This is a genomic window from Mycolicibacillus trivialis (assembly GCF_002102395.1).
Lineage (GTDB): Bacteria > Actinomycetota > Actinomycetes > Mycobacteriales > Mycobacteriaceae > Mycobacterium > Mycobacterium triviale.
On sequence record NZ_LQPZ01000029.1, the window covers coordinates 1 to 54,943 of the forward strand.

Consider the following 54,943-nt stretch of genomic DNA (forward strand, 5'->3'; position numbering starts at 1 on the left):
ACTGCTGACCGTCGTGGGCGGTGCAGCCGGCGGCCAGCAGCGCCAGCACCGCGCCCAGGACGGTCAGCAGTCGCATGGTCCGGAGGCTACCGGCGGCCCGGAGTCAGAACGGGGGCGGATCGTCGTCGGCGGGCGGGGAGGGATCGGCGGCGATCATCTCGGCCTGGCGGGCCCGTCGGGCGTTGCGGTTGCGCCGCCGCTCGGCGGCGACATAGCGGGCGTGGCCGGCGGCGCGGGTTCGGCGGCGGGTCGGCATCATCGCGGTCCGGTTGGTGCACTCCCGGCCCGACTCCGGGTCGGGCGGCGCCAGGTCGCCGGTGGGCGCGCACAGGCTGGGGAACAGCAGCGTGCTGCCCGGCAGGGTGACGTAGGTGTGGCCGGTCGGCGCCGTCCAGATCACCGTGCCGTCGGGAAGCTGCTTGTCGCGCCAGTGCAGGAAAGTCTTGATCAGGTGGTGTTTTCGGCACAGCAGTTTGCAGTTGGAGGCGTGTGTTCGCCCGCCCGCGGCGAACGGGACGGTGTGGTCGATGTCGCAGCACAGGGCCGGTTCGTCGCAGTCGGGGAACCGGCAGGTCAGATCGCGGCACCGGATGAAATCGGCCAGCGCCCGCGACGGGGTGTAGCCCTGCTCCGGCGGCGCGTCGAGCGGGTGGGCCAGCGGGCGCAGCCGGGCGGAGGCGGCCAGTTCGACGAGCAGTTCGGCCGGGATGAGCCCGTCGGCGTCGAGCAGCGATGCCGACGAGTCCTGCGCGCCGGCCAGGGCCTGCTGGTCGGCGATGACGTGGATGACCACCGGCCGGGCTCCCGGCTTGTTCGCGGCCGGGCATTCGGAGCGTTGGCACAGGCAGGTCAGCCGGTCGGCGCCCGCGGCCAGCGCGCCCAGTGCGTCGGCGCGGCGCTGCTGGTGGTTGCGGGGGTCCTCCTCGCAGACGGTGGCGGCCAGCGCGTCCAGGCGGGCGTCCACCGCGCGGGCGTCGGCGGTGATGAGCCGGCCGCGCACCTCGGTCAGCCCGCCCTCCAGGTCCAGGGTGGTGACCTCGCGTCCGGCCAGCAGCTCCCGGCGCGTGCGCACCGCGTCGCGGTCGACGCGGGCGATGATCCGGTCGATGTGCCCGGACAGCCGGGAGCGGCTGAGCGACGGCCAGCGCGCGGCCCGCGCCGCCACGGCGGCGTCCACGGTGGCCAACACCTCCGGATCGTCGACGAGGGTGGTGCGATAGCTGATGGTCCGGAAGGTGCCGTAGCTGATGTCGCCGGCCAGCAGCAGCGCGCCCACCTTGGGCAACCGGTCGCGCATGTCGCGGGCGTACTCCAGGTAGCTGGCGGCCAGGCGCTGCCCGATCCTCAGCGCCGCCGCGACCTCGGCGGAGACCGCTTCGTAGGTGTCGATCGACCACTTCTCCTCGGCCGCGTGTTCCCGGGTGCGCAGGGTGTCGAGCTCACCGATCGCCGCGAGCCGCTCGCCGGCGGCCCGGCTCTCCGCGCGGCTTGCGGCGGTGATCCGGTCCACCAGCGCGGTGGTCGCCGGCGTCTCGGTCCAACAATGCTCGAACATGTGTTCGATTGTAGTCCCGCGCCCCGACACGCGCTACCGACGTGCGATGGCGAAGACCGGGTCGGTGCAGTCGGTGCCCGCGGCGCTCAATTCCCGCTTGATCACCTTGAAGGTCTGCGTGCGCGGCAGGTCGCGGGCGACCCGGATGAACGATGGCCACTGCTTGGGTCCGAGGTCGGACTGGGCGGCCAGGAAATCGCGGAATGCGCCCGGGTCGAACTCGACGCCGGGGGCCAGGACCAGCGCGGCCATCACCCGGTCGCCGACCGCCGGGTCCGGGACGGGGTAGACGGCGGCCTCGACGACGTCGGGATGGCGCAGCAGCACCCGCTCGATGGGCGCGGTGCCCAGGTTCTCCCCGTCGACGCGCATCCAGTCGCCGAGGCGGCCGGCGAAGTAGGCGTAGCCGGCTTCGTCGCGGTAGGCGAGGTCGCCGCTGTGGTAGATCCCGCCGGCCAGGCGCTCGGCCTCGGCGTCGGGGTCCTTGTAGTAGCCGCGGAACTGGCCCGCTCCGGTCGTGTTGACCAGCTCGCCGACCACGCCGGGCGGGCACGGCTCACCGGTCTCGACGTCGACGATGTCGACCCCGTTGGCCAGCGGACCCAGCGCGCCGGGTGGGGTGTCCGGGGTGCGCGCGATGCTCACCCCGCCCTCGGAGGAACCGAAACCGTCGACGACGGTGACGTCGAACCGCTCGGCGAACCGGGCGATGTCACGGGCCGCGCCCTCGTTGCCGTACACCAGCCGCAGCGGGTTGTCGGCGTCGTCGGGGGCCGGCGGGGCCGCCAGGACGTAGGAGAGCGGCTTGCCGACGTAATTGGCGTAGGTGGCGTTGTAGCGGCGCACGTCGGGAAGGAAGCCGGAGGCGGAGAACTTGCGCCGCAACGCGATCGAGGCACCGGCGTGCACCGCCGGCGCCCAGCCCGCCATGATCGCGTTGGAGTGGAACAGCGGCATCGCCAGATAGCAGGTGTCGGCCGGGCCCAGGCCGAAGCGTTCGGCCAGCATTCGGCCCGGGTGGGCGACCTTCCAGTGCGTGCAGCGCACCGCCTTGGGGTCGCCGCCGGTTCCGGAGGTGAAGATCAGCATGAACAGGTCGTCGGGGTCGGCCGCCGGGAAGTCCACCGGTACCCCGGAGTGGGAGGCCAACTCCGCGGCCCACTCCGGTGATGCCACGTCGATCGCGCCCGGCACCGAAATCCCCGAGGTGTCGTCGGTCAGCACCAGTTGGCAGTCGGCGTGTTCGATGTCGCGGGCGAGCGCGGCGCCGCGGCGGATGGGGTTGAGCCCCACCGGGACGACGCCGCTGTGGGCGGCCGCCACCAGCAGTGCGGAGAACAGCGGTGTGTTGCCCAGCAGCACACCGACGTGCGGCGGTCTGGTCGGGTCCAGCCGCGCCCGCAGGGCGGCTCCCAACTCGGCGCCGTCCTGAATGTGATTGCGCCAGCTGACGAAACCGTCCTCGCTGTGTACGCCACGATCGTCGACCTGCGCCAACCGGGACAGCGGCGCGGTGACGGTCAGCTCCGACACGGACGCGAGTCAGGCCGGGCTGTCGGCCAGATTGCGGCCGATCGACAGCAGCGCACCGGTGGCGTTGCCGAGGGCGAACTCGGTCTGCTTGGCGGACAGGAAGTAGCGGTGCACCGGGTGGTCGACGTCGATGCCGACGCCGCCGTGGATGTGCACGATCGTGTGCGCCACCCGGTGGCCGGCATCGGCGGCCCAGAACGCGGCGGTCGCGACCTCGTTGTCCGCCGGCAGGTCTTCGGAGACCCGCCAGGCGGCCTGGGTCAGAGTCAGGCGCAGGCCCTTGATGTCGATGTAGCCGTCGGCGAGGCGTTGGGCCACCGCCTGAAAACTGCCGATCGGGCGGTCGAACTGCTCGCGCTCACGGGCGTACTCCGCGGTCAGCTCCAGGCCGCGCTCGAGCACGCCGAGCTGAAACGCGCTGCGCCCCAGCGTGCGCCGGGAAAGCAGCCAGGGCAGCGTGGTGTCGTCACCGACCACCAGGGAGGCGTCGGCGGTCACCTGCGCCAACTCCAGGTGCCCGACCGAGCCGCGGCCGGTGGTGTCCAGTGCGGTCACCGTCAACCCCGGGGTGTCGGCGTCGAGGAGGAACACCCGCGCGCCGTCGTCGGTGTCGGCCGCAACCAGGAAGGCGTCGGCGACCGCGGCGTAGCCCACCTGGGTGCGGGTGCCGCTGAGCGTGTACCCGGAGTCGTCGCCGGTGGCGCGCACCGGCGCCTCTCCCATGTCGGCGTCGAGGGCGACGGTCAGGATCTTGGTGCCGTTGACCGCCGGGACCGCCCAATCCTGTTGCAGCGCTTCGGAGCCGAATCGGGCCAGGGCGCCGGCTCCGAGAATCACCGACTCCAGATAGGGCACCGCGGCCAGTTGGCGTCCGAGTGCGGTCAGCACCGCGGTCTGCTCGAGGACGCCGAAGTCGGCACCGCCCAACGATTCCGGGGCGACCGCCGAGAGGATGTCGGAGTCGGTGAGCTTCCGCCACAGGTCTCGATCGAAGCGCTGGTCGAGTCCGTCGAGGGCGCGCTGGTGCTCCGGGGTGCACACACTGTCGACGATGGTGCCGACCAGGCCGGAGAGATCCCGGGCCGCTTCGGTGGTGGTGAAGTCCATGATGAGAGGTCCTTTGCCTGGAGGGGTCAGCGGCTGCGGGGCAGGCCGAGGGCGACCATGCCGATGATGTCGCGCTGCACCTCGTTGGTGCCGCCGCCGAAGGTCAGGATCAGTGCCGCGCGGTGCATCCGCTCGACCCGGCCGCGCAACAGCACGCCCGCCGAGTCCTGGCGCAGGGTGGCGGCGCTGCCCAGCACCTCCATCAGCAGCCGGTAGGCCTCGGTGGCCAGTTCGGTGCCGTAGACCTTGGCGGCCGACGCGTCGGCAGGGGAGGGGGCGGCGTCCTTGGCCGAGGCCAGCTCCCAGTTGTACAGCTTGAGCACCTCGGCCTTGGCGTGCACGCGGGCGAGGTTCAGCTGGACCCACTGCGAGTCGATCAGCCGGTTGCCGTGCACGTCCTTGGTGTCCTGCGCCCACCGGCGCACCTCGTCGAGGGCGGTGAAGATGGGCTGCGCCGAGACCAGCGCCACCCGCTCATGGTTGAGCTGGTTGGTCACCAGCTTCCAGCCGCCGTTCTCCTCGCCGACCAGGTTGGTCACCGGCACCCGCACATCGGAGTAGTAGGTGGCGCTGGTGTCCGGGCCGGCCATGGTGTGCACCGGGGTCCAGGAGAACCCGTCGGCGGTGGTCGGCACGATCAGCATCGAGATGCCGCGGTGCTTCTTGGCCTCGGGGTTGGTGCGCACCGCCAGCCAGACGTAGTCGGCGTAGGCGATCAGCGAGGTCCACATCTTCTGCCCGTTGACCACGTAGTCGTCGCCGTCGCGGACCGCGGTGGTGCGCAGCGCCGCGAGGTCGGTACCGGCCTCCGGTTCGGAGTAGCCGATCGCGAAATGCAGGTCGCCGGAAGCGATCTTGGGCAGGTAGAACTTCTTCTGCTCGTCGGTGCCGAACGCCATGATCGTCGGGGCGACGCTGTTGATCGTCAGGAACGGCACCGGGGCGCCGGCGATCGCCGCCTCGTCGGTGAAGATCAGCTGATCCATCGGCGGCCGGGCCTGCCCGCCGTACTCGGTCGGCCAGCCCAGCGCGAGCCAGCCGTCGGCGCCCATCTGGGCGACGGTCTCGCGGTAGACGTTGCCGGTGCCGTACTCGCCCTGGGTTGAGCTGAGCGCTTCGCGCCGCTCCGGGGTCATCAGCGTGGTGAAGTACGACCGCAACTCCCGACGCAGATCTTCCTGCTCAGGGGTGTAGTGGATGCGCATGGGCGTGTCGACCTCCGATTCGATGCATCGTGCCACAGGTCGCCGGCGACGGCCCTGCACTCGCCATTCCTTGTAACACGTTCTAGTCTGAGGGTCCAAGCCGTATTCTGTAGCCGCGGCCCGCAGCCCCGGGTCCGTTCGGCACACGGTGCAAGGAGGTAGTCATGCGAGTGGAAGTGGACCTCGATCGGTGTGAGGGCAACGCCATCTGTGTTGGTATCGACCCCGACATCTTCGAGCTGAACGACGACGAGCAGGCGCACGTCAAGATCGCGCCGATCCCCGCGGACAAGGAAGCACACGCCCAGCAGGCCATCGACGAATGTCCGCGCGCCGCCCTGATCCGCCGAGACTAGAGGTATTCATCAATTGACTGACAGCAACAACGCGACCGATCTCTCCGGAAAGGTCGCGGTGGTGACCGGTGCTGCCGCCGGACTGGGCCGCGCCGAGGCCATCGGCCTGGCCAGGTCCGGGGCCACCGTCGTGATCAACGACATCGCGGCCGCCCTGGACTCCTCCGACGTGGTCGACGAGATCAGCGCCGCGGGCGGTACCGCGGTGGCGGTGCCCGGCGACATCTCCGAGCGGGCCACCGCCGACGCGCTGGTGGAGCGCGCCGACGAGCTCGGCGGGTTGTCGATCGTGGTCAACAACGCCGGGATCACCCGGGACCGGATGCTGTTCAACATGTCCGACGAGGAGTGGGACGCGGTGCTCGCGGTGCACCTGCGGGGGCACTTCCTGCTCACCCGCAACGCCGCCGCGTACTGGCGGGCGAAGGCCAAGGCCGGCGACGGCACGGTCTACGGCCGGCTGGTCAACACCTCCTCCGAGGCGGGCCTGGTGGGCCCGGTCGGCCAGGCCAACTACGGCGCGGCCAAGGCGGGGATCACCGCGCTGACGCTGTCGGCGGCCCGCGCCCTGGGCAACTACGGGGTCTGCGCCAACGCGATCGCGCCGCGGGCGCGCACCGCGATGACCGCCGCCGTCTTCGGCGAGGAGCCGGAGCTGGCCGAGGGCGAGGTCGACTCGCTCTCCCCGGAGCACGTGGTCAACCTGGTCCGGTTCCTGTCCTCGCCGGCCGCCGAGAAGGTCAACGGCCAGCTGTTCATCGTCTACGGGCCGACCGTGACGCTGCTGGCCGCACCCACCATCGAGCACCAGTTCACCGCCGAGGCCTCGGCGTGGGATCCGGCCGTGCTCGGCGAGACGCTGCGCGGTTACTTCGCCGACCGGGACCCGGCGGTGAACTTCGCGGCGACCGCTGTCATGGAGTCCTGAGCGCACCCGAAACGGACCGTATTTAGCGGAATTAAGTGCGTTTTACCAGCTTTGACAGCGAGAACACGTTCTAGTTAATATGATGCCGCTCACAGCGGCCGACATCCACCGAACCAGTGCGTGCAACGCTGTCCACACCACAGCGCGAGAAGGGAACCGAGGTTGATCGAGCGGCTCGCGGTTCCGGCACGGGCTGTGGGCGGCTTCTTCGAGATGTCCATCGAGACCTTTCGGGGCATCTTCCGTCGGCCCTTCCAGCTGCGCGAATTCCTCGATCAGACCTGGATGATCGCGCGGGTGTCGCTGGTGCCGACGCTGCTGGTCGCGATCCCGTTCACCGTGCTGGTGGCGTTCACCCTCAACATCCTGCTGCGCGAGATCGGCGCCGCCGACCTCTCCGGCGCCGGCACCGCGTTCGGCACCATCACCCAGCTGGGGCCGGTGGTCACCGTTCTGGTGGTGGCCGGGGCCGGTGCCACCGCGATCTGCGCCGACCTGGGCGCCCGCACCATCCGCGAGGAGATCGACGCGATGCGGGTGCTGGGCATCGACCCGGTGGCGCGGCTGGTGGTGCCGCGGGTGCTGGCCTCGACCTTCGTGGCGCTGCTACTCAACGGGCTGGTGTGCGCCATCGGCCTGTCCGGCGGCTACGTTTTCTCGGTGTTCCTCCAGGGCGTCAACCCGGGGGCATTCATCAACGGGCTGACCGTGCTCACCGGGCTGCCCGAACTGCTGCTCGCGGAGGTCAAGGCGCTGCTGTTCGGGGTGGTGGCCGGGCTGGTCGGCTGCTACCGCGGCCTGACCGTAAAAGGTGGGCCCAAGGGCGTCGGCAACGCGGTCAACGAGACCGTCGTCTACGCATTCATCTGCTTGTTCGTGATCAACGTCATCATGACCGCGATCGGCGTGCGGGTGCTGACCCGGTGAGGCCGCGATGAGTTACGACGCCACCGTCAAGTTCCAGCGCTTCGTCGCCGGGCTACCGCGCTTCGCCGACGGCTTCGGCGAGCAGGCGCTGTTCTACGGCCAGTCGATGCGCTACATCCCCAACGCGCTCACCCGCTACCGCCGCGAGACGATCCGGCTGATCGCGGAGATGACGATGGGCACCGGGGCGCTGGTGCTGATCGGCGGCACGGTCGGCGTCGCCACCTTCCTGACCCTGGCCTCCGGCGGGGTCATCGCCGTGCAGGGCTTCTCCTCGCTGGGCGACATCGGCATCGAGGCGCTCACCGGGTTCCTCTCGGCGTTCCTCAACGTGCGCATCGTCGCGCCGGTGGTGGCCGGCATCGCGCTGGCCGCCACGATCGGCGCCGGCGCCACCGCCCAACTCGGGGCGATGCGGGTGGCCGAGGAGATCGACGCGGTGGAGTCGATGGCGGTGCATGCCGTGTCCTATCTGGTGTCCACCCGCCTGATCGCCGGGCTGATCGCGATCATCCCGCTGTACTCGCTGGCGGTGCTGGCCGCGTTCTTCGCCGCCCGGTTCACCACCGTGTACATCAACGGCCAGTCGCCCGGGCTCTACGACCACTACTTCGACACCTTCCTGAACCCCGTCGACCTGCTCTGGTCGTTCGCCCAGGCGATCGTGATGTCGGTGGCGGTGATGCTGGTGCACACCTATCACGGCTTCAACGCCGCGGGCGGCCCCGTCGGCGTCGGCATCGCGGTCGGCCAGGCCGTGCGCACCTCGCTGGTCGTCGTGGTCGTCATCACCTTGCTCATCTCGCTCGCCGTCTACGGCGGGTCCGGTAACTTCAACCTCTCCGGTTAGCGAAAGGACCGAACACCAGCACCATGGCCAGCACGGACGCCAACCGCACACACGTCAGGATCGCCGCGGCGATCCTGGCGTCGTTGTTGGCGGCTGCCGCGGTGTTCACCTTCCTGGCCTACACCGCGGCGTTCACCCCGACCGACACGATCACGGTCACCGCGCCGCGCGCCGGGCTGGTCATGGACCCCGACGCCAAGGTCAAATACCGCGGCGTGCAGATCGGCAAGGTCAAGTCCATCGACTACGTCGGCGACCAGGCGCAGCTGACGCTGGCCATCACCCGCGGTCAACTGCGCTACGTGCCGTCGGACGCGACCGTGCACATCGCCAGCAACACCATCTTCGGCGCCAAGGCGGTGGAGTTCCTCAAACCGGAAGCTGACACCAAGCCGGCGGCGCCGATGCGCCCGGACACCGTGGTGGACGCCTCGGCGGTGCAGGTGGAGGCCAACACGCTGTTCGAGTCCCTCAGCGACGTGCTCAAGAAGGTCGACCCGGTGCACCTCAACGCGACGATGAGCGCGCTGGGGGAGGGCCTGCGCGGCCACGGCGACGACCTGGGCGCCACCCTGACCGGACTGAACGACTATCTGGCCCAACTCAACCCGCGGATGCCCACCGTGCATGAGCTGTTCGCCAAAACCGCGACCGTCGGCAACATCTACGCCGACGCGGGCGACGACCTGGTGACGGTCGTCAGCAACGTCCCCGACATCAGCGCCACGATCGTCGACCAGCAGGACAACCTCAACGCGGCGCTGCTGGCCGCCACCGGGCTGGCCAACAACGCCTACGACACCCTCGCGCCGGCCACCGACGACTACATCGCCGCAATCCAGCGGGCCCGGGCGCCGGCGAAGGTGCTCGGCGACTACTCGCCGGAGTTCGGCTGCCTGCTGGAGGCGCTGGTCACCGCCAAGCAGAACTTCGGTCCGATCATCGGTGGCACCAAGCCGGGGCTGTTCGTCTCCTCCAACTTCGTGCCCGGCGTGCCCGGCTACACGTACCCGGAGAGCCTGCCGATGGTCAACGCCTCCGGCGGGCCCAACTGCCGTGGGCTGCCCAACTTCCCGAACAAGCAGATGGGCGGCTCCTGGTACCGGGCGCCGTTCCTGGTGACCGACAACGCCTACATTCCGTTCGAACCGAACACCGAGCTGCAGTTCGACGCCCCGTCGACCGCGCAGTTCCTGTTCAACGGCGCCTTCGCGGAACGGGACGAGTACTGATGCGCGTGGACAAGACGATGGTCAAGGTGTCGGTGTTCACCGTGGTGATGCTGCTCGTCGCGGTCGGGCTGGTGGTGATCTTCGGAGAGTTCCGGTTCGCCGCGGGCAACACCTACCACGCCACCTTCCACACCGCCTCCCGGCTGAAGTCCGGCCAGGACGTGCGGATCGCCGGTATCCCGGTGGGCACCGTGAAATCGGTGAAACTCCAGGACGACAACAACGTCGACGTCACCTTCGACGTCAACAAGCGCTACCAGCTCTACACCTCCTCGCAGGCGCTGATCCGCTACGAGAACCTGGTCGGCGACCGCTACCTGGAGATCACCTCCGGGCCGGGCGACCTGGTCAAACTGCCCCCGGGCGGCACCCTGCCGCTGGACAACACCCAGCCGGCGCTGGACCTCGACGCGCTGCTCGGCGGGCTGCGGCCGGTGGTCAAGGGCCTCGACGGGCAGAAGGTCAACGAGATCAGCGGCGCGATCATCGAACTGCTGCAGGGCAACGACGGCGCGCTGTCGTCGATGCTGGCCTCCACCAGCGCGTTCAGCCAGTCCCTGGCCGCCCGCGACCAGCTCATCGGCGACACCGTCACCAACCTCAACACGGTGCTGGGCACCGTGGACGCCAAGGCCGAGGAGTTCGACACCAGCGTCGACCAGCTCCAGCAGCTCATCACCAGCCTCGCCGAGGGCCGCGACCCGATCGCCGGGGCGATCGAGCCGCTGGCCTCCGCCGAATCGGACCTCACCGACATGCTGGTCAAGGGCCGCCGGCCGCTGCAGGGCGTGCTGGAGAACATCCGGCCGATGGCCACCGTGCTCGACGACCGCAAGGGCGAGGTCAACGACGTCATCGAGCCGCTGGCCGAGAACTACATGCGGCTCAACGCGCTCGGCGCCTACGGGTCGTTCTTCAACATCTACTACTGCTCGATCCGGATCAAGATCAACGGCCCGGCCGCCAGTGACGTGCTGATCCCGTTCGGCGGCCCCGCCGACCCGTCGAAGGGGAGGTGCTCCCCTGTCAAGGATTGACGGCGTGTCCATGATGGACCGCACTCTGCGTACCGGGATCTTCGGCGTGGTCGCCGTGGTCTGCCTGGTGTTGGTGTCGTTCGGCTACACCTCGCTGCCGTTCTGGCCGCAGGGCAGGAACTACAGCGCCTACTTCACCGACGCCAGCGGCATCGCGCCGGGCAGCGACGTGCAGATCTCCGGGATCAAGGTCGGCAAGGTCAAGTCGGTGGCGCTCGACGGCGCCAACGCCCGGGTGGACTTCACCGTGGACCGCACGCTGACCATCGGCGACCAGTCGCTGGCCGCGATCCGCACCGAGACCGTGCTGGGGGAGAAGGCGCTGGCGATCAGCCCGGGCGGCTCCGGCGCGGTCACCGTCATCCCGGTCGGACGGACCACCACCCCCTACACGCTGAACACGGCGCTGCAGGACCTGGGCGGCAACGCGGGCGCCCTGGACAAGGACCAGCTCGAACGGGCGCTGAACGTGCTGACCGACTCGCTGCACGAGGCCACCCCGCAGCTGCGGGGTGCGCTGGACGGGGTGGCCGCACTGTCGCGCAGCCTCAACGCCCGCGATGAGGCGTTCGGTCAGCTGCTCGGCCACGCCAGGTCGGTCACCGCCTCGCTCAGTGATCGCGCCGACCAGGTCACCCAGCTGGTCAACGACGGCAACCAGCTCTTCGCCGCGCTCGACCAGCGCCGTCAGGCGCTGGCCACGCTGATCACCGGCATCGACGACGTCTCGACCCAGCTGTCCGGGTTCGTCACCGACAACCAGGCCGAGTTCGGCCCCGCCCTGACCAAGCTCAACCTGGTGCTCGACAACCTGCTGGAGCGCAAGGACCACATCAGCGAGGGCCTGCGCCGGCTGCCCGGCTTCGCCACCGCGCTCGGTGAGGTCGTCGGGTCCGGCCCCGGCTTCCAGATCAACCTCTACGGTCTGCCGCCGGCCACCATCTCCGAGGTGCTGCTCGACGCCTACTTCCAGCCCGGCAAGCTGCCCGACAGCCTCGCCGACTACCTGCGCGGGATGATCACCGAACGCCTCATCATCAGGCCGAGGTCCCCATGACGATCACCTCGACCGGCTTCCGCAACACGGCCATGCGCCGCACCCTGGTCGGGGTGCTGGTGGCGATGCTGGCCGCCGGGATCTATCTGGTCTGGCCGGCCACCCGCGGGCACACGATCGTCGCGTACTTCCCGTCGGCGGTCGGGCTCTACCCGGCCGACGACGTCCGGGTCGCCGGGGTGCCGGTGGGCCGCATCGACTCCATCGAGCCGCGCGCCGACGACGTCAAGGTCACGATGACGATCAACCCGGGGATCAAGATCCCCGCCGACGCCGACGCCATCGTGATCGCACCCAACATCGTCTCGGCTCGGTTCATCCAGTTGCGACCCGCCTACACCGGCGGGGCGACGCTGCCCGACGGGGCGGCGCTGGACACCGACCGCACCGCGGTGCCGGTGGAGTGGGACGACGTGAAGTCCGAGCTCACCAAGCTCAGCGGTCAGCTGGGCCCGCAGATCGGCGAGTTGCAGGGCCCGCTGAGCCGGTTCGTCAACCAGGCCGCCGACACCTTCGACGGCAACGGCGACTCGTTCCGTGAGGCGCTGCGCGAGCTTTCCCAGACCGCCGGGCGGCTCGGCGACTCGCGCGGGGACCTGTTCGGCACCATCAAGAACCTGCACATCCTGGTCGACGCGCTGTCCGCCAGCAACGAGCAGATGGTGCAGTTCTCCGACCACGTCGCCTCGGTCTCCCAGGTGCTGGCCGACAGCTCGGTCGGCCTCGACACCACCCTGGGCACCCTCAACCAGGCGCTGTTGGACGTGCGCGGCTTCCTCAACGAGAACAACGACGTGCTGATCGGCTCGGTGGACAAGCTGTCCCAGCTCACCCAGATCACCACCGACCAGAGCGACGCCATCGAGCAGGTCCTGCACATCACCCCCAACGGGCTGGCGAACTTCTACAACATCTACGACCCCGCCCAGGGCGCGGTGACCGGGCTGCTGTCGCTGCCCAACCTGGCCAACCCGGTGCAGTTCATCTGCGCGGGCACCTTCGACGTCGGCTCCAACCCGGAGAACTTCAAACGCGCCGAGATCTGCCGGCAGCGGATGGGCCCGGTGCTGCGCCGCGCATCGATGAACTTCCCGCCGCTGCTGCTGCACCCGGTCAACGGCATCACCGCCTACAAGGGGCAGGTCATCTACGACACCCCGGAGACCCAGGCGAAGGCACAGACCCCGATCCCCTACCTGCAGTGGCAGCCGCTGCCCGGCGTGACCCCGCCGGACCCCGCGGAGATCAGCAAGCTGCTGCTGCCCGCCGACCCCGAGCAGGGCGAGCAGGGGGACGGCGAATGAGCGCGACGCGGTGGACGGCGCGGCTGAGACGCGCCGGGGTGCTGGCGACGGCCGGGCTGCTGCTGGCCGGCTGCCAGTTCGGCGGACTGAACTCGCTGAACATGCCCGGCACCAAGGGGCACGGCAAGGGCTCCTACAACATCTGGGTGCAGGTGCCCGACGTGGCCACCCTGCCGCAGAACTCGCCGGTGATGATCGACGACGTCACCGTCGGCAGCGTCTCGGGGGTGCAGGCCGTGCAGCGCCCGGACGGCACCTTCTACGCGCTGCTGCAGCTGTCGCTGGAAGGCGACGTGGACCTGCCCGCCAACGCCATCGCCCGGGTGGCGCAGACCTCGCTGCTCGGATCCCAGCACGTCGCGCTGGCCGAACCCGAGGACACCCCGCCGATCGGCAGGCTGAGCGAGGGCTCGGAGATCCTGCTGACCAACTCCGATCGCTACCCGACCACCGAGGAAGTGCTGGCCTCGCTGGGCATGGTGGTCAACAACGGCAATCTCGGGGCGCTCCAGGACGTCACCGAGGAGATGTACGCCGCGGTGGTGGGCCGCACCGAGGGGCTGAACACCCTGATCCCGCGGCTGGCCGAACTCACCGGGTCCCTCGAGCAGCAGACCGGCGACATCATCGCCGCGCTCGACGGGCTCAACCGGTTCTCCGGCAAGCTGGCCGCCAACAAGGAGCACCTGGGCAACGCGCTGGAATCGCTGCCCGGCGCGCTGGGGGTGCTCAACGAGAACAGCGGCGTCATGGTCGACGCGTTCACCGCGCTCGGCCGGATGGGCGAGGTGGCCGCGCGGGTGCTCTCGGAGACCAAGGAAGACTTCGTCGCCGACCTGATCGACATGTACCCGGTGGTCAAGTCCTTCGCCGACAACGCCGACAACCTGGTCGGCGCGCTGCCGATCATCCTGACGTTCCCGTTCACCAGCTACTACATCAAGAACGCGGTGCGCGGCGACTACCTCAACGTGTTCGTCACCTTCGACCTGACCCTGCGCCGGCTCGGCGAGACGGTGTTCACCACCTCCGCCCTCGACCCGAACATGCAGCACCTCTCCGAGGTGGTCAACCCGCCGGACTACCTCATCGGGGCGATGGCGAACCTGTCCGGGCAGGCCGCGAACCCGTTCGAGATCCCGCCGAAGAACGGGGGTGAGGGCTGATGCTGGACCGTCTCACCCGGGTGCAGTTGGCCATCTTCTCGCTGGTCACCGTGCTGTCCGTCGGCGCCATCTCGATCTTCTACCTGCAGGTGCCCTCCGCGCTGGGCATCGGCACCTACAACGTGACTGCCGACTTCGTCGCCGCAGGCGGCATCTACGAGAACGCCAACGTCACCTACCGCGGCGTGACCGTCGGGCGGGTGCAGTCGGTGAGCCTCAACGACGACGGTGTCGACGCGCACATGCGGCTGAACTCGGGCATGCCGATCCCGGACAACGTCACCGCGACCGTCAAGAGCGTCTCGGCCATCGGCGAGCAGTACATCGACCTGGTGCCGCCGGACCCGGCGTCGAAGGAGAAGCTGCGCGACGGCGCCCGCATCGGCCAGGACCGCACCGCGATCGGCCAGGACATCGCCGGCATGCTCGCCGAGGCGCAGAACCTGGTCAGCAGCCTCTCCGACAGCAGGGTGCAGGACCTGCTGACCGAGGCGTTCAAGGCCTTCCACGGCTCCGGACCGGAGTTGGCCCGGCTCATCGAGGCGTCCCGGCTGCTGGTCGACGAGGCCAACGCCAACGCCGGGGACACCTTCGCGCTGATCGACCAGGTCGGCCCGTTCCTCGATGCCCAGATCCGCGCCGGCGACGACATCAAGGCGATGGCCGACGGGCTGGCCCGGTTCACCACCGAGATGCGCAACGCCGACCCGGAGTTCCGCCAGACCCTGGCCACCACCCCCGGCGCGGTCGACGCCGCCAACACCGCCTTCAGCGGGATCCGGCCGTCGTTCCCGGCGCTGGCCGCCAACCTGGCCAACCTGGGCCGGATCGGGGTCATCTACCACAAGTCCATCGAGCAGGCGCTGGTGATCTTCCCGGCCCTGATCGCGGCGCTGATCACCGTCGCGGGCGGGGTGCCCCCCGACGAGGGCGGCAAGCTCGACTTCAAGGTCAGCCTCGGCGACCCGCCGCCGTGCCTGGTCGGGTTCGTGCCGTTCACCGAGATCCGGTCCCCGGCCGATGAGACGCTGCGCGAACTGCCCGACGACCTATACTGCAAGACCGCGCAGAACGATCCGGCGGTGGTGCGCGGGGCGCGGAACTACCCCTGCATGGAGGTGCCCGGCAAACGCGCCCCCACCGTGCAGCTGTGCCGCGACCCGGAGGGCTACAAGCCGATCGGCTCCAACCCGTGGCGGGGCCCGCCGATCCCGTACGGCAGCGTTCCGGTCACCGACCCGCGGATGACCCTGCCGATGAACAAGTTCCCCTACATCCCACCGGAAGCCGACTACGACCCCGGCCCGCCGGTGGTGCAGCTGCCGCCGGGAACCCCGCCCGGTCCGGGACCGGCGCCCAACCCGCCGTATCCGCTGCCGATGCCGCCCAACGAGCCGGGCCCGCAGCCCGCGCCGTGGCCGTACTACGCGCCGCCGGACCAGAACCTGCCGACCGCCCCGGGCGGCAACGACGGCCTGCCGCCCTACGGGCGTCAGCCGCCGGGACCGCCGCCCGGCCCGCCGCCGCAGGCCGCCGGGCCCGCCTACGGCGTCTACGACTCGCAGAGCGGGGAGTTCGTCGACCAGGACGGCACCACCGGGGTGTTCGCGTCCGGGGCGAGCGGGGCGACCTCGGCGGAGAACTGGGTGGATTTGATGCTCGACCCCAGATCCGCATAATGGCCGACGTGGCAACCGAGCAGAACGACACGACCGCGGACACCGGCGCCCGGGTGCGCCGCCGCGCGTCGCGCCAGGCCGGGCCTGCCGGGGAGGCGGCCACCGCGCGGGTGGTCTCCACCGGCCGGCCGGCCGCACCCGTGCTGCCCCCGGGCCCGCCGGCGCGCCCGCAGTCGCATCGGATGCTGGTCGCCGCGGTGGCCGCGGCCACCGCGTTCGTGCTCACCGCGGTGCTGGCCGGGCTGGTCGCGGTGGCCGCCCGGTCCCAGCATCGCGCCGATGCGCAGGCGGATCGCCAGCAGCGGTTCGTCGACACCGCCACCCAGATGGTGGTCAACATGTTCAGCTACGACCAGGACCACATCGATGACAGCATCGACCGCTGGATCCACGACCTCAGCGGGCCGCTGCGCGACCAGTTCAGCCAGCCCGGCACCGTCGACATGCTCAAGGGCCTGTTCGTCGACACCAAGGCCGACTCGGAGGCGGTGATCAACGCCGCCGCCCTGGAGGGCATCGACGAGGACACCGACCGGGCCTCGGTGCTGGTGGCCGCCCGGGTCACCGCCACCGACGTCAACGACGGCGTCAACCAGCCGTCCCAGCCGTACCGGCTGCGGGTGATCGTGCAGGAGGACTCGACCGGCGCGATGACCGCCTACGACCTGCTCTGGCCCAACGGGGGCGCGTGATGCCCGGGACGTCGCCGTGGCCGCAGCGGTTGGTCGGGATGCTCGCGGTGCTGCTGGCAGTCGGGTTCGTCGCGCTGGCGGCGGTCGGCGGGTCACTGTACTGGCAGCGGGTGGAGTCCCGCGCCGCCCAGGACACCCGCGCGGAACTCGCGCCGCTGGCCGCCGAGACGATCCCGAAGATCCTCGGCTACGACTACCAGACCGTCGAAACCACGATGACCGACGTCTACCCGCTGCTGACCCCGGGCTACCGGCAGGAATTCGAGACCCAGGCCACCCAGACGGTCATCCCGCAGGCCCGGCAACGCCAGATCGTCAGCCAGGTCAACGTGGTCGGCCGGGGTGTGATGTCCGCGGCCCGCAACACCGGCACGGTGCTGGTCTACCTGAACCGCACGGTCACCGACAAGAGCAAGGAACCGCTGGTCGACGGGGCGCGGGTGCAGGTCAGCTACCAGAAGGTCGACGGCCGCTGGCTGATCGACATGATCAAGCCGATCTGAGTCACGCCGAGCAGTGCCACGGGTCGTTGCAGTGCAACGGGTGCTGGTCGATCGGGACGTCCAGCGGCCGGTCGAAGGTCAGCGTGAACGGCGTCTTGGTCAACGCCGGGGCCACCTTCCCGCCGCACACCTCGGCGTTGGACCGGGTGTGGGTGCCGGCCAACGTCACGCTGTCGAAGCTGTAGGTCTCCTGGATCTCGGCCGTCGAACCGTCCGGGCAGGTCAACCCGCGCGGCACCGGGAAACTCGTCGTCCACAGGTTGTTGGTCAGCCGGAACTGGCCGGCCTTCTCGTCGGACGTGTTGGGCACGACCATTGACCCGAGGATGGAACAACCCATCGGCGTGCAGGTCGGGTAGAGCCGCCACGTCGCCGTCGGGGCGCCGTCCTCGTGGTAGGTGTACATCCCCTGGATCGGGGCGGCGGGCTGTGCGACGGCGGGGCCTGCCGCGGTCAGCCCCACCGCGGCGGCGACGACGGCGGCGGCACCGGCCAGTCCACGAGATCGCATCATGGTGCCCAATTTAAGCAGAGCCGCCCGGCGGTGTTGCCGGATCGGCGCCCGCCGCCCCCAGGGCGTCCAGGAACGATCGGGCCCAGCGGTCCACGTCGTGGGTGAGCACCTGCCTGCGCAGGGTCCGCATCCGGCGCCGGCCCTCGTCGGCGGACTGGCCGATCGCGGCCTCGATGGTGTTCTTCACCCCGTCCAGGTCGTGCGGGTTCACCAGGTAGGCGTGCCGCAGTTCGTCGGCGGCGCCGGTGAACTCGCTGAGCACCAGCGCGCCGCCCAGGTCGCTGCGGCAGGCGATGTACTCCTTGGCCACCAGGTTCATGCCGTCGCGCAGCGGGGTGACCAGCATGACGTCGGCGGCCACGAAGAACGCGATCAGCTCGTCGCGCGGCACCGGGCGGTGCAGGTAGTGCACCACCGGGTGGCCGACCTCGCCGTACTCGCCGTTGATGTGGCCGACCTCGCGTTCGATGTCGTCGCGCAGCTCCCGGTAGCTGTCCACCCGCTCCCGGCTGGGGGTGGCCAGCTGGACGAACACGGTGTCCGCGCCGCTGACCCGGCCCTCGGCGAGCAGCTCGGAGAACGCCTTGAGCCGGACGTCGATGCCCTTGGTGTAGTCCAGCCGGTCCACGCCGAGCAGGATCGTGCGCGGGTTGCCCAGCTCGGCGCGGATCTCGCGGGCGCGGCGGCGCACCGCGCGTTGGCGGGCCTGCCGGTCGAGGCTGGCGGAGTCGATGGAGATCGGGAACGCGCCGACCCGCACGGTGCGCGACCCGTAGGCCACCTCACCGAACCGCGAGCGCACCCCGACCGAGGCGCGGCTGGTGGAGGCGCCCACCAGCCGGCGGGACAGGATCAGGAAGTTCTGCGCGCCGCCGGTCAGGTGGAAGCCGACCAGGTCGGCGCCGAGCAGCCCCTCGGTGATCTCGGTGCGCCACGGCAGCTGCATGAACAGCTCGACCGGCGGGAACGGGATGTGCAGGAAGAAGCCGATGGTCAGGTCGGGGCGCAACTCCCGCAACATCGCGGGCACCAGCTGCAGCTGGTAGTCCTGCACCCACACCGTCGCGCCGTGCGCGGCGGCCCGCGAGGTGGCCTCGGCGAACCGCCGGTTGACGTCGACGTAGCGGTCCCACCAAGCCCGGTGGTAGGTGGGTTTGACGATCACGTCGTGGTACAGCGGCCACAGCGTGGCGTTGGAGAACCCCTCGTAGTACTCGGCGATGTCGTCGCCGCTGAGCGGCACCGGGTGCAGCAGCAGGTCGTCGTCGGCGATCGGCTGGTGGGCGTCGGCGGGCAGGTCGGCCACCCCCGGCCAGCCCACCCAGGCGCCGCGGCGGCGGCGCAGCAGCGGCTCCAGCGCGGTGACCAGACCGCCCGGGGCACGCTTCCAGGTGGTGCTGCCGTCCGGGTGCCGCTCCATGTCGATGGGCAACCGGTTGGCCACCACGACGAAATCGGACTCGCCGTGCGGTCCCGTCCCCATCTAGGCGTCGGTCTTCGCCGGCCCGATACCGAGCATCGACAGGAATACCCGGCACTCGTCGGCATCGGTCGCGTAGGCGGCCACCACCCGCCGCGCCTGCCGTTCGGTGCTGTCGGCCAGCGGCTCCACCTCGCCGATCGCGGCGGGATCAGATTTTGCGGACATGGGGTCAACTGTAGGCGAAATGCCCAGATCGCGGCGGTCAGCCGGCCCGGGCCGGCAGGTAGGGTGCTGCACGTGACTGCCGAGACGGTGACCTACGAGACCCTCGACGACGGCCGGATCGCCCGGATCTGGCTGAACCGGCCGGAAAGCCACAACGCCCAGCACCGCACCCTGCTGGTCGCCCTCGACGAGGCGTTCGCCCGCGCCGAGGCCGACGACGAGGTGCGGGTGGTGATCCTCGCGGCGCGCGGCAAGAACTTCTCCGCCGGCCACGACCTGGGCTCGGAGGAGGCGCTCACCGAGCGCAGGCCCGGACCCGGCCAGCACCCCACGTTCACCACCCACGGCGGCACCCGCACCGGCGTGGTGGAGAAGACCTACCTGCAGGAGTGGCACTTCTACTTCGAGAACACCCGGCGCTGGCGCGACCTGCGCAAGATCACCATCGCCTCGGTGCAGGGCAACGTCATCTCGGCGGGGCTGATGCTGATGTGGGCGTGCGACCTGATCGTCGCCGCCGACAACGCCCGGTTCTCCGACGTGGTCGGGGTGCGGCTGGGCATGCCCGGCGTCGAATACTATGCCCACCCCTGGGAATTCGGACCGCGCAAGGCCAAAGAGCTGCTGCTGACCGGCGACTCGATCGACGCGGACGAGGCGCATCGGCTGGGCATGGTGTCCAAGGTGTTCCCGCTCGACCGCCTCGAGGAGGACACCCTGGCGTTCGCCCGGCGTATCGCGCAGCGCCCGACGATGGCGGCGCTGCTGATCAAGGACTCGGTCAACGCCGCCACCGACGCGATGGGTTTCGACGAGGCGCTGCGGCACGGCTTCCACATCCACCAGCTCGGGCACGCCCACTGGGCGGCGACCAACGACAACCGCTTCCCGGTGGCGCTGCCGCCCGACGTCGAGGACTGGCGCACCGCGGGCCCGACTGAAACGGCCCGGCGCGACCGGCCCTGACCCAGGAGGCAGCATGCAGCTCGATTTCGCCGACCGCAGTTTCTTGGTGACCGGCGGCGGCAGCGGTATCGGCAAGGGGGTGGCGGCCGCTCTGACCGCCGCGGGCGCGGACGTGCTGATCGTCGGTCGCGACGCCGACCGGCTGGCCGCCGCCGCCGACGAGATCGGCGGGCGGGTCGAGCACCGCTCGGTGGACGTCACCGACGAGCAGCAGGTGGACGCCGCGGTCGCCGGCCTCGTCGAGCGGCACGGCCGGCTGCACGGGGTGGTGCATTGCGCGGGCGGCTCGCAGACCATCGGGCCGGTCACCCAGATCGACTCGGCGGCCTGGGCGCGCACCGTCGAGCTCAACGTCACCGGCACCATGCACGTGCTCAAACACAGCGCCGCGGAGCTGGTGCGCGGCGGCGGTGGATCGTTCGTGGGGATCTCCTCGATCGCGGCGTCGAACACCCACCGCTGGTTCGGCGCCTACGGGCCCACCAAGTCCGCGGTCGACCACCTGATGAAACTGGCCGCCGACGAACTGGGCGCCTCCCGGGTGCGGGTCAACGGGATCCGGCCGGGGCTGATCCGCACCGAACTGGTCACCGCGATCCTGGACTCGCCTGCGCTGAGCGAGGACTACGCGATCAACACGCCGCTGCCGCGGCCCGGCGAGGTCACCGACGTGGCCAACCTGGCGCTGTTCCTGCTCTCCGACGCCGCCGAATGGATCACCGGGCAGGTCATCAACGTCGACGGCGGGCAGTCGCTGCGCCGCGGACCGGACTTCACCTCGATGCTGGAACCGGCGTTCGGCGCCGACGGGCTGCGCGGGGTGCTGTAGATGGGGATTTATGCGGTCACCGGGGCCGCGTCGGGGATGGGCAAGCAGGCCGCGGACAAGCTGCGCGCGGCCGGGCACACCGTGATCGGGGTGGATCTGCGCGAGGCCGAGGTGATCGCGGACCTGTCCACCCCGGCCGGGCGCGCCGACGGCGCCGCTGCGGTGCTCGCCGCGGCCGGCGGGCGCCTCGACGGCGCGGTGCTGGCCGCCGGGCTCGGCCCGACCCCCGGCCGGGACCGGGCGCGGATGATCTTCGCGGTCAACCACTTCGGGGTGGTGGAGCTGCTGGAGGCGTGGCGCACGGCGTTCGCCGCCGTCGGCTCCGCCAAGGTGGTGGTGATCGGCTCGAACTCGGCCACCGTCACCCCGGCGATGCCGCGGCTGGCGGTGCGGGCGCTGCTGGCCGGTAACGCCCGTCGGGCCGAGCGGCTGGTGGGGCTGTTCGGCCCCGGCGGGCCGTCGCTGGCCTACGCCGCGTCCAAGACCGCGGTGGCCCGCTGGGTGCGCCGCCAGGCGGTGACGCCGCAGTGGGCCGGCGCCGGGATCCGGCTCAACGTGCTGGCGCCGGGGGCGATCATGACCCCGCTGCTGGAGAAGCAGCTGTCCACCCCGCGCGAGGCCAAGGCGATCAAGTCGTTCCCGGTGCCGGTCGGGCATTTCGGTGATGCCGGGCAGTTGGCCGACTGGATGATGTTCATGCTCTCCGATGCGGCGGAATTCCTGTGCGGCAGCGTGGTGTTCGTCGACGGCGGCTCGGACGCCTACTTCCGCGCCGATGACTGGCCGCGCAGCGTGCCGGTGCGCAGGCTGGGCGGCTACCTCAAGCGGTTCAGGTCCTTCGGGGCGTCGCGCTAGGACCCCGACCCGGTGAGGCGCGCCGGGTCGCCTTAGGGTCGATGCCGGAGACCAGGTGAGGAGACACATGCCGGCAGAACTGAGCTACCAGGACACCCAGCGCGAGGTCAGCACCGAGCAGGGGATGCTGCGCTACCACGAGGCCGGTGACGGCCCGACGCTGCTGATGCTGCACGGCTCCGGGCCGGGGGTCAGCGGCTGGCGCAACTTCCGCGGCATCCTGCCCGCCTTCGCCGAGCACTTCCGCTGCCTGGTGCTGGAGTTCCCCGGCTTCGGGGTCAGCGACGACTTCGGCGGGCACCCGATGGTGAGCGCGTTCGGCGCGGTCGGCCAGTTCGCCGACGCCCTGGACCTCGGCGAGGTCAGCATCGTCGGCAACTCGATGGGCGGCGGCGTCGGCATCAACTACGCGATCGGCAACCCCGACAAGGTGCGCCGGCTGGTGACCGTCGGCGGGATCGGCACCAACCTGCTCAGCCCGGGCCCGGCCGAGGGCATCCGGCTGCTGCAGGAGTTCACCGACGACCCCAGCCGGGAGCGGCTGGTGCGCTGGCTGCACTCGATGGTCTACGACCCTGCGGTGGTCACCGAGGAGCTCATCGAGGAACGCTGGCAGCTGGCCACCGACCCGGAGACGCTGGCCGGGGCGCGCCGAATGTACGGCAAAGAGGCGTTCGCGGCGATGACGAAGATGATGGCCCAGTCCAAGGGGCCGCTGCCGTGGGCGATGATGCACCGGGTCAAGGCGCCCACCCTGGTCACCTGGGGCCGCGACGACCGGGTCAGCCCGCTGGACATGGCGCTGATCCCGATGCGGACCATCCCCAACGCCGAGTTCCACGTGTTCCCCAACTGCGGGCACTGGACGATGATCGAGGCCAAGGACGCCTTCGAGGCAGTGGCGCTGGAGTTCCTGCGCCGGCCCTGACGGCCACCCCGGGCTGTCACCCCGAGCCGACCATCAATTCCCTTCGTGCCCAGGCGTTGTTGGCGTAGCCGCCCGGATTCCACAGCGGCACCGGTGATTCCGGTTGCGTGGCCCCGCCGTCGTCCCAGGCTCGGGCCAGCACGCTCAGCGGCCCGGCTTCCGCGTCGACCGACAGCGACCAGCGCCGCCACGCCCAGCGGTGCTCGGCCGGCGCCAGACGTGCGGTCTGCCAGCCGGCCCCGCCGTCAGTGGAGACCTCAACCCGATCGATCCGGCGGGCGTCCTCCGCGATCGCGTAGCCGGCCAGCCGCACCGGCCCGCCGTCGATCCGGACGCCGTCGTCGGGATCGAGGATGGCGCAGTTGAGCGCCAGGGCGGTCAGCGCGGACCCGTCGAGGCGGTAGTCGACCCGCTGAAAGTGGTTGTGCGACTCGAACGGCTGCACCACGATCCCGGTCACCCATTTGACGCTGCGCGCCCCGATGTAGCCGGGCACCACCACCCGCACCGGGCCGCCGTGTAGCCGCGGCAGCGGCGCCCCGTTCATCTCCCAGGCCAGCAGCACCTCCTCGGACAGCGCCTTGGCCAGCGGGATCGACGCCCCGAACGGCTCCGGTGGGTCGGGGATGGTCGAGACGTCCGGGGCGGTGAACGCCACGTGCAGGTCCGCGCCGGGATCGACGTCGGCGGCCCGCAACACGTCGGCCAGCCGGGCCCCGCGCCACACCGCGGTGGAGAGCGCACCCTGCTGCCACGGCTCCTTGCCGGGCAGCGGTCGCACCGCGGCCAGTTCGGCGCGGCGGTTGCCCGCGCACGCCAGCGTGGCCACCACCTCGTGGGCACGGAACCGGGTGGACAGTGCGGCGTGGTCGAGGATGAGCGGTTCGGCGACGGCGCCGCCGACGCTGAGCTGCCAGCGCTCGGCGCCGAAGTCGGGGATCGGCCCGTGGTTGCGGCAGTAGAACGCGTCGGCGGGAGTGAGCATCGATTCGGCCAGCACCCGGGCGGGCGGCTCGGCGTTGAACGGGGCGGTGTCGTGGACGATCAGGTCGTCGCGCTTGCCGTCGGGAATCCCCATCTGTTGGGCCTACCACGGCCGTCGGGGCGGCAAACGCCGAATCGGCTCAGTTGACGCAGGGCACCGCGGTGCCACCGCCGATCGGCCTGCCCTCATCGGGGCTGGGCTCGTCGCTGTCGGTGGACCAGGAGTTGCCGGTGGTGCTGGTGGTCGTCGTCGTGGTGGTGGTCGTGGTGGTCGTCAGCGCGGGCGGGTAGTAGCCGGGACCCAGCGAGACCCGGACGTGCCCGGCCGGCAGGTCGGGATCGGGGTGGGCGGCGACGTCGATGTCGAGCAGGTCGGCCAGCGCGGCGGCGTCGGTCTCGGCGCCCGGCCCGAAGTCGATCACGGTGTCGGTGGGCTCACCCTCCTCACGGTCGCGAACCGCGGAGGTGTGGTAGCCGTGGCCGGACAGCGCCGTGGCGACCCGGGAGGCCATCCCCGCGGTGTCGCCGGCGTTGATGACGTCGACGACGGTGTCCGGGTCGGGCCCGGTGTCGGTGGGCTCGGTGTCCGCGGTGGGCGGTGGGGTGGCGCCGATCGCGGCGGCCACCTCCGCCTTGATCGCCGCCGGGTCGACGATGTTGACGTCCTGGCCGTTGATGACGTCGTAGCGGACCACCGGCAGCGTGCGGTACTCGACGTTGCCGCCGGCGAGGGCCTCCATGCGGCGGAACTGCTCCTCACCCCACCCGGCCGACAGCACCACGTTCTTGCGCACCACCGCCATCAGCCGTTTGAGCTTGCCGAGGTCGCTGAACGTGCCCGCGTCGTTGAGCTGGTGCATCACCGAGACCAGGAACGCCTGCTGGCGGTGGGTGCGGTCGAGGTCGCCGTTCTCCAGCCCGTGGCGCTGCCGCACGAACGCCAGCGCCTGGGCGGCGTCGAGCCGCTGGCGGCCGGCCGGGAAGTCGGCGCCGGAGTATTCGTCGTAGACGGCGTGGTTGAGGCAGACCTCCACCCCGCCCAGGCTCTCGGTCAGGTCGTAGAAGCCGGCCAGGTTGACCTCGGCGAAGTAGTCGATCGGCACCCCGGTCAGGTTGCGCACCGCGCGCAGGGTGGCGGCGCGGCCCGCCTCGCGGCCCTGGGTCTCCAGCTCCTTCTGGTCGGTGACGCCCTCGTCGTAGAGCTTGTCGGCGGTGTAGGCCTTGGTCAGCCCGTAGGCCTCCTTGATCTTGATGTGGTCATAGCCGGGCACGCCGCTGAACGGGATGTAGTCGTCGCGGGGGATGGAGAACGCCACCACCCGGTCGTCGGCGCCGACATGCACCAGGATCAGCGTGTTGGTGTTGTAGCCGCCGGCGTCGGAGTCCCCGGCGTGCAGCCGGTCGAGCACCTCGTCGGGCAGCTCGTTGCCGTCCTGGTCCTTGCGGGAGTCCAGCCCGATCAGCAGGATGTTCATTTCGCCGCCGGTCGAATGGGGGTCGTCGGCGGTGAGCGCATCGGAGACCGTGATGCCGCCGAGCGTGCCGTGCGCCGCCCAGTACCCGGCCCCGGTCAACGCCACCGCGGACGCCGAGACCAGTGCGGTTGCGGCGCGCAGCAGACCCCGGGCGATCCGCGACGGCGCCCGCGGCATCCGGTGGCGGCCACCCGCCCTGGGCTTGGCGTGCATCAACCAAGTATGGGCCAGCGTGTCGCCGGCCGGTCTCAGTCGGTCTTCTTGGGCGGCTGAGCGCGACGGCTCTTGTCCGGGCGGCCGGTGCGGCGCTTGCGGACTCGGGAGCGACCGAGCAGCGACTTCGACGACGTGGCGCTCTGCCGCACACCGCGCAACGCCAGCGGCGCCATCGAGGCGGCGGCCAGCCCGGAGCCGCCGGTGGGCACGGCGACACCCGGGTCGGCGGCGGCGGGTCCGGCGGCGCTGGCCAGCGCCACCGCGTCGACGTCGTCGGGGACGGCGGCCCCCCAGCTCGGCGGCACCGCGAGCCCGTCGACGGTGTAGGCCTCACCGAGCGCCGCCGAGGCCGGCGCCAGGTCGGCGGAGGCCGCCATCTCCGCGCCGCCGGCCGCCGCGGCACCGCCGCCGCCGGCCCAGGCCGGGGCGGTCGCCCCGCCTGCGGCTGCCGCCCCCGCGGGCGCGACTCCGGCGGCGTCGCCGGCGCGCACCGCCGCGGTGATCCCGGCGAACAGGTTCCACGCCAGGATGTTGCCGGCCGCGCCGGTGATGGTCTGCAGGCCGTTCCAGATGCCGATGTTCTGGGTGGAGTTGATGATGTCGCCGAGGAAGCCGGAGACCGGATCGGTGGCCGCCGCCAGCGGGCTCACGGTCGGCGTGGTCAGCCCCGACATCAGCGTGGGCAGGCCGGCGACCAGCTGGGACAGCCCGGCCTGCCCGCCCGCGGCGGGGGCGCCTGCGGCGGCGAACCCGGCGGGCGCGGCGGTCGGGCCGTGCGGTGCGGTGAGCGGCTGCAGGCGGGCCGCCGCGGCCGAGGACGCCGCGTAGCCGTACATCGCGCTGGCGTCCTGGGCCCACATCTCGCCGTAGAGCGCCTCGTTGGCGGCGATCGCCGCGCTGTTCTGTCCGAGCAGGTTGGTGGCAACCAGCGCGGCCAGCTGCGCGCGGTTGGCGGCGATCACCGGCGGGGGCACCGTCATCGCGTGCGCGGACTCGAACGCCGCGGCCGACGCCATCGCCTGCGCCGCGGCCACCTCGGCGGCCTCGGCGGTGCTGTTCATCCACGCCAGATAGGGGGCGAGGGCGGCGGCCATCGCGGCCGACGCGGGCCCCTGCCATTCCTCGGTGGTCAGCGCGGTGACGACCGCCTGATACGAGGCCGCTGCGGTGCCCAGCTCGGAGCCCAGCCCGCTCCACGAGGTCGCGGCGGCCAGCATCGGGGCCGACCCGGGCCCGGTGTACATCGCCGTCGAGATGATCTCCGGCGGAATGGCGGCAAAGTCCATCGCGCGATCCCTCCGCTACACGCCCGGTGGGCGCGGGGTCAGGTTCGGCTTGGCGGCGTAGCGGGCCGGACCGGCGCCACCGCTGTCGTGCTCGGCGGCACCGGCGGCGGCTCCGGGCAGCCCGGCCGGCACGGCACCGGCGGGCGCCTCCCCGGCGACGGCCGGGGCGGTCTCGGTGAGCGCGGTCGCGGAGCCGGGTTGCACGGTCGGGGTCGTGCCCCAACTCGGCGGCACCGACAGCCGCGGGGTCGGTTGACCGCCGGTCGCGGCGACCTGGGTGACCCCGGCGCCGCCGGCGTTGGCACGCAGCGGGACCGCGGTCGCCTCCTGCTCGTGGTCGATGCCCGCGGCCTCCTGCTCCGGTTGGGTGTCGGTGACCAGTTCGTTGGAGCCCAGCTGGATGAAGTCGGAGGCCGCGGAGCCGAAGTTGCTCATCTGCATCGCGCCGATGACCCCGCCGTTGCCGATCGCGGCGGCGACGATCCCGAACGGGCCGCCGTCGGCGCCGCTGAACAGCCGCAGCGGATCCAGCGGGTTGCCCGCGGCGGCCAGCGGGTTGGCCGCGGCCAGCGTGTTGACCGATTCGGTGGCGCCGTAGGCGGCGGCGTTGGACCCGAGGGTGTTGACCACCTGTTGGTGGATCGCCGCGGCCTGGGCGCTGATCTGCTGGTAGAGCGTCCCGTAGGCGTTGAACTGGGTGGCCTGCAGCGCCGAGACCGGGTCGGCGGCGGCCGGGGCCACCCCGGTGGTCGGCCCGGCGGCGGCGGTGGTGTGGGCGTTGACCGCGGTGCCGAGCCCTTCGAGGGTGCTCGCCGCCGCCGCCATCGCCTCGGGCCGGGTGGTCACGAAGGACATGGCTCTGCTCCTCACCGAAGAACCCCGACCGGCACACCGGTGCGTGCCGGTCGGGGACACCTCCATCGTTCTCGGACCCGGGCCCGACGACGGGGGCGTTAACGGCTTCTTGACGCCGTCACACGAAATCTTGACGGTACGTTTTCACCCTGAATTGGAACTGGACGAATCCTGTGTGCCGGCCAGCCGGGTGGCGACGGTGACCACTCGGGTGGCCAGGTGCTCGAGCGCGTCGACGGTGGCCTCGGACAGCTCGTTCTGGTTGTCCGGGCCGGTCACGTGCCCGACGCCGTAGGGGTTGCCGTCGGCGAACTTCACCTCGTCGGTGTAGCCGGGCGGCACCAGGATGCCGCCGAAGTGCATCAGCGAGATGTACAGCGACAGCAGGGTGGACTCCTGCCCGCCGTGGACGGTCTGGCTGGAGGTGAACCCGGCGTAGACCTTGTCGGCCAGCAGCCCCTTGGCCCACAGTCCGCCGAGGGAGTCCAGGAAGGTGCGGAATTGCGCGGTGGGCGAGCCGAACCGGGTGGGTGAGCCGAAGATCACCGCGTCGGCCCAGACGATGTCGTCGCCGGTGGCGGCCGGGAGGTCCTTGGTGGCCTCGTAGTTGGCGGTCCAAGCCGGGTTGTGGGCGAAGTCGGCCGGGTCGCGCGTCTCGGCGATGTGGCGCAGCCGGACCTCGGCGCCTGCGGCTTCGCCGGCCCGGGCCACCCGGGTCGCCATCTCGGTGCCGTGCCCGGTCGCGGAGTAGTAGAGGACCGCCAGTTTCGTCGTCATCGGTTTCGTCATCGTCAACCTTTCGTCGGAGGGTGGGTCAGTGGTCGTCGCCGAGCAGTCGTTGCATCTCGGTGAGGTCTTCGGTGAAGGTGTCGCGGCGGGGGCGGGGCCCGCACGCCCGCAGCAGCCGGGCGAAGTCGCCCGCCGCCCGGCCGATCCGCTCGGAGAGCGCCGAACCGGCCTCGCCGGCGCCGAAGTCGGCGGTGGCGGCGTAGACCGTGGTCGGCGAGACGATCGCGTGCAGGTAGGAGAACATCGGGCGCAGCGCGTGTTCGAGCACCAGCGAGTGCCGTTCGGTGCCGCCGGTCGCGGCGATCAGCACCGGCATCTCGGCCAGGCTCTCCTCGGGCAGCACGTCGAAGAACGACTTGAACAACCCGCTGAACGACGCGTTGAACGCCGGGGTGACGGCGATCAGGCCGTCGGCTCCGGCGACCGTCTCGAACGCCGACTCCAACTCCGCCGCCGCGAACCCGGTCAGCATGGCGTCCATGATCGGGTGGCCCAGGTGGCGTAGCTCGACGACCGTGGCCTGCCCGGTCACCCCGTCGTCGGCCAGGGCGGAGCGGGCGGCGTCGGCGAGCCGGTCGGCCAGCAGCCGGGTCGACGACGGCTCCCGCAGCCCGCCGCTGACCACCGCCAGCCGGGTCATGCCGACCGCTCCGCGGTCGCGATGCGCGCGGCGCGGACCAGTGACTCGTGGGTGGGCGCGTCCGGCACGTGGTCGGGGCGTCCGGCGGCGAATTCCTTGCGCAGCACCGGGATGACTTCCTCGCCGAGCAGGTCGAGCTGCTCCAGCACGGTCTTGAGCGGAAGCCCGGCGTGGTCGACCAGGAACAGCTGGCGCTGGTAGTCGCCGACGTAGTCACGGAAGCTCAGCGTCTTGTCGATCACCTGCTGGGGTGATCCGACGGTCAGCGGGGTCTGCTCGGCGAACTCCTCCAGGCTCGGCCCGTGCCCGTAGACCGGGGCGTTGTCGAAGTACGGCCGGAACTCGTCGACCGCGTCCTGGCTGTTGGGGCGCAGGAACACGTGCCCGCCGAGCCCGACGATGGCCTGGTCGGCGTCGCCGCGGCCGTGATGCTCGAATCGTTGCCGGTAGAGCTGCACCATCCGTTTGGTGTGCGACGGCGGCCAGAAGATGTGGTTGGCGAAGAACCCGTCACCGTAGAACGCGGCCAGCTCGGCGACCTCCGGGGTGCGGATCGACCCGTGCCAGACGAACGGCGGCACCCCGTCCAGCGGGCGCGGTGCCAGGGTGAAGCCCTGCAGCGGGCTGCGGTAGCTGCCGGTCCAGTCGACCACCTCCTCGCGCCACAGCCGGCGCAGCAGCCGGTAGTTCTCCACGGTCAGCGGGACCGCGGTGCGGATGTCCTGGCCGAACCACGGGTAGACCGGGCCGGTGTTGCCGCGGCCCAGCATCAGGTCCACCCGGCCGTCGGCCAGGTGCTGCAGCACGGCGTAGTCCTCGGCGATCTTGACCGGGTCGTTGGTGGTGATCAGCGTGGTCGCGGTGGACAGCTGGATGCGTTCGGTCTGCCCGGCGATGTAGCCCAGCAGGGTGGTGGGGGAGGACGGCACGAACGGCGGGTTGTGGTGCTCGCCGGTGGCGAAGACGTCGAGGCCGACCTCCTCGGCCTTCTTGGCGATCGTGACCGTCGCGCGGATCCGTTCGGCCTCGGTGGGGGCGCGCCCGGTGGTGGGGTCGGGGGTCACGTCCCCGATGGTGAAGATCCCGAACTGGATGCCCGGCATGGCTGCCTCCTGTCGTCATACCTCAAGTAGTTGACGTGACAACTAATGTACCCGGGCCGGATATTCCCGACAAGTGCCGGTTCGCCGTTCCGTTCCGGCCGCGCTCCTCAGGAAGTAATATCGGTGGCAACGATCACTGACGGGGAGGAGGTCGGCGGAATGCCCTGGCTCAGCGACACCGAACAGCGGATGTGGCGCGGGTACCTGGACAGCACCCGGCTGCTGTTCCGGGCGCTGGACCGCCAGCTCATCGAGGACAACGACGTCACCTTCGCCGATTACGAGGTGTTGGCCCTGCTGTCCGAACAGCCGGACCGCCGCATGCGGCTCAGCGAGCTGGCCGACGCCACCGTGACCACCCGCAGCGGGGTGACCCGTGCGGTGAGCCGGATGGCCGAGGCCGGCTGGGTGCGGCGGGTGAAGTGTGAGGAGGACCGGCGCGGATTCTTCGCCGAGCTCACCGACGCCGGCGCGGAGAAGCTGGATTCGGCCAGCCCGGGCCATGTCGCCGCGGTTCGTGCCCACCTGTTCGACCTCCTCAGCGCCCGCGATGTCGAGCTGTTCGCTCACGCGTATACCCAGATCCGCGACCATCTGACGGCGAGCGCGTGACCGCAGGCGGCGCGCCGACCCGGCTGCCCGGCACCGGCCGGGTCGAGGCGTTCAGCGACGGCGTCTTCGCGATCGCGGTCACCCTGCTGGTGCTGGACCTGAAGACCCCGGCGCACGAGCCGGGCGAGTTGCTGGCCGGGCTGGTGCGCCAGTGGCCGGCCTACGCCGGCTACCTGGCGTCGTTTTTGATGGTGGCGGTGATCTGGCTCAACCATCACCAGGCCTTCGTCGGGATCCGCCGGGTGGACTGGGGTGTGCACCTGGCCAACCTGGCGCTGCTGTGCACCACCGCGCTGCTGCCGTTTCCCACCGCGGTGATCTCCCAGGCCTTCATCGACGGGGTCGACACCCCCGATGCGCGGACCGCGGTCGCGCTGTACGCCGGCATCGCCACCGCCATGTGCCTCAGTTGGCTGTTGCTCTACGACCAGGTGCACCGCCGCAGCACCTGCCTGATGGAGGACGGCGACGACCCGGCCGCGTTCGGCGCGAGCCGCACGCGGGCGCTGATCGGCGCCGTGGCCTACCTCGGCGGCGGGCTGCTCGGGGTGCTGTGGTCGCCGCTGGCCGCGCTGGTGGTGTTCATGGTGATGCCGGTGTTCTACGGGCTGACGCTGGGCTGGGCCGGGCCGGGGCGGCGCGAGCCCGGGAGCCGGCCGTAGGGCCGGCCGGGGAGTCGAGCCCCCTGTCAGGATTGAACTGACGACCGCTCGCTTACAAGGCGAGTGCTCTACCACTGAGCTAAGGAGGCGGGTCCAGCCGCCTCAGTGTAATGGCGGCCGGGGCGCGGGCGGGGTCCGCTCAGGACAGCTCGGTGGCCGGGCCCGCACCGCTGCCCGCGCCGGTGTCCTCCTCGATGACCCGGGTCGAGCGCACCGACCGGCTGGAGGGCCGCCGGGACCCGGCGCGGCGCGGCAGCAACGGAATGCGGTCGGCGATGTTGGACAGCGGGTTGACCACCATGGTCAGCGCGATCACCGCCTCCTGCAGGGTCTCGATCGCCGGCTCCAGCGCCTCCATGCCCGGGGCGAGCCTGCTCAGCGTGTCGGCGACGTCGGCGAGCTGTTCCAGCGGGCCGTTGCGGGCGGTGAGCTTGTCGACCAGGCCGCCTTCGGCCAACAGCCGGTCGGCCAGCCCGTCCTCGGCCAGCACCCGCTCGAGCAGCCCGTCCTCGTCGAGTAGCTGGTCGACCAGCCCGCCCGGTTGCAGCGCGCGCTGCAACCCGCCGCCCTCCTGGGTGAGCCGGTCGATCACCCCGCCGGGGGCGGTGAGCTGATCGACGATGCCGTCCTCGGCCAGCAGCCGGTCGATCGGCCCGCCCGCGGCCAGCGCCCGGCCGAGCGGGGCGTCGTCGTCGAGCAGCCGGGCCAGCCGGTTGGCCCGCCCGATCGCCTCCTCGAGGCCGAACATGCCGGTCATCGACGTGGCGGGCATCCCCTCGGAGTCGTCACCGAGGGCCCGCTTGGTGAACCCGAGCGCGACGCCGGCCACCTCCAGGCCGGCCTCGGCGGCGGCCAGCCCGATGCGGGCCGGCGCCAGCATCGCCGCGGTGACGTTTTTGCCCAGGTCCATGGCGGCCAGTCTAGGGCCGCAGGAGGTGGATTATCGCGGTATTCGGGCGGCGCCCCGGCACCGCGAACTAGACTTCACAGCGAATGCACAGCTGTTGCCCAAGGTAAGTTCACGCGCATACGAGCGAATAGACGCATGACAGCACAAGTGGTAGAGCACGTCGATCCGGAAGCCCGGATCCTGGTCGTCGACGATGAGGAGAACATCGTCGAACTGCTGTCGGTCAGCCTCAAATTCCAGGGGTTCGAGGTCCACACCGCGGCCAACGGCCCGGCCGCCCTCGACCGGGCCCGCGAGGTGCGCCCCGACGCGGTGATCCTGGACGTGATGATGCCCGGCATGGACGGCTTCGGCGTCCTGCGCCGGCTGCGCGCCGACGGGATCGACGCCCCGGCGCTGTTCCTCACCGCCCGCGACGCCCTGGCCGACAAGATCACCGGCCTGACCCTCGGCGGCGACGACTACGTCACCAAGCCGTTCAGCCTGGAGGAGGTGGTGGCCCGGCTGCGGGTCATCCTTCGCCGCACCGGCAAGGGCACCGAACAGCCGCGTAACAGCCGGTTGAAGTTCGCCGACATCGAACTCGACGAGGACACCCACGAAGCGTGGAAGGCCGGCGAACCGGTGTCGCTGTCGCCCACCGAGTTCACCCTGCTGCGCTACTTCATGATCAACGCGGGCACCGTGCTCAGCAAGCCGAAGATCCTCGACCACGTGTGGCGCTACGATTTCGGCGGCGAGGTCAATATCGTCGAGTCCTATGTCTCCTATCTGCGCCGCAAGATCGACACCGGCGACAAGCGCCTGCTGCACACGCTGCGCGGCGTGGGGTACGTGCTGCGCGAACCGCGCTAGCCGATGACCCCGGACCGGCGCCGGGCGCTTCCGCTGCGGGTCACCCTGGTGGCCGCCACCCTGATCCTGGTCGCCCTCGGCCTGCTCGGCTCCGGCATCGCCGTCACCTCGATCCTGCGGCACAACCTCATCGCCCGCGCCGACCAGTCGCTGCAGACCGCGTCGCACAGCTGGGCGCAGATCCCGCGCCGGCTGCCGCCGCGCCCCCCGGAGGACCCCAACGCCGGCCGACCGCCGTCGAAGTTCTACGTCCGCGGGGTGGCGCCCGACGGCCGGGTCTGGCTGGCCGGCAACGACCATGTCGCCGAACCGCGGCTACCCGAGGACAACGACGTCGGCCCCGAACCGGTGACCGTCGGATCGGTGGGCCGCTCGGATGTGACGTGGCGCGCGATGACCGTGCGCGCCGCCCGCGGCGAGGTGATCACCGTGGCCACCGACCTCGCCGACGTGCAGTCCACGGTCACGGCGCTGGTCTGGTCGCAGGCCGGGATCGGCACCGCGGTGCTGCTGATCCTGGGCGTGGTCGGCTACGCGGTGGTCTCGCGCAGCCTGCGCCCGCTGGCCCAGGTGGAGCAGACCGCCGCCGCCATCGCCGCCGGACAGGTGGATCTGCGGGTCCCCGAACGCGACACGCGCACCGAGGTGGGCCGGCTCTCGGCCGCGCTCAACGGGATGCTCGCCCGGCTGCAACGCGCGGTCGCCGACTCGGAGTCCTCCGCCGAGCAGGCCCGGCACTCCGAGGACCGGCTGCGCCGGTTCATCACCGACGCCAGCCACGAGCTGCGCACCCCGCTGACCACGATCCGCGGGTTCGCGGAGCTGTACCGGCAGGGCGCCGCCGACGACGTCGAGATGCTGATGCACCGCATCGAGAGCGAGTCCCGCCGGATGGGGTTGCTGGTCGAGGACCTGCTGCTGTTGGCCCAGCTGGACGCGCACCGGCCGCTGGAGCAGCGTCGGGTGGACCTGCTGTCGCTGGCCAGCGACGCGGTGCACGACGCCCAGGCGGTCGCCCCGCAGCGCTCCATCACGCTGACCCTCATCGACGGCCCGGGGCTGCCCGAGGTGCTCGGCGACGAGGCCCGGCTGCGGCAGGTGCTGGGCAACCTGGTCTCCAACGCGCTGCAGCACACCCCGGAGGACGCCTCGGTCGCGGTGCGGGTGGGCACCGACCGCGATCAGGTGATCCTCGACGTCGCCGACACCGGCCCCGGCATGAGCGAGCAGGACGCCGCGCGGGTGTTCGAACGGTTCTTCCGGGCCGACTCGTCGCGCACCCGGGCCAGCGGGGGCGCCGGGCTGGGCCTGCCGATCGTCGACTCGCTGGTGCGCGCCCACGGTGGTGAGGTCAGCGTGCTCACCGTGCCGGGGCAGGGCTGCACCTTCCAGGTGCGGCTGCCGCGGGCCGGCTAACCCAGCTCGGCCAGGGCGGCCTTGATCTTTGCCTGCGCCTCGTCGAGCGACTCCGGGGACGGGTTGCGGTCGACGTTGGCGAACCCGAAGTCGGACAGGTTGCGTGCCGGGAAGACGTGGACGTGCAGGTGCGGCACCTCCAGCCCGGCGATGATCAGCCCGGCGCGCTCGGCGTCGAACGCAGCGCAGACGGCCTTGCCGATCCGCTGGGCGACCGCCATCACCCGGGCGAACACCGGGGTGTCGATGTCCTGCCACTGGTCGATCTCGGCGCGCGGCACCACCAGCGTGTGCCCCTGGGTCATCGGCTCGATGGTCAGGAACCCGACCACCTCGTCGTCCTCGTAGACGAAGCGTCCGGGCAACTCCCCGTTGATGATCTTGGTGAAAACAGTGGCCATGGCCCCAGGGTAGGCGGGCGACTATCCGGCGGCGCGGGCCGGCGCGGCACTGCGCCGCCCGGCGGGCAGGAACTGCCCGGTGCGCTGCACCCCGAGCAGCGCGGTGGGCTCCCCGGCGCGGAACACCGCCCGCCCGGCCACCAGCACCGCATCGACCGCGGCGTCGTTGCGGTTGACCATCCGCGACAGGCCGCCGTACTGGGCGACCGGTGACTCGGCGTAGCCATCCAGGGTGTCATCGAGGGCGTCGGGGTTGACCACCACCACGTCGGCGCGGTCCCCGACCCGCAGGTGCCCGGCGTCGATGTCGTACCAGTCGGCGAGTTCGCCGGTGAGCCGGTGCACGGCCTGCTCCACCGACAGGAACGGCCGCCCGGCCCGCTCGGCGTCGACGACATGGCGCAGCAACCGCAACCCGAAGTTGTAGAACGCCATGTTGCGCAGGTGTGCGCCGGCGTCGGAGAAACCGAGTTGGATGCCCGGGTCGGCGGCCAGCTTCCGCAGCACCTCCGGGCGGTGGTTGGAGATCGTGGTGCGCCAGCGCACCGCGGTGCCGTACTCGACCACCAGGTCCAAAAACGCGTCCACCGGGTGCAGCCCGCGGTCGAGGCCGACCTGGCCGAAGGTCTTGCCGATCACACGCGGGTCGGGGCAGGCCACGATCTCGGCGTCGAAGAAGTCCCGGTGCCACACCCGGGTGCCGAACTTGGTGTCGTAGTCCTTGCGGAACCGGCGGCGGTATTTCTCGTCGCGCAGCAACTCGTTGCGGGCGACCTCCTCGCTGAGGTGCAGCGCCGCCGCGCCGGAGCCGAACTCCTCGAACACCACCAGGTCGATGCCGTCGGCATAGACCTCGAACGGCACCGGCAGGTGCTGCCAGCGGAAATCGCCGCCGAGGCTGTTGACCAGCCGGGCCAGCGGGCCCGCGACCCGGATCGCCAGCGGGTTGGCCTTGATGTCGGCGGCCGACAGCAGGCTGGTCTTGAGCTTGGCGCGGAAGAGCCCGACGGATTGGGCGAGCTGGGAGAGCAGGTTGAGCGGGTTGGAGATGTCCGGGCCGGACTGCAGCACCCGCCCGCTGCGGCGCAGCAGCGTCTTGAGCCGGCGCAGTTCGGCCGGTTTGGCGTAGGTCGACGGCAGGGTGCGCGACCGGCAGGTCTCGCCGTCGATCTTGTCGAAGAGCAGCTGCTGCGAGGACATCCCGACGAACCCGGCGTCGATTGCGTCGGCGACCATGTTCGTCATCCGGTCCAGCTCGGCGCGGGTGGGCCGCACGTCGGCGCGGGTGGCGCGATCCAAACCCATTGTCGCCACCCGGATGTCGGAGTGGCCGATGAACGCCGCCAGGTTCGGGCCCAGCGCCAGCTGTTCGAGGGCGGCGACGTAGTCCGCCGGGCCACTCCAGTTCTTGTGCGCGTCCACCGCGCGCAGCACGTGCTTGCGCGGGATGGCCTCGACCCGGCCGAACAGGTCCCCGGCGTCGGAGCCGCCGACGTGCACCGTCGACAGCGAACAGGACCCGAGGAAGACGGTGGTGACGCCGTGGCGCAGCGACTCGGCCAGCGACGGGCCGTCGAGCACCTCGATGTCGTAGTGGGTGTGGATGTCGATCAGGCCGGGCAGCACCCAGCGGCCGGTGGCGTCCACGACGTCGGGGCAGCCGGTCTCGTCGAGCGGTTCGGCGCTGACGGCGGCGACCCGGCCGTCGCGGATCCCGACGTGACGCAGTTGTGACGGCGCCCCGGTGCCGTCGAACCAGCGACCGTTGCGGATAATTGTGTCGTACGTCACGTGGCCCATCACACCCCGGGGCTCGACGGGTGTCAAGGTTGGGGCGGGGGACCGGAGAATCAGGAGTGCCGTGGCCGACACCGTGCAGGAACTGCTCAACGAACGCGCCGCCGACGACACCGTCGGCGTGAAATACGGTGACCGGCAATGGACGTGGCGCGACCACCTGGGAGAAGCCGCCACCGTGGCGGCGGCGTTGCTGGGATTGGTCGACCGGGCGCGGCCGGTGCACGTCGGTGCGCTGCTGGGCAACTGCCCGGCGATGCTGACCCAGATGGCCGCCGCCGGGTTGGGCGGCTACGTCCTGTGCGGGGTCAACACCACCCGCCGCGGGGCGGCGCTGCTGCACGACATCCGCCGCGCCGACTGCCAGGTCCTGGTCACCGACGCCGAACACCGCCCGCTGCTCGACGGGCTGGATCTGTCCGGGATCACGGTGTTGGACACCGACTCCGGGCAGTGGGCCGAGTTGCTGGCCGGCGCTCCGGCGCTGGTCCCGCACCGGCGGGCGGAGGCGATGGACACCTTCATGATGATCTTCACCTCCGGTACCAGTGGTGAGCCCAAGGCGGTGCAGGTCTCGCACTTCATGGTGCTGGTGGCCGGCCAGACCCTGGTGGAACGGTTTTCGGTCACCGCCGCCGACACCTGCTATCTGGCGATGCCGCTGTTCCACTCCAACGCGCTGGTGGGCGGCTGGGCGGTGGCGCTGGCCTCCGGCGCGGCGATGGCCCCGGCCCGGTTCTCCGCGACGAGTTTCCTCGACGACGTCCGCCGCTACGGCGCCACCTACATGAACTACGTCGGCAAGCCGCTGTCCTACATCCTGCGCACCCCGGAGCGGCCCGACGACACCGACAACCCGTTGCGGGTGGCGTTCGGCAACGAGGCAGGCGACCGGGACATCGCCGAGTTCGGCCGCCGGTTCGGCGTGACGGTCTGGGATGCGTTCGGCTCCACCGAGAACGCGGTCATCATCACCCGCGAACCGGGCACCCCGCCGGGGTCGATCGGCAAGGGTTTCGCCGGGGTGGCGGTCTATGACAGCGCGACCGGAACCGAGTGTGCGGTGGCCCGATTCGACGCCGCCGGCGCCCTGCTCAACGCCGACGAGGCGGTGGGTGAACTGGTCAACACCGCCGGCGCCGGGTTCTTCACCGGCTACTACAACGACGCGCAGGCCACCGCCGAACGCACCCGCGACGGCATCTACTGGTCGGGCGATCTGGCCTACCGCGACGAGGACGGCTGGATCTATCTGGCCGGGCGCACCGCGGACTGGATGAGGGTCGACGGGGAGAACCTCGCCGCCGCACCCATCGAGCGGATCCTGTGCCGCTGCGAGCAGATCAACCAGGTCGCGGTGTACGCGGTGCCCGACGAGGCGGTCGGCGACCAGATCATGGCGGCGGTGGTGCCCGCCGGTGAGCTCACCCCCGCGGCCTTCGAGGAGTTCCTGGCCGCCCAGCCCGACCTGTCACCCAAGGCCTGGCCGCGCTACGTGCGGATCAGCGCCGCGCTGCCGGCCACCGCCACCCACAAGGTGCTCAAACGGGAACTGATCGCGCAGGGCGCCACCGCAGGTGACGGTGAACTGTGGGTGCGTGAGGAGCGCGGGACGACCTACCGGCCGGCCTGAACACGCTCCAGGGTCTGGTCGAAGACGGCGTCGAACGCCTGCTGGTGACCGGGACTGCCGACTCCGGTGAGGATCAGGTTTCCGGCGCGGGCGTAGGAGTAGTACGCGGTCGTGGACTCGTCGTCGTCGATGGTCACCGAATAGCGGAAGCGCTGCGGCGCGTCGCCGGTGGTGGAGTCCTCGAGGATGTCGACGGTGTAGTGCGAATGGAACCGGGCGGTGGTCCAGGCCACCTCCCGGCAACGTTTCACCAGCGCGACTGCGTCGTCAAACCCGGCGGGGTCGAATTCCCGCTCAAGGGTGAGCCGGATGTCGTTGCCGTCGTAGGTGTCCGCCGGGTCCACCTGATCGCGGGCTCCGATCTGTGCGGCGCTCATCCCGCCGGTGGACACCAGGTGGGTGGCGCTGTCGCAGTCACTCGGGGTGAAGCCCAGGACCGATCCCGGTCCCAACGCGGTGTCGAGTCGGTTGTAGGCGAACCAGCCGCGCTTATCGGCGGTATAGGTGGCTGCATCGTCGGTTTCGGTGATCGCCCAGCCCGGCGGCAGGTCTTCCGCGCCGGGCAGCAGTGCGGCGAGTTCGTCGTCACTGAGTGCGGCGAGGCCGGGTGCCCGCGGGTCGGGGGCGCGGTGGTGGTCCTGCCAGGAGTGCACCGCCGCGGGCGCGGTCACGGCGACCGCGGCGAGCGCCAGCACACAGAGCAGGGTCGCGGTCAGCCGGGCGCGGCTGCAGTCGCGGGTGCGGGCACTCATAACGCCGCCAGCCGTTCGGCGGTCTGATCGGCGAGCCGGGCGATCAGCTCGCGGTCTGTGCCGGTCAGCGTGGTCGTGGTCTCCAGCATCAGCCCGCGCACCGGGTAATACCGCACGGCGAAGGTCAGCGGGTCGGCCGCCGCGCCGTCATCGGGGGTGTAGGTGCGCAGCACCGCGAGCGCGCCTGCGCTGGGCGGGGTGGGCGCGATCATGGTGGTGACCTGCCGGTGCTGCCCGGCACCGCTGAACGGGTCGGTGGCCGCGACCCGATACGTTCCACAGTCGTGCAGCCAGGTGCGGTACCCGGCGAGCAGCCCGGCCGGATCGGCGGAGGTCCAGAGCCGGAACGAGGTGACCGGGCCGGGATCGGTCAGCTCGCCGGTGGCCGCCGCGTCGAGCGTTTCGGCCCGGGCGGCCCGGAGCGCGCCGATCGGTCGTTCGGCGCGCACAGCCGCGATGTGGTCACTCGCCGCGGTGAAGAGGCCGGGCAACTCACCGCAGCGCGCGGGCAGGTAGACCGGCGCCGGATCGCGTGCCCAGGCGCCCGGCTCGGCTTCGGGCGGAACGGCGAAGCCGAGCGGCCCGGACACCGAATACCGCCAGTCGGCCGGGAAGTCGGTGGCCGGGGGCAGCGCTCCGGCCAGCACCCAGTTCGACCGGCCGACCAGATCGGGCGGTGGCGCGGCGCTGACCAGCACAATCGCCCCGCAGATCCCCAACACGGCGAGTGCGGCCACCGCCAGAATCCGCGGGCTGCCGCGGTGTGCCGCTTTCACAACCCATAACGGTAATGCAGTCCGCGGGCGGCGCTCCGCGCGAAAATCGGCGTGGTCAGCCCTGAGATCGACAGCTTTTCGGCGAAAAACCGGCGATTTCGGGCCTATAGGCCCGTCTGGACGTCGATTTCAGGGATGACTCGGCGATCCGGCCGGTTTCCGCGGGTGCAGCAGCGCGTCCAGCTCCTCAATCGACCAGGGCGGGTTGTCGTGGTGGTCGCGGAACCCCAGGATCGCCGGTGTGGGGCGGGGGAATTCACCGACGAAGCCGCCGGCGGCGATGAACACCCGGCCGGTGATGTCGGCAGCGCGGTCACCGGCCAGGTAGGCGTACAGCGCGGCGGCGTGCTCCGGCGGTCCGGCGTCGAGGGCGCCCCGGGCGCTGACATCATCGAGCAGGCCGCGCCGGTTCAGCTCAGCGATGTGGGCCTCGTACTCCGGTCCGGTCGACAGCCGGGTCTTCGCCCCGGGGCAGACGACGTTGGCCCGCACCTTGTGCTCGCGCAGTTCGGCGGCGATCGCCGCGGTCAGCGCGTTGACCGCGCCCTTTCCCGCCGGGTATCCGGTACCGCCGTAGTCGCCGAGGAAGGCGAACGAGCCGGTGTTGACGATCGCCCCGCCACCGGCGGCCACCATCTTGGGCGCGGCGGCCCGGCAGGTCTGGAACACCGTGCCCAGGTGGGCATCGAGCAGGTCGGTGAACTGTGCCGCGGTCACGGTGAGGATCGATGAGCCGGCGGGTTCGGCGACTCCGGCGCAGTTGACCAGGATGTCGATCCGGCCGAACTCGCTCACGCAGGTGTCGATCAGCCGGTCGGCCACCGCCGGATCGGCGGGGCTGCCGGCGAACCCGACCGCCCCGGGCAGGGCGGCCGCGGTGGCCTCGACCGCGCCGCGGTCACGACCGTTGACCACCACCTGTGCGCCCTGCTCGGCCAGCAGGCTGGCGACCGCGGCGCCGATGCCGCGCGAGCCGCCGACCACGACCGCGGCCCGGCCGGTCAGCGCCGCGGTCATTCCTCTTTACCGAAGGTCATCACGTCCATGTTCCAGTAGCCGCGCAGGTTGGTCAGCAGCCCGTCGTCGTCGACCCGGTAGGTGAACACCCCCCGCACCGTGGAGGTGAAGCCGCCCTCGAACTTGCTGTGCAGGTTGAGGATGTGGGCGACCTCGTTGGGCGAACTGGACGGGAAGGTCTCCTCGCAGGTGATGGTCAGGTTGTTGGTGGCGATGTTGGAGTCGAAGAAACTCGACACGGCGTCCTTGCCGCGTACCCCGGTGCCCTCCGGGTTGGTGATGGCCTTGCCGATCGGGTCCTCGATCGTGACGTCGTCGGCCATCAGCGCCAGCCAACCGGCCTTGTCACGGGCCTGCGCGCAGCGCCAGGAGGCCTGGGAGGCGGCCAGTGCGGGGGAGGTCTCGGTCATGTTCGCTCCAATCGGTGAGTGGGTCCTGCTCGGTGGTCGTACTCGGTGATCACAGGGCGCAGGCCGCGCGGGCGCCGTCCTCGGTGGCCTTGCGGATCAAACCCAGCCCGGTGCAGTCCCCGGCGGTGTGTACCGGGACGTCGGGCAGGCGGGCGGTCAGGTCGTCGGCCAGGGTGGTGTCGGCCTCCACCCCGCCGGCCAGGACCACGGTGTCGGCGGGCAGGGTGCGCGGGGTGCCGCGGGACGGGGTGAACACCACACCGTCGGCGGTGATCTCATCGACGGTGGCGCGCACGTGCACGCTCACCCCGAGGCGGTCGAGTCGGTCGGTCTCCTCGGTCTTGCGTTTCTCGCCGATCTCCGGTGCGAGCACCTTGCCGGGTTCCAGGATCGTCACCAGCCGGTCGCGGGCGGCCAGGAACTGGGCGAGTTCGAGGGCCACCAGGTCGCCGCCGATGATCACCACCCGCCGACCCAGCGGCATCCAGACCCGGGAGGCCGCGCGCAGCAGCCGCGGCGCCACCAGGCGCTGGCGCCGCCCGGCGAACCAGTCGCGCAGGTTGGCGCCGGTGCGCACGTGCGGCAGGCTGGCGCCGGGCACCGGCGGCACCACCACCCGGCCACCGGTGGCCACCACCACCGCCTCCGGATCCAGCGCGGCAACCGCGGCGGCGGTGACGTCGTGGTTGAGTTCCACCTGCACGTCGCTGCGGGCGATCTCGTCGCGCAGGTAGGTCAGGAACGGCTGGTTGGCCGGGTGCAGCACCGACGCCCACTGCAGCGCCCCGCCGAGGCGGGCGTCGCGCTCGAACAGTGTGACCCGGTGGCCGCGGGCGGCGGCCACCCGGGCGGCCTCCATGCCGGCGGGCCCGCCGCCGACCACCACGACGCGTTTGGCCCGCGCCGCGGGCCGGATCGCCAGTTCGGTCTCCTTGCCGGTGCGTGGGTTGACCGCGCAGTCCACCGAGAAGCGCTGCTCCATCGAGTCGATGCAGTTCTCGCACGAGATGCACAGCCGTACCCGTTCGGCGTGTCCGGCGGCGAGTTTGGCGGGCAGCTCGGGGTCGGCCAGCAGCGGGCGGCCCATCGCGATGAAGTCGGCGCGACCGTCGGCGAGGATCCGTTCGGCCACCTCGGGGTCGTGGATGCGGCCGACCGCGATCACCGGCACGTCGACGGCCTGTTTGACCGCCGCCGCGGCGCCGACGTTGAGGGCGTCGCCGTCGTCGGCGCCGTTGACCATGCCGGTCACCAGCCGGTCGATCACCCCGCCGCTGACGTGGAAGGCGTCGACTCCGGCGGCCACCAGTTGCGGTGCCACCAAGGCGGTCTCGGCGATCGACCGGCCACCGGCCACCCGCTCGTACCCGGAGATGCGCAGCGTGATCGGCAACGCGTCGCCGACCTCGGCACGGATCGCGGCCAGCGCATCGAGCACCACCTTGATCCGGCCGCCGACGGAGTAGCCGGCGTACTCGTCGGTGCGGCGGTTGCGTTGCGGTGCCAGAAACGAGCCGAGGAACATGTAGCCGTGCGCGGCGTGCAGTTCGATGCCGTCGTAGCCGGCTTCGGCGGCGCGCCGCGCGGCGGCCTTGAACAGATCGAAGATCTCGCTCAGTTGGGCGACGGTGACCTCCGCCGAGGGCCGCCCGGTCAGGTACGACGGGATCACCGAGGGGCCCAGCGAGGTCACCTGGTGCAGTTCGGGACCCAGGCCGTCGGGCCCGGCGTGCACGATCTGCGGCTGGATCTTCGCGCCGTGTTCGTGCACGGTCTCCACCAGCGCGCGGTGGGCGTCGACGGCGGCGTCGGTGCCCAGGTGCAGTCCACCCGGCGTCTCGGGGTGTGCGGGGTCGATTCCGGTGGCGCCCACCGTGATCAGCCCGACACCGCCGCGGGCGCGGGCGGCGAAGTAGTCGCGGGTGCGTTCGGACGGCAGCCCGTCGGGGGTGCCGTACATGGTCTCCATCGGCGACATCACCAGCCGGTTGCGCACCGACATGGTGCCGATGCGCCCGGGAGACAGCAGCGCAGAAAAGTCGGTCATGCGCGCATCAGGGGGCCGGACTCCTAGTGGTCGTCGTCGGTGTAGCGGATGACGCCACGGATGTTCTTGCCGTCCAGCATGTCCTGGTAGCCCTCGTTGATCTGCTCCAGCTTGTACTGGCGGGTGATCATGTCGTCGATGTTGAGCTTGCCCGCCTGGTAGTAGGACAGCAGCTGCGGGATGTCGTATTGCGGGTTGCCGCCGCCGAAGATGGTGCCCTGCAGGTTCTTCTGCAGCAGGGTCAGCATCGACAGGTTCAGCGTGACCTGGTTCTCCATCATCGAGCCCATCGCGGTCAGCACGCAGGTGCCGGCCTTGGCGGTCAGGATCATGTAGTTGTCGATGTCGGCGCCGTGCACCTCGCCGACGGTGACGATGACCTTGCGTGCCATCAGCCCGTGGGTGACCTCCATGATCCCGCCCATGGCGGAGTGGATGTCCGGGTAGACGTGGGTGGCGCCGAACTTGAGCGCCTGGTCCCGCTTCCACTCGATCGGTTCGATGACGAAGATGTTGCGGGCCCCGGCGGCCACCGCGCCCTGCAGCGCGGACATGCCGACGCCGCCGACACCGACGATCGCCACGTCCTCGCCGGGGCGGATGTCGGCGGTGCGGGTAGCCGACCCGAAGCCGGTGGTCACCCCGCAGCCGACCAGGGAGGCCACCTCGAACGGGATCGCCGGGTCGATCTTCACCACCGAACTCTTGTGCACCACCATCCACGGCGAGAAGGTGCCGAGCAGTGTCATCGGGAAGACACCCTGGCCGCGGGCGTGCACCCGGTGGGTGCCGTCGCTGACCGCTACCCCGTTGAGCAGCATCGCACCGATGTCGCACAGGTTGCGCAGCCCGGCCTGACAGGAGGGGCAGGAGCCGCAGGACGGGATGAACGAGAGCACCACGTGGTCGCCGGGGGCGATGTCCTCGACTCCGGGGCCGACCTCGGTGACCACTCCGGCGCCCTCGTGGCCGCCGAGCACCGGGAAGCCGGCCATCGGGATGTCACCGGTCATCAGGTGGTGGTCGGAGTGGCACATCCCGGCGGCTTCCATCCGGATCTTGACCTCGTCCTTGACCGGGTCGCCGATCTCGATCTCCTCGATCGACCACGGCTTGTTGAACTCCCACAGCAGTGCGCCCTTGGTCTTCATGTGGTCCTCCTCCGTGTTGGCCCCGTGCCGGGACGATCGATGCGGTGAGCGTGGGGTGTCGAGTCCGACGTGCCGGTGGTGGAACGGCCCTCGCCGTCGTCAACCACCCGCTGCCGGAAGCCTATAGCGCGGGGTGGCCGCGCGGACGGGAAATTGCACTATCCCCACGGCGCTATCCTCGCTGCCCCCACGGCGCTATCCCCACAGCGGCGCCGGGGCCTGACCGATCGGGTAGTAGCCCGGCACCTTCTCCCCGGACATGCCCCGCTCGATGCGCTTCTGCATGCCCTCCGAGAGCCGGCCCGCCTTGATCAACTCCATGAACAGGTTGGAGACGTGGCCGAAGTCGAAGAAGTCACGCTGCCAGTTGAATTTGCCGTCACCGGCGTAGCGGAACCAGCTGCCGCCGATCCCGTAGACCTCGAAGTGCTCGGCGTCGGGGTCGTTCGGGTCGGTGGCCACCTGCTTCCACAGCCCGATGATCTCGCCCTGCTTGTCGTCGATGAGCACCCGCTGGTAGGGGTACTTCCAGCCCTCCAGGCCCTCCATCTCCTGACCGAGCGCGATGTCGCGGATCTCGTCGATCCCGACGCACATCACGTCCTCCTTGGGGCCGATGTTCCAGCCGTAGGTGGCGTCGTCGGTGAAGAACTCGGCGAGGATCTTCCAGTCACCGGTGCGTTCGGCCTCCCGGTTGGCCTCCAGCCAACGTTCGACGACCTCTTCGAGTTCGGCGCGCGGAAACGACGGCATAGTCAGTTCTCTTTCTCTTCGGTTTCGATGATCGACAAAGCCTGGGTGGGGCAGGATTCAACGGCGCGCTCGATCTCCTCGCGAGCCTCCTCGGGGGGCGTGTCGTTGAGGATCTCCACCTGGCCGCGTTTGGGCACCCGGAAGAAGTCCGGCGCCTCCAATTCGCAGAAGGCGTGACCCTGACACAGGTCGTAGTCAGCCTTGACGCGGTATCCCATGATGGCCTCCTCGGAGTGGGTCAGTGGCGGCGGCGGTAGCGCACCCGAGCCGGTTGCTCGAGCTGCACCACCATCTTGGAGTGGTCGTTGCGGTAGCTCTCGGACGGCTGGCTCATCTCGAATTCGTACTCGCGCAACAACACCGAGAAGATCGCCTTGATCTGCATGGTGGCGAACGCGGCGCCCACGCAGCGGTGCCTGCCGGCCCCGAACGGAATCCAGGTCCAGCGGTTGATCAGATCCTCCTGGCGGGGCTTCTCGTAGCGCTCCGGGACGAAGCTCTCCGGATCCGGGAAGTCCTCGGGGATCCGGTTGGAGATCGCCGGGGAGGCGGCCACCAGGTCGCCGGCCCGGATCGGCAGACCGCACACCTCGAAGTCGTCCTTGGCCACCCGCATCAAGATGATCAGCGGTGGGTGCAGACGCAGTGTCTCCTTGAGCACGTTCTCCAGGTGCGGGATCTGGCGCAGCGCATGGAAACTCACCGACTCGCCGTCGGCGTAGAGCTCGTCGAGCTCGGCGATCGCGGCGGCCATCGCGTCGGGGTGGCGCAGCAGTTCGATCATCGTCCACGACGCGGTACCGGAGCTGGTGTGGTGGCCGGCGAACATCATCGAGATGAACATGCCGGTGATCTCGTCGGCGGAGAACCGCAGGTTGCCGTCCTCGTCCTTGATCGTGATCAGCACGTCGAGCATGTCGCGTTCGCTCTTGTCCGACGGCGGGTTGTCGATGCGGGTCTGCATGATCTCCTGAACCAACTCGACCAGCCCGGCGCGGGCGGCGTCGCGGCGGCGGAAGCTCTCGATGGGCAGGTAGGGGTCGACGTAACACAGCGGGTCGGTGCCGCGCTCCAGGTCGTGGTAGAGCCGGGCGAACCGGTCGTCGAGCTGGCTGCGGAACTTCGTGCCGATCAGGCATGCCGAGGAGGTGTAGATGGTCAGCTCGGCGAAGAAGTCCAGCAGGTCGATCTCGCCTTCCTCACCCCAGTCGGCGATCATCGCGCGCACCTCGTTCTCGATGGTGGTCGCGTGGCCCTTCATCTGCTCGCCGCGCAGCGCGGCGTTGTGCAGCATCTCTTTTCGGCGTTCCGGGCTGGCGTCGAACACCACTCCCTCGCCGAAGATCGGGGTCATGAACGGGTAGGCCTCGGCCTGGTTGAGTTCGTCGTCGGAGGAGCGGAAGAAGAACTCGTTGGCCTCCGAACCGGAGACCAGCACGACGTTCTTGCGGGCCAGCTGGAAGACGCCGACGTCGCCGCATTCGTCGCGGACCCGCTGCATCAGCCCGATCGGGTCGGTGCGGAACTCCTCAAGGTGGCCGTGCTCGGCCTCACCGCCGGAGACCCGGGGGATCGTGGTGGCCGGTTGGGTGGTCATGCTGGCATCCCTTCTTCGCCGAGCCGGAGTTCCTGACGCTCCTTCGGAGCATCGCCCAGTGGGGCCTCCGGTTGGACCTCCATGGTCACGATGTTGGTGCCGCGCGGGGTCTCGGCGACGAACGCGACCGCGCGGGCGATGTCGGAGGCACGCAGGAAGTAGCTGTGCCGGGCCTGGCCCCATTTCGCCCAGTCCTCGAGCATCGGGCCGACCTGCTCGGCGGAGAGCTGCCAGCCCATCTCGGTCAGCGTCGGGCCGGGATGCACGATCGAGGCGCGCACCCCGGTGCCCTCCAGCTCCATCTGCATGGTTTTGACCATCGACACCAGGCCGGCTTTGGCGGCGCCGTAGGCGCCCATGTGCGGGCGCGGCACCAGCGCGGTGTCCGAACCGATGAAGATGACGTCGCCGCGTTGGCGCGCGACCATGTCCGGCAGGACCGCGGTGGCCAGCCGGTTGGCCCCGACCAAATGCACCCGGACCTGGTCGAGGAAGGCCTCGGTGGAGATCTCGTGCAGCTTGCCGGGCACCATGTCGCCGGCGCACGAGACCAGCAACTCGACCTCGCCGAGCGCTTCGATGGTCTGTGCGACGAAGTTCTTCACCGAGTCGGCGTCGGTCACGTCGAGCGGGAAGGCGACCGCCTCGCCGCCCTCGGCGCGGATCGTGTCGACGAGCTCCGCGAGTTTTTCGGTGCGCCGCGCGCCCAGCGCCACCGGGAAGCCGCGCTCGGCCAGCGCGGTCGCGGTGGCCGCACCGATTCCGGAGGAGGCGCCGCTGACGATGGCGGGCCGGCGGGCGGGCAGGGGGTCGAAACGGGCCATTACACGGTCTCCACGGTGATCGGCAGCGAGGCGAAGCCACGCACGTTGGACGAGTGGACGCGGACGGCGTTGTCCTCGTCCACCTGGTAGCCGCGGGTGCGGCTGATCAGCTGGTTCAGCGCCACCCGGGCCTCCATCCGGGCCAGGTGCGCGCCGAGGCAGAAATGCACGCCGCTGCCGAAGCTGGCCAGCTTGGAACCGATGTCGCGGCCGATGCGGAACTCGTCGGGGTTGTCGAAAACCCGCTCGTCGCGGTTGGCCGAGCCGGGCAGCAGCAGCACCACGTCGCCGACCGGCAGGGTGGTGTCGTAGAGGGTGATCTCCTCGGCGACGGTGCGGGCCAGGATCTGACTCGGGGTGTCGTAGCGCAGGCTCTCCTCCACCCACAGCGGGATGCGCTCCGGGTCGGCGTAGACCCCGGCCAGCTGGTCGGGGTTGCGGTGAGCCCAGTACATCGCGGTCCCCAGCAACTTGGTGGTGGTCTCGTTGCCTGCCACCACCATCAGGAACAGGAACGCCAGGATCTCCTCGTCGCTGAGCCGGTCGCCGCCGACCTCGGCCTGCAGCAGCGCGGAGGTCAGGTTCTCGGCCGGGGTCTTCTTGTACTCCTTGATCAGCTCGGCGTAGTAGACCATCAGTTCGGCGGAGGCCTGCATCGCCGACTGCGGCACGTCGGCCAGTCCGTCCTCGCGGTGCAGCACCCCGTCGGCGAGGGTGCGGATGTGCGCCCGGTCGGGCTGGGGGACACCCATCAGCTCGGAGATCACGTCCATCGGCAGCTTGCCGGCGAACTCGGCGATGAAGTCGAACCCGCCGTCGACGCTGTTCTCCAGCGCGGAGTCGAAGTGCGCCCGGGCGATCTCCTGCACCCGCGGCTCCAGTTCGCGGGTACGCCGCGGGGTGAAGCCCTTGGACACCAGGGTGCGCAGCCGCAGGTGCTCGGGGTCGTCGAGGGCCAGGAACGACATCACCTTGTGGGCGTCCTTGGTGCGCGAGATCGGGTCGAGGGAGACCCCGTAGATGTTCGACAGGGCGGTGGAGTTGCGGAACCCGGCCATGACGTCGGCGTGCCGCGACAGCGCCCAGAACTTCAGGTCGTCGTTGCGGTACAGCGGCGCCTCGTCGCGCAGCCGGCGGTAGTACGGGAACGGGTCCTCGTGGAAGTCGTAGTCGTAGGGGTCCAGCAGCAGCTCCACGATCTGCGCGCTCATCGGTCTCCTTCGTGGGGGTGTTCGGTCTCGAGGATCAGGCCCACCACATAGGCGAGCCGATCGGCGATCTCGTGGTAGCTCAGTGCGCCGGTGCCGGCGTGCACCAGGGCGCCGGAGTAGGTCATCTCCAGCGCGGCCACCACCCGGGGGTCGGCGTCCGGGCCGATCGCCGAGCGGATCCGCCGGTGGGTCTCCCGGCCGATCCGGTCGCGCACCTGCGGCACTCCGGCGTCGTTGCTCAGCAGTGCGGTGGTGCAGGCCGCCGCCACCTCGGGCTCGTCGGCGACCACCAGCGCCAGTTGGTGCAGCGTCTTGTTCACCCGGGTCAGCATCGTGTCGTTGACGTCGGTGAAGTAGGGCACCGCGCGCAGCAGGTCCAGATAGACCTCGGCGATCAGGTGGTTCTTCGACGAGAAGTAGGTGTACGCGGTCGCCGGCGCCACCTTGGCTCGGGCGGCCACCGCGCGCACGGTGACATCGGCGTGCGAGGACTCCCGCAGCATCTCCACCCCGGCGGCGAGGACCTTGCGGAAGGTCTCCTCCTGACGCCGGTTGCGCCGCGGCGCCTCCCCGCCGGCGCCGTCCGGCCCGTGCGACGAGGGGGCGACGGTCATCGCCGATTCACTGGACACGTGTCCAATGTATCGGATGGGTCGCGTGGCAGGCAACAGCCCTGTGAAACCCGCTGTCAAGCATTGTTTTCCAGTCGGCGGGCGGAGCAGGTGCTTGCGGTGCCCGACGGCCTGCGACTATGGTTCCACCGGATCGGGATGGACACTTGTCCAATAGAGGGGAGTGACGTGCAGATGGCGCTACTGGCCGACCGGGAGAGCAAACTGCTCATCAACGGCACGCTCGTCGACGGCGGCGCCGGCGGGTTCGCGACGATCAACCCCGCCACCGAGGAGACCCTCGGCACCGCGGCCGACGCCGACGCCGCCGACATGGACCGTGCCATCGAGGCGGCCCGCCGCGCCTTCGACGACACCGACTGGTCGACCGACGCCGGGTTCCGGGTGCGCTGCGTGCGCCAGTTGCGCGACGCGATGCGCGACCACGTCGAGGACCTGCGCGAGTTGACGATCGCCGAAGTGGGCGCGCCGGTGATGCTCACCGCGGGTGCGCAGCTGGAGGGGCCGATCGACGACCTGAGCTTCGCCGCGGACACCGCCGAGAGCTACCCGTGGCGCACCGACCTCGGACAGGCCACCCCGCAGGGGATTCCGACCCGGCGCACCATCGCCCGGGAGGCGATCGGTGTGGTCGGTGCGATCACCCCGTGGAACTTCCCGCACCAGATCAACCTCGCCAAGCTCGGCCCGGCGCTGGCCGCGGGGAACACGATCGTGCTCAAGCCCGCGCCGGACACCCCATGGGCGGCGGCGGTGCTCGGCGAACTCATCGCCGAACACACCGACATCCCGCCCGGCGTGGTCAACATCATCACCTCCAGCGACCACGCGGTCGGGGCCATGCTGGCCAAGGACCCGCGGGTGGACATGGTCTCGTTCACCGGGTCGACCGCCACCGGGCGCTCGGTGATGATCGACGGCGCGGGCACCATCAAGAAGGTCTTCCTCGAACTCGGCGGCAAGTCGGCGTTCCTGGTGCTCGACGACGCGGACCTGAGCGGGGCCTGCGCGATGGCCGGTTTCACCGCTGCGATGCATGCCGGGCAGGGCTGTGCGATCACGACCCGGCTGGTGGTGCCGCGGGCGCGCTACGACGACGCGGTCGCCGCGGTGGCGACCACGATGGGCTCGCTCAAACCCGGGGACCCCACCAACAAGGGCACCATCTGCGGGCCGGTCATCTCCGCCCGCCAGCGCGACCGGGTGCAGTCCTACCTGGACCTGGCGATCGAGGAGGGCGGCTCGTTCGCCTGCGGCGGCGGGAGGCCCGCCGACCGCGACACCGGGTACTTCATCGAGCCGACCGTCATCGCCGGGCTGGACAACTCGGCCCGGGTGGCGCGCGAGGAGATCTTCGGCCCGGTGCTCACCGTGATCGCCCACGACGGCGACGACGACGCCGTCGCCATCGCCAACGACTCCCCCTATGGGTTGTCGGGCACGGTGTTCGGCAGCCCGGAGCGGGCCGCGGCGGTGGCCGCACGCATGCGGGTGGGCACCGTCAACGTCAACGGCGGGGTCTGGTACTCCGCGGACGCGCCGTTCGGCGGTTACAAGCAGTCCGGTGTCGGCCGGGAGATGGGTCTGGCCGGCTTCGAGGAGTATCTGGAGACGAAAGTCATTGCAACGGCAGTGAACTGAGGAAGGACGACAAACGCATGGCACAGTTCGACAACAAGGTGGCCATCGTCACCGGCGCAGGCGGCGGCATCGGGCAGGCCTACGCCGAGGCCCTGGCCGGCCAGGGCGCGGCCGTGGTGATCGCCGACATCAACGAGGAGGCCGCCGAGAAGGTGGCCGGCAAGATCGGCGCGGACGGCGGCAAGGCGCTGGCGGTGCGCGTCGACGTCTCCGACCCGGCGTCGGCCGCGTCGATGGCCGAGCGGGCGGTGGCCGAATACGACGGCGTCGACTTCCTGATCAACAACGCCGCGATCTTCGGCGGGATGAAGCTCGACCAGTTGCTCACCGTGGACTGGGACTACTACAAGAAGTTCATGAGCGTGAACCTCGACGGCGCGCTGGTGTGCACCCGGGCGGTGTACAAGAGCATGCAGTCGCGCGGCGGCGGCGCGATCATCAACCAGTCCTCCACCGCGGCCTGGATGTACGCCAACTTCTACGGCCTGGCCAAGGCCGGGGTGAACTCGCTGACCCAGCAGCTCTCCCGCGAGCTGGGCTGGATGAACATCCGGGTCAACGCGATCGCGCCGGGCCCGATCGACACCGAGGCCAACCGCTCGGTGGTGCCCGAGTCGATGCAGGGCGAGCTGGTCAAGACCATCCCGCTGTCCCGGATGGGCACCACCGACGACCTGCTGGGCATGTGCCTGTTCCTTCTCTCGGAGGAGGCCCGCTGGATCACCGGCCAGGTCTTCAACGTCGACGGCGGACAGATCATCCGCTCATGACCGCCGCCGACGAGAACCTCCGGCTCGGCTACATCGGCCTGGGCAACATGGGCGCCCCGATGGCGCAGCGGCTCGTCGGCTGGCCCGGCGGCGTCACGGTCTACGACGTGCGGACCGAGGCGATGACCCCGCTGGCCGAAGCCGGCGCGTCGCTGGCCGACAGCGTGTCCGACATCGCGAGTGCGGACGTCATCAGCGTGACCGTGCTCGACGACGCCCAGGTGCGCGAGGTGGTCGGCGAACTCGCCGAACACGCCAAGCCCGGCACCGTCATCGCCATCCACTCCACGATCAGCGCGACCACCGCCGAGGAGCTCGCGAAGCGGTACGCCGAGCGCGACATCCACGTCGTCGACGCCCCGGTCAGCGGCGGCGCGGGCGCTGCCCAGCAGGGTGAGCTGGCCACCATGATCGGTGCCGACCGAGCCGTCTACGAGCGGCTCAAGCCGGTGTTCAAATCCTGGGCGTCGTTGGTGATCCACGCCGGGGAGCCCGGCGCGGGCACCCGGATGAAGCTGGCGCGCAACATGTTGACGTTCACCTCCTACGCCGCGGCGTGCGAGGCGATGGCGCTGGCCGAGGCGGCCGGGCTGAGCCTGCAGGCGTTGGGCCGGGTGGTGCGCCACACCGACAAGCTCACCAGCGGGCCGGGCGCGATCATGTTCCGCGACACCACCGCTCCGCTCAACCCCGATGATGCGCTCTATCAGCCGCTGGCTCACACCAGCGAGCTGGGGGAGAAGGACCTGGGTCTGGCGCTGGAGTTGGGCACCGAGACCGGGGTGGACCTGCCGCTGGCGCAGGTCGCGCTGCAGCGACTGGCGATCGGCCTGGGTGTGGCCGGCACGAACCGATAGGAGACGGGTGATGGACGAGGTGCGCCGCGCCGGGCTGGCCAAGATGAACGAGGTCTACGGCTGGGAGATGCCGGACATGCCCGGCGACTACTTCGCGCTCACGGTGGACCACCTGTTCGCCAAGATCTGGAGCCGCGAGGGCCTCTCGATGCGCGACAAGCGGCTGATCACGCTGTCGGTGGTGACCGCGCTGGGCCAGCACGACCTGGCCGACATCCAGGTCAACGCCGCGCTGGGCAACGAGGAGATGACCGAGGACGAACTGCGCGAGATGGCGCTGTTCATCACCCACTACGTGGGGTTCCCGCTGGGCTCGGGCTTCAACTCGGTGGTCGAGCGGGTGATCGCGCGCCGCGCCAAGGACGCTCGCAAGGCCGACGGCGCCGACGCCTGAGCGTCCACCGCCGGCGCCACCCACCGGTGCAGGTAGTCGCGCAGCGCGGCGCCGCGCCGCGGCGGGTCGCCGGGGTCGACGATGAAGGACTGGATGGCGCGCAGCAGATGCTCGGCCAGTTCGGGAAGCTCGTCGTCACCGAAACCGTGTGCGGCCCAGTCGACGTCGAGGCGGCGTAGCAGCGAGCAGGCGAACTCCAGCGCCACCGGTGAGGTCACCCGGGAGACGAACGCGTTGCCGCGGTCGCGGGCCAGCAGCGCCGCCACATGGGTCTCGTCGGGCAGCCACTCCAGCGTGGTGGCCACCGCCTCGGTGGCCGCCCGGGCGGGGTCGGTGAGCCCGGCCAGGTGCGCGACCAACCGGTCGAGGAACCCGCCCGCCGCCCGGGTGCCCGCCGCCGTCAGCAGCGCCTCGGCGCTCGGGAAGTAGCGGTAGACGGTCTGGCGGGTGACCCCGAGCAGTCGCGCCACATCGGTGATCGCGACGTCGGTGCCGCGCGCGTCGATGACGGCGTCGGCGGCGTCGAGGATCCGCGTGGTGGCCTCATCGTCATCGGCCGGGGTGTCACCGGCCCAACCGTGGGTGCGCACTACCGGCGGTAGGCGACCTGCAGATCCTTGATGCCGTTGATCCACCCCGAGCGCAGCCGTTGCGGCTCGGCGAGTTTGGTGATGTCGGGCAGCTGATCGGCGATCTCGTTGAACATCAGGTTGATCTCCATCCGCGCCAGGTTGGCGCCGATGCAGTAATGGGTGCCCTGCCCGCCGAAACCCAGGTGCGGGTTGGGGTGGCGGGTGATGTCGAACGTGAACGGGTCGTCGAAGACGTCCTCGTCGAAGTTCGCCGACCCGTAGAACAACCCCACCCGCTGGCCCCGGGCGATGTCGACCCCGTTGAGTCGGGTGTCGGCGGTGGCGGTGCGCTGGAAGCAGACCACCGGGGTGGACCAGCGCACGATCTCGTCGGCCGCGGACTCCGGGCGCTGCTCCTTGTACAGCTCCCACTGCTCGGGGTTCTCGATGAACGCGTTGATGCCGTGGGTCATCGCGTTGCGGGTGGTCTCGTTGCCGGCCACCGCCAGCAGGATCACGAAGAAGGCGAACTCGGTCTCCCCGAGCGCCTCGCCGTCGACGTCGGCCTGCACCAGCCGGGTCACGATGTCGTCGGCCGGGCAGCGCCGCCGCTCCTCGGCCATCGTGTACGCGTAGCCCATCAGCTCGGCGTTGGCCTCGGCGGGATCGCACTCGAAGTCCGGGTCGTCGGTGTTCATGATCAGGTTCGTCCAGTGGAACAGCTTCTCCCGGTCCTCCTCGGGCACGCCGATGAGATCCGCGATCGCCAGCAGCGGCAGCTTCATCGCGATGTCGTCGACGAAGTTGCCGGCCCCTTTCTCGGCGGCGGCCGCCACGATGTCGCGGGCGGCGGTGGCCAATTTGTCCTCCAGCGCGCCGACCGCGCGCGGGGTGAACAGCTTGGAGATGATCTTGCGCAGCCGGGTGTGCTCCGGCGGGTCGTGGTTGATCAGCAGCGCCTTGGTGAGCTCCAGCTGGTCGGCGGTGACACCGTCGGGCAGCCGCATGATCGCGCCCTTGGCGTTGGCCGACCA

56 protein-coding genes and 1 tRNA gene (1 of these 57 cut by a window edge) are annotated in these 54,943 nt (G+C 70.7%); 25 read left to right on the forward strand and 32 right to left on the reverse strand.

The window, feature by feature from the left end:
- Nucleotides 1-103: 103 nt before the first annotated feature.
- The 4 genes from AWC30_RS18210 to AWC30_RS11160 are packed head-to-tail and all read right to left on the reverse strand — an operon-like array spanning nucleotide 104 to nucleotide 5,400.
- Nucleotides 104-1,555 (reverse strand): HNH endonuclease signature motif containing protein, encoded by a 1,452-nt coding sequence (locus AWC30_RS18210; RefSeq protein ID WP_085110295.1) that lies wholly within the window; start codon nucleotides 1,553-1,555, stop codon nucleotides 104-106.
- A gap of 33 nt (nucleotides 1,556-1,588) precedes the next feature.
- Nucleotides 1,589-3,088, reverse strand: a complete 1,500-nt coding sequence (gene fadD17, locus AWC30_RS11150) for a long-chain-fatty-acid--CoA ligase FadD17 (RefSeq protein WP_085110297.1) — start codon at nucleotides 3,086-3,088, stop codon at nucleotides 1,589-1,591.
- 9 nt (nucleotides 3,089-3,097) lie between these two features.
- Nucleotides 3,098-4,195, reverse strand: a complete 1,098-nt coding sequence (locus AWC30_RS11155) for an acyl-CoA dehydrogenase family protein (RefSeq protein WP_085110298.1) — start codon at nucleotides 4,193-4,195, stop codon at nucleotides 3,098-3,100.
- Between the two features lie 26 nt (nucleotides 4,196-4,221).
- On the reverse strand, nucleotides 4,222-5,400 hold the full coding sequence (locus AWC30_RS11160) for an acyl-CoA dehydrogenase family protein (RefSeq protein WP_085110300.1): 1,179 nt from the start codon (nucleotides 5,398-5,400) through the stop codon (nucleotides 4,222-4,224).
- A gap of 164 nt (nucleotides 5,401-5,564) precedes the next feature.
- Here AWC30_RS11160 and AWC30_RS11165 point away from each other — a divergent pair, with 164 nt between their 5' ends.
- The 12 genes from AWC30_RS11165 to AWC30_RS11220 all read left to right on the forward strand — a co-directional run bounded on the left by AWC30_RS11165 (nucleotide 5,565) and on the right by AWC30_RS11220 (nucleotide 17,131).
- A complete protein-coding gene (locus tag AWC30_RS11165; RefSeq protein WP_066856372.1) occupies nucleotides 5,565-5,756 on the forward strand; it encodes a ferredoxin in 192 nt (63 codons plus the stop codon).
- Nucleotides 5,757-5,769: 13 nt separating this feature from the next.
- Complete coding sequence (locus tag AWC30_RS11170) at nucleotides 5,770-6,684, forward strand: 3-oxoacyl-ACP reductase (protein WP_085110301.1); 915 nt, start codon at nucleotides 5,770-5,772, stop codon at nucleotides 6,682-6,684.
- A 162-nt stretch (nucleotides 6,685-6,846) separates the two neighbouring features.
- Nucleotides 6,847-7,611 carry an MlaE family ABC transporter permease gene (locus AWC30_RS11175; protein ID WP_085110302.1) on the forward strand — a complete coding sequence of 255 codons (765 nt, stop codon included), beginning with the start codon at nucleotides 6,847-6,849 and terminating at the stop codon, nucleotides 7,609-7,611.
- A gap of 7 nt (nucleotides 7,612-7,618) precedes the next feature.
- Nucleotides 7,619-8,461 (forward strand): MlaE family ABC transporter permease, encoded by an 843-nt coding sequence (locus tag AWC30_RS11180; protein ID WP_085110304.1) that lies wholly within the window; start codon nucleotides 7,619-7,621, stop codon nucleotides 8,459-8,461.
- A gap of 23 nt (nucleotides 8,462-8,484) precedes the next feature.
- Nucleotides 8,485-9,693, forward strand: coding sequence for an MCE family protein (locus AWC30_RS11185; protein ID WP_085110305.1), 1,209 nt, complete (start codon nucleotides 8,485-8,487; stop codon nucleotides 9,691-9,693).
- Complete coding sequence (locus AWC30_RS11190; protein WP_085110307.1) at nucleotides 9,693-10,730, forward strand: MCE family protein; 1,038 nt, start codon at nucleotides 9,693-9,695, stop codon at nucleotides 10,728-10,730. The genes AWC30_RS11185 and AWC30_RS11190 overlap by 1 nt, the downstream gene beginning before the upstream one ends.
- Before the next feature lie 10 nt (nucleotides 10,731-10,740).
- Entirely contained in the window at nucleotides 10,741-11,787 is a 1,047-nt protein-coding gene (locus AWC30_RS11195; protein ID WP_109562031.1) for an MCE family protein, read from the forward strand.
- Nucleotides 11,784-13,091, forward strand: coding sequence for an MCE family protein (locus AWC30_RS11200; RefSeq protein WP_085110309.1), 1,308 nt, complete (start codon nucleotides 11,784-11,786; stop codon nucleotides 13,089-13,091). The genes AWC30_RS11195 and AWC30_RS11200 overlap by 4 nt, the downstream gene beginning before the upstream one ends.
- Nucleotides 13,088-14,257, forward strand: a complete 1,170-nt coding sequence (locus AWC30_RS11205; protein ID WP_085110311.1) for an MCE family protein — start codon at nucleotides 13,088-13,090, stop codon at nucleotides 14,255-14,257. The genes AWC30_RS11200 and AWC30_RS11205 overlap by 4 nt, the downstream gene beginning before the upstream one ends.
- Entirely contained in the window at nucleotides 14,257-15,936 is a 1,680-nt protein-coding gene (locus AWC30_RS11210) for a virulence factor Mce family protein (protein WP_085110313.1), read from the forward strand. Before AWC30_RS11205 ends, AWC30_RS11210 begins: the two co-directional genes overlap by 1 nt.
- Nucleotides 15,936-16,628 (forward strand): Rv1363c family protein, encoded by a 693-nt coding sequence (locus AWC30_RS11215; protein WP_085110314.1) that lies wholly within the window; start codon nucleotides 15,936-15,938, stop codon nucleotides 16,626-16,628. The genes AWC30_RS11210 and AWC30_RS11215 overlap by 1 nt, the downstream gene beginning before the upstream one ends.
- Nucleotides 16,628-17,131: a mammalian cell entry protein gene (locus AWC30_RS11220; RefSeq protein ID WP_085110315.1), complete on the forward strand. Its 504-nt coding sequence runs from the start codon at nucleotides 16,628-16,630 to the stop codon at nucleotides 17,129-17,131. Before AWC30_RS11215 ends, AWC30_RS11220 begins: the two co-directional genes overlap by 1 nt.
- A 1-nt stretch (nucleotide 17,132) precedes the next feature.
- Here the strand turns inward: AWC30_RS11220 and AWC30_RS11225 are convergent, their stop codons facing one another.
- Genes AWC30_RS11225 through AWC30_RS17830 form a run of 3 tightly spaced genes read right to left on the reverse strand, consistent with a single transcriptional unit; the run spans nucleotide 17,133 to nucleotide 19,293 of the window.
- Nucleotides 17,133-17,645 (reverse strand): hypothetical protein, encoded by a 513-nt coding sequence (locus tag AWC30_RS11225; RefSeq protein ID WP_133053686.1) that lies wholly within the window; start codon nucleotides 17,643-17,645, stop codon nucleotides 17,133-17,135.
- Nucleotides 17,646-17,655: 10 nt separating this feature from the next.
- Complete coding sequence (locus AWC30_RS11230; protein ID WP_085110317.1) at nucleotides 17,656-19,128, reverse strand: alpha,alpha-trehalose-phosphate synthase (UDP-forming); 1,473 nt, start codon at nucleotides 19,126-19,128, stop codon at nucleotides 17,656-17,658.
- Nucleotides 19,129-19,293, reverse strand: a complete 165-nt coding sequence (locus AWC30_RS17830) for a hypothetical protein (RefSeq protein ID WP_165756477.1) — start codon at nucleotides 19,291-19,293, stop codon at nucleotides 19,129-19,131.
- Between the two features lie 63 nt (nucleotides 19,294-19,356).
- Here AWC30_RS17830 and AWC30_RS11235 point away from each other — a divergent pair, with 63 nt between their 5' ends.
- The 4 genes from AWC30_RS11235 to AWC30_RS11250 all read left to right on the forward strand — a co-directional run bounded on the left by AWC30_RS11235 (nucleotide 19,357) and on the right by AWC30_RS11250 (nucleotide 22,871).
- On the forward strand, nucleotides 19,357-20,259 hold the full coding sequence (locus AWC30_RS11235; protein WP_085110318.1) for an enoyl-CoA hydratase: 903 nt from the start codon (nucleotides 19,357-19,359) through the stop codon (nucleotides 20,257-20,259).
- Nucleotides 20,260-20,272: 13 nt separating this feature from the next.
- Nucleotides 20,273-21,088, forward strand: a complete 816-nt coding sequence (locus AWC30_RS11240) for an SDR family oxidoreductase (protein WP_085110319.1) — start codon at nucleotides 20,273-20,275, stop codon at nucleotides 21,086-21,088.
- The gene (locus AWC30_RS11245) at nucleotides 21,089-21,943 is read left to right on the forward strand and encodes an SDR family oxidoreductase (protein WP_085110320.1); all 855 of its coding nucleotides are present in this window, start codon (nucleotides 21,089-21,091) and stop codon (nucleotides 21,941-21,943) included.
- Nucleotides 21,944-22,010: 67 nt separating this feature from the next.
- A complete protein-coding gene (locus tag AWC30_RS11250) occupies nucleotides 22,011-22,871 on the forward strand; it encodes an alpha/beta fold hydrolase (protein WP_085110321.1) in 861 nt (286 codons plus the stop codon).
- A gap of 16 nt (nucleotides 22,872-22,887) precedes the next feature.
- On the opposite strand, the gene AWC30_RS11255 is transcribed toward AWC30_RS11250, so the two are convergent.
- The 7 genes from AWC30_RS11255 to AWC30_RS11285 form a co-directional block, all read right to left on the reverse strand.
- Nucleotides 22,888-23,949 carry a molybdopterin-dependent oxidoreductase gene (locus tag AWC30_RS11255; protein WP_085110322.1) on the reverse strand — a complete coding sequence of 354 codons (1,062 nt, stop codon included), beginning with the start codon at nucleotides 23,947-23,949 and terminating at the stop codon, nucleotides 22,888-22,890.
- 46 nt (nucleotides 23,950-23,995) lie between these two features.
- On the reverse strand, nucleotides 23,996-25,543 hold the full coding sequence (locus AWC30_RS11260) for an LCP family protein (RefSeq protein ID WP_085110323.1): 1,548 nt from the start codon (nucleotides 25,541-25,543) through the stop codon (nucleotides 23,996-23,998).
- 35 nt (nucleotides 25,544-25,578) lie between these two features.
- Nucleotides 25,579-26,832: a PPE family protein gene (locus AWC30_RS18215; protein ID WP_085110324.1), complete on the reverse strand. Its 1,254-nt coding sequence runs from the start codon at nucleotides 26,830-26,832 to the stop codon at nucleotides 25,579-25,581.
- 15 nt (nucleotides 26,833-26,847) lie between these two features.
- On the reverse strand, nucleotides 26,848-27,687 hold the full coding sequence (locus AWC30_RS18220; protein WP_085110325.1) for a PE family protein: 840 nt from the start codon (nucleotides 27,685-27,687) through the stop codon (nucleotides 26,848-26,850).
- 144 nt (nucleotides 27,688-27,831) lie between these two features.
- Nucleotides 27,832-28,476, reverse strand: coding sequence for an NAD(P)H:quinone oxidoreductase (gene wrbA, locus AWC30_RS11275; RefSeq protein ID WP_085110326.1), 645 nt, complete (start codon nucleotides 28,474-28,476; stop codon nucleotides 27,832-27,834).
- A 25-nt stretch (nucleotides 28,477-28,501) separates the two neighbouring features.
- Complete coding sequence (locus tag AWC30_RS11280; protein ID WP_085110327.1) at nucleotides 28,502-29,116, reverse strand: FMN reductase; 615 nt, start codon at nucleotides 29,114-29,116, stop codon at nucleotides 28,502-28,504.
- Nucleotides 29,113-30,210, reverse strand: a complete 1,098-nt coding sequence (locus AWC30_RS11285; RefSeq protein ID WP_085110408.1) for an LLM class flavin-dependent oxidoreductase — start codon at nucleotides 30,208-30,210, stop codon at nucleotides 29,113-29,115. The genes AWC30_RS11280 and AWC30_RS11285 overlap by 4 nt, the downstream gene beginning before the upstream one ends.
- Before the next feature lie 168 nt (nucleotides 30,211-30,378).
- Here AWC30_RS11285 and AWC30_RS11290 point away from each other — a divergent pair, with 168 nt between their 5' ends.
- Nucleotides 30,379-30,831, forward strand: coding sequence for a MarR family winged helix-turn-helix transcriptional regulator (locus tag AWC30_RS11290; protein WP_085110328.1), 453 nt, complete (start codon nucleotides 30,379-30,381; stop codon nucleotides 30,829-30,831).
- Complete coding sequence (locus AWC30_RS11295) at nucleotides 30,828-31,493, forward strand: TMEM175 family protein (protein ID WP_085110329.1); 666 nt, start codon at nucleotides 30,828-30,830, stop codon at nucleotides 31,491-31,493. Before AWC30_RS11290 ends, AWC30_RS11295 begins: the two co-directional genes overlap by 4 nt.
- 17 nt (nucleotides 31,494-31,510) lie before the next feature.
- Here AWC30_RS11295 and AWC30_RS11300 read toward each other — a convergent pair.
- Together AWC30_RS11300 and AWC30_RS11305 are read right to left on the reverse strand one after the other, a co-directional pair.
- Nucleotides 31,511-31,582, reverse strand: a tRNA-Thr gene (locus tag AWC30_RS11300).
- Nucleotides 31,583-31,632: 50 nt separating this feature from the next.
- Nucleotides 31,633-32,403, reverse strand: a complete 771-nt coding sequence (locus tag AWC30_RS11305; protein WP_085110330.1) for a hypothetical protein — start codon at nucleotides 32,401-32,403, stop codon at nucleotides 31,633-31,635.
- 135 nt (nucleotides 32,404-32,538) lie between these two features.
- Between AWC30_RS11305 and AWC30_RS11310 the strand changes: the two genes are divergently transcribed.
- Together AWC30_RS11310 and AWC30_RS11315 are read left to right on the forward strand one after the other, a co-directional pair.
- Nucleotides 32,539-33,258: a response regulator transcription factor gene (locus AWC30_RS11310; protein ID WP_085110331.1), complete on the forward strand. Its 720-nt coding sequence runs from the start codon at nucleotides 32,539-32,541 to the stop codon at nucleotides 33,256-33,258.
- A gap of 3 nt (nucleotides 33,259-33,261) precedes the next feature.
- The gene (locus tag AWC30_RS11315) at nucleotides 33,262-34,674 is read left to right on the forward strand and encodes a sensor histidine kinase (protein WP_085110332.1); all 1,413 of its coding nucleotides are present in this window, start codon (nucleotides 33,262-33,264) and stop codon (nucleotides 34,672-34,674) included.
- On the opposite strand, the gene AWC30_RS11320 is transcribed toward AWC30_RS11315, so the two are convergent.
- The gene (locus AWC30_RS11320) at nucleotides 34,671-35,075 is read right to left on the reverse strand and encodes an HIT family protein (protein ID WP_085110333.1); all 405 of its coding nucleotides are present in this window, start codon (nucleotides 35,073-35,075) and stop codon (nucleotides 34,671-34,673) included. The genes AWC30_RS11315 and AWC30_RS11320 overlap by 4 nt on opposite strands.
- Nucleotides 35,076-35,096: 21 nt before the next feature.
- Nucleotides 35,097-36,866: an N-acyl-D-amino-acid deacylase family protein gene (locus AWC30_RS11325; protein WP_085110409.1), complete on the reverse strand. Its 1,770-nt coding sequence runs from the start codon at nucleotides 36,864-36,866 to the stop codon at nucleotides 35,097-35,099.
- A 70-nt stretch (nucleotides 36,867-36,936) separates the two neighbouring features.
- Between AWC30_RS11325 and fadD1 the strand changes: the two genes are divergently transcribed.
- Nucleotides 36,937-38,505 carry a fatty-acid--CoA ligase FadD1 gene (gene fadD1 / locus AWC30_RS11330; protein WP_085110334.1) on the forward strand — a complete coding sequence of 523 codons (1,569 nt, stop codon included), beginning with the start codon at nucleotides 36,937-36,939 and terminating at the stop codon, nucleotides 38,503-38,505.
- Here the strand turns inward: fadD1 and AWC30_RS17835 are convergent.
- The 12 genes from AWC30_RS17835 to AWC30_RS11390 form a co-directional block, all read right to left on the reverse strand.
- Nucleotides 38,490-39,257: a hypothetical protein gene (locus AWC30_RS17835; RefSeq protein WP_085110335.1), complete on the reverse strand. Its 768-nt coding sequence runs from the start codon at nucleotides 39,255-39,257 to the stop codon at nucleotides 38,490-38,492. The two genes, fadD1 and AWC30_RS17835, sit on opposite strands and share 16 nt — an antisense overlap.
- Entirely contained in the window at nucleotides 39,254-40,033 is a 780-nt protein-coding gene (locus AWC30_RS11340) for a hypothetical protein (RefSeq protein ID WP_085110336.1), read from the reverse strand. Before AWC30_RS11340 ends, AWC30_RS17835 begins: the two co-directional genes overlap by 4 nt.
- 129 nt (nucleotides 40,034-40,162) lie before the next feature.
- Entirely contained in the window at nucleotides 40,163-41,050 is an 888-nt protein-coding gene (locus tag AWC30_RS11345) for an SDR family NAD(P)-dependent oxidoreductase (protein WP_085110337.1), read from the reverse strand.
- Nucleotides 41,047-41,460, reverse strand: coding sequence for a nuclear transport factor 2 family protein (locus AWC30_RS11350; RefSeq protein WP_085110338.1), 414 nt, complete (start codon nucleotides 41,458-41,460; stop codon nucleotides 41,047-41,049). The genes AWC30_RS11345 and AWC30_RS11350 overlap by 4 nt, the downstream gene beginning before the upstream one ends.
- A 49-nt stretch (nucleotides 41,461-41,509) precedes the next feature.
- Nucleotides 41,510-43,507, reverse strand: coding sequence for an oxidoreductase (locus AWC30_RS11355; protein ID WP_085110339.1), 1,998 nt, complete (start codon nucleotides 43,505-43,507; stop codon nucleotides 41,510-41,512).
- A gap of 23 nt (nucleotides 43,508-43,530) precedes the next feature.
- Nucleotides 43,531-44,658, reverse strand: a complete 1,128-nt coding sequence (locus AWC30_RS11360) for an NDMA-dependent alcohol dehydrogenase (RefSeq protein WP_085110340.1) — start codon at nucleotides 44,656-44,658, stop codon at nucleotides 43,531-43,533.
- 195 nt (nucleotides 44,659-44,853) lie between these two features.
- Entirely contained in the window at nucleotides 44,854-45,411 is a 558-nt protein-coding gene (locus AWC30_RS11365) for a nuclear transport factor 2 family protein (protein ID WP_085110341.1), read from the reverse strand.
- Between the two features lie 2 nt (nucleotides 45,412-45,413).
- Nucleotides 45,414-45,629, reverse strand: coding sequence for a ferredoxin Fdx (locus AWC30_RS11370; protein ID WP_085110342.1), 216 nt, complete (start codon nucleotides 45,627-45,629; stop codon nucleotides 45,414-45,416).
- A 20-nt stretch (nucleotides 45,630-45,649) separates the two neighbouring features.
- Nucleotides 45,650-47,008: a lanosterol 14-alpha demethylase gene (locus tag AWC30_RS11375; protein WP_085110343.1), complete on the reverse strand. Its 1,359-nt coding sequence runs from the start codon at nucleotides 47,006-47,008 to the stop codon at nucleotides 45,650-45,652.
- Nucleotides 47,005-47,832 (reverse strand): SDR family oxidoreductase, encoded by an 828-nt coding sequence (locus tag AWC30_RS11380; RefSeq protein WP_085110344.1) that lies wholly within the window; start codon nucleotides 47,830-47,832, stop codon nucleotides 47,005-47,007. Before AWC30_RS11380 ends, AWC30_RS11375 begins: the two co-directional genes overlap by 4 nt.
- Nucleotides 47,832-49,043 carry a cytochrome P450 gene (locus AWC30_RS11385; protein WP_085110345.1) on the reverse strand — a complete coding sequence of 404 codons (1,212 nt, stop codon included), beginning with the start codon at nucleotides 49,041-49,043 and terminating at the stop codon, nucleotides 47,832-47,834. Before AWC30_RS11385 ends, AWC30_RS11380 begins: the two co-directional genes overlap by 1 nt.
- Nucleotides 49,040-49,657, reverse strand: a complete 618-nt coding sequence (locus AWC30_RS11390; protein WP_085110346.1) for a TetR family transcriptional regulator — start codon at nucleotides 49,655-49,657, stop codon at nucleotides 49,040-49,042. The genes AWC30_RS11385 and AWC30_RS11390 overlap by 4 nt, the downstream gene beginning before the upstream one ends.
- A 192-nt stretch (nucleotides 49,658-49,849) precedes the next feature.
- Here AWC30_RS11390 and AWC30_RS11395 point away from each other — a divergent pair, with 192 nt between their 5' ends.
- From AWC30_RS11395 to AWC30_RS11410, 4 genes are read left to right on the forward strand one after another with little or no spacing between them, the layout of a single operon-like run.
- A complete protein-coding gene (locus AWC30_RS11395) occupies nucleotides 49,850-51,316 on the forward strand; it encodes an aldehyde dehydrogenase (RefSeq protein WP_085110410.1) in 1,467 nt (488 codons plus the stop codon).
- Between the two features lie 17 nt (nucleotides 51,317-51,333).
- On the forward strand, nucleotides 51,334-52,086 hold the full coding sequence (locus tag AWC30_RS11400; protein WP_085110347.1) for an SDR family oxidoreductase: 753 nt from the start codon (nucleotides 51,334-51,336) through the stop codon (nucleotides 52,084-52,086).
- Nucleotides 52,083-52,943 carry an NAD(P)-dependent oxidoreductase gene (locus AWC30_RS11405; protein ID WP_085110348.1) on the forward strand — a complete coding sequence of 287 codons (861 nt, stop codon included), beginning with the start codon at nucleotides 52,083-52,085 and terminating at the stop codon, nucleotides 52,941-52,943. Before AWC30_RS11400 ends, AWC30_RS11405 begins: the two co-directional genes overlap by 4 nt.
- 10 nt (nucleotides 52,944-52,953) lie before the next feature.
- Nucleotides 52,954-53,337, forward strand: coding sequence for a carboxymuconolactone decarboxylase family protein (locus tag AWC30_RS11410; RefSeq protein WP_085110349.1), 384 nt, complete (start codon nucleotides 52,954-52,956; stop codon nucleotides 53,335-53,337).
- Here AWC30_RS11410 and AWC30_RS11415 read toward each other — a convergent pair.
- Together AWC30_RS11415 and AWC30_RS11420 are read right to left on the reverse strand one after the other, a co-directional pair.
- Nucleotides 53,235-53,927 carry a TetR/AcrR family transcriptional regulator gene (locus tag AWC30_RS11415; protein ID WP_085110350.1) on the reverse strand — a complete coding sequence of 231 codons (693 nt, stop codon included), beginning with the start codon at nucleotides 53,925-53,927 and terminating at the stop codon, nucleotides 53,235-53,237. The two genes, AWC30_RS11410 and AWC30_RS11415, sit on opposite strands and share 103 nt — an antisense overlap.
- Nucleotides 53,927-54,943, reverse strand: partial view of a cytochrome P450 gene (locus AWC30_RS11420; protein ID WP_085110351.1) — the 3' portion only. 225 nt of this gene lie beyond the right edge of the window; only the last 1,017 of its 1,242 coding nucleotides appear in the window; the start codon falls outside the window, past its right edge; its stop codon occupies nucleotides 53,927-53,929. The genes AWC30_RS11415 and AWC30_RS11420 overlap by 1 nt, the downstream gene beginning before the upstream one ends.

Bases quoted from the DNA above. Each gene is read 5' to 3' on its own strand.
- AWC30_RS18210 (WP_085110295.1), bottom strand. From the start codon at position 1,555: ATGTTCGAGCATTGTTGGACCGAGACGCCGGCGACCACCGCGCTGGTG.
- AWC30_RS11155 (WP_085110298.1), bottom strand. From the start codon at position 4,195: ATGGACTTCACCACCACCGAAGCGGCCCGGGATCTCTCCGGCCTGGTC.
- AWC30_RS11160 (WP_085110300.1), bottom strand. From the start codon at position 5,400: ATGCGCATCCACTACACCCCTGAGCAGGAAGATCTGCGTCGGGAGTTG.
- AWC30_RS11165 (WP_066856372.1), top strand. From the start codon at position 5,565: ATGCGAGTGGAAGTGGACCTCGATCGGTGTGAGGGCAACGCCATCTGT.
- AWC30_RS11180 (WP_085110304.1), top strand. From the start codon at position 7,619: ATGAGTTACGACGCCACCGTCAAGTTCCAGCGCTTCGTCGCCGGGCTA.
- AWC30_RS11185 (WP_085110305.1), top strand. From the start codon at position 8,485: ATGGCCAGCACGGACGCCAACCGCACACACGTCAGGATCGCCGCGGCG.
- AWC30_RS11190 (WP_085110307.1), top strand. From the start codon at position 9,693: ATGCGCGTGGACAAGACGATGGTCAAGGTGTCGGTGTTCACCGTGGTG.
- AWC30_RS11195 (WP_109562031.1), top strand. From the start codon at position 10,741: ATGATGGACCGCACTCTGCGTACCGGGATCTTCGGCGTGGTCGCCGTG.
- AWC30_RS11200 (WP_085110309.1), top strand. From the start codon at position 11,784: ATGACGATCACCTCGACCGGCTTCCGCAACACGGCCATGCGCCGCACC.
- AWC30_RS11205 (WP_085110311.1), top strand. From the start codon at position 13,088: ATGAGCGCGACGCGGTGGACGGCGCGGCTGAGACGCGCCGGGGTGCTG.
- AWC30_RS11210 (WP_085110313.1), top strand. From the start codon at position 14,257: ATGCTGGACCGTCTCACCCGGGTGCAGTTGGCCATCTTCTCGCTGGTC.
- AWC30_RS11215 (WP_085110314.1), top strand. From the start codon at position 15,936: ATGGCCGACGTGGCAACCGAGCAGAACGACACGACCGCGGACACCGGC.
- AWC30_RS11220 (WP_085110315.1), top strand. From the start codon at position 16,628: ATGCCCGGGACGTCGCCGTGGCCGCAGCGGTTGGTCGGGATGCTCGCG.
- AWC30_RS11225 (WP_133053686.1), bottom strand. From the start codon at position 17,645: ATGATGCGATCTCGTGGACTGGCCGGTGCCGCCGCCGTCGTCGCCGCC.
- AWC30_RS11230 (WP_085110317.1), bottom strand. From the start codon at position 19,128: ATGGGGACGGGACCGCACGGCGAGTCCGATTTCGTCGTGGTGGCCAAC.
- AWC30_RS17830 (WP_165756477.1), bottom strand. From the start codon at position 19,293: ATGTCCGCAAAATCTGATCCCGCCGCGATCGGCGAGGTGGAGCCGCTG.
- AWC30_RS11240 (WP_085110319.1), top strand. From the start codon at position 20,273: ATGCAGCTCGATTTCGCCGACCGCAGTTTCTTGGTGACCGGCGGCGGC.
- AWC30_RS11245 (WP_085110320.1), top strand. From the start codon at position 21,089: ATGGGGATTTATGCGGTCACCGGGGCCGCGTCGGGGATGGGCAAGCAG.
- AWC30_RS11250 (WP_085110321.1), top strand. From the start codon at position 22,011: ATGCCGGCAGAACTGAGCTACCAGGACACCCAGCGCGAGGTCAGCACC.
- AWC30_RS11255 (WP_085110322.1), bottom strand. From the start codon at position 23,949: ATGGGGATTCCCGACGGCAAGCGCGACGACCTGATCGTCCACGACACC.
- AWC30_RS11260 (WP_085110323.1), bottom strand. From the start codon at position 25,543: ATGCACGCCAAGCCCAGGGCGGGTGGCCGCCACCGGATGCCGCGGGCG.
- AWC30_RS18215 (WP_085110324.1), bottom strand. From the start codon at position 26,832: ATGGACTTTGCCGCCATTCCGCCGGAGATCATCTCGACGGCGATGTAC.
- AWC30_RS18220 (WP_085110325.1), bottom strand. From the start codon at position 27,687: ATGTCCTTCGTGACCACCCGGCCCGAGGCGATGGCGGCGGCGGCGAGC.
- wrbA (WP_085110326.1), bottom strand. From the start codon at position 28,476: ATGACGAAACCGATGACGACGAAACTGGCGGTCCTCTACTACTCCGCG.
- AWC30_RS11280 (WP_085110327.1), bottom strand. From the start codon at position 29,116: ATGACCCGGCTGGCGGTGGTCAGCGGCGGGCTGCGGGAGCCGTCGTCG.
- AWC30_RS11290 (WP_085110328.1), top strand. From the start codon at position 30,379: ATGCCCTGGCTCAGCGACACCGAACAGCGGATGTGGCGCGGGTACCTG.
- AWC30_RS11305 (WP_085110330.1), bottom strand. From the start codon at position 32,403: ATGGACCTGGGCAAAAACGTCACCGCGGCGATGCTGGCGCCGGCCCGC.
- AWC30_RS11310 (WP_085110331.1), top strand. From the start codon at position 32,539: ATGACAGCACAAGTGGTAGAGCACGTCGATCCGGAAGCCCGGATCCTG.
- AWC30_RS11315 (WP_085110332.1), top strand. From the start codon at position 33,262: ATGACCCCGGACCGGCGCCGGGCGCTTCCGCTGCGGGTCACCCTGGTG.
- AWC30_RS11320 (WP_085110333.1), bottom strand. From the start codon at position 35,075: ATGGCCACTGTTTTCACCAAGATCATCAACGGGGAGTTGCCCGGACGC.
- AWC30_RS17835 (WP_085110335.1), bottom strand. From the start codon at position 39,257: ATGAGTGCCCGCACCCGCGACTGCAGCCGCGCCCGGCTGACCGCGACC.
- AWC30_RS11345 (WP_085110337.1), bottom strand. From the start codon at position 41,050: ATGACCGCGGCGCTGACCGGCCGGGCCGCGGTCGTGGTCGGCGGCTCG.
- AWC30_RS11350 (WP_085110338.1), bottom strand. From the start codon at position 41,460: ATGACCGAGACCTCCCCCGCACTGGCCGCCTCCCAGGCCTCCTGGCGC.
- AWC30_RS11355 (WP_085110339.1), bottom strand. From the start codon at position 43,507: ATGACCGACTTTTCTGCGCTGCTGTCTCCCGGGCGCATCGGCACCATG.
- AWC30_RS11360 (WP_085110340.1), bottom strand. From the start codon at position 44,658: ATGAAGACCAAGGGCGCACTGCTGTGGGAGTTCAACAAGCCGTGGTCG.
- AWC30_RS11365 (WP_085110341.1), bottom strand. From the start codon at position 45,411: ATGCCGTCGTTTCCGCGCGCCGAACTCGAAGAGGTCGTCGAACGTTGG.
- AWC30_RS11370 (WP_085110342.1), bottom strand. From the start codon at position 45,629: ATGGGATACCGCGTCAAGGCTGACTACGACCTGTGTCAGGGTCACGCC.
- AWC30_RS11375 (WP_085110343.1), bottom strand. From the start codon at position 47,008: ATGACCACCCAACCGGCCACCACGATCCCCCGGGTCTCCGGCGGTGAG.
- AWC30_RS11380 (WP_085110344.1), bottom strand. From the start codon at position 47,832: ATGGCCCGTTTCGACCCCCTGCCCGCCCGCCGGCCCGCCATCGTCAGC.
- AWC30_RS11385 (WP_085110345.1), bottom strand. From the start codon at position 49,043: ATGAGCGCGCAGATCGTGGAGCTGCTGCTGGACCCCTACGACTACGAC.
- AWC30_RS11390 (WP_085110346.1), bottom strand. From the start codon at position 49,657: ATGACCGTCGCCCCCTCGTCGCACGGGCCGGACGGCGCCGGCGGGGAG.
- AWC30_RS11395 (WP_085110410.1), top strand. From the start codon at position 49,850: ATGGCGCTACTGGCCGACCGGGAGAGCAAACTGCTCATCAACGGCACG.
- AWC30_RS11400 (WP_085110347.1), top strand. From the start codon at position 51,334: ATGGCACAGTTCGACAACAAGGTGGCCATCGTCACCGGCGCAGGCGGC.
- AWC30_RS11405 (WP_085110348.1), top strand. From the start codon at position 52,083: ATGACCGCCGCCGACGAGAACCTCCGGCTCGGCTACATCGGCCTGGGC.
- AWC30_RS11410 (WP_085110349.1), top strand. From the start codon at position 52,954: ATGGACGAGGTGCGCCGCGCCGGGCTGGCCAAGATGAACGAGGTCTAC.